General features: G+C 62.9%; 56 protein-coding genes (2 of these 56 cut by a window edge). 46 read left to right on the plus strand and 10 right to left on the minus strand.

The annotated features are described in order from the left end of the window. Positions 1-624: the final stretch of a lactate utilization protein B gene (locus M0D68_RS06440; RefSeq protein WP_266224023.1), read on the plus strand. It extends 792 nt beyond the left edge of the window; only the last 624 of its 1,416 coding nucleotides appear in the window; the start codon falls outside the window, past its left edge; the stop codon is at positions 622-624. Positions 625-706: 82 nt separating this feature from the next. Here M0D68_RS06440 and M0D68_RS06445 read toward each other — a convergent pair whose 3' ends face one another. Then, the gene (locus M0D68_RS06445) at positions 707-1,258 is read right to left on the minus strand and encodes a hypothetical protein (protein ID WP_093633559.1); all 552 of its coding nucleotides are present in this window, start codon (positions 1,256-1,258) and stop codon (positions 707-709) included. A gap of 274 nt (positions 1,259-1,532) precedes the next feature. Between M0D68_RS06445 and M0D68_RS06450 the strand changes: the two genes are divergently transcribed. The 10 genes from M0D68_RS06450 (at position 1,533) to iscX (ending at position 8,726) form a co-directional block, all read left to right on the plus strand. Continuing rightward, positions 1,533-1,772 carry a hypothetical protein gene (locus tag M0D68_RS06450; RefSeq protein ID WP_211706226.1) on the plus strand — a complete coding sequence of 80 codons (240 nt, stop codon included), beginning with the start codon at positions 1,533-1,535 and terminating at the stop codon, positions 1,770-1,772. Positions 1,773-1,891: 119 nt separating this feature from the next. Beyond that, a complete protein-coding gene (locus M0D68_RS06455; protein WP_211706227.1) occupies positions 1,892-2,389 on the plus strand; it encodes a low molecular weight protein-tyrosine-phosphatase in 498 nt (165 codons plus the stop codon). A 141-nt stretch (positions 2,390-2,530) separates the two neighbouring features. Continuing rightward, complete coding sequence (iscR, locus tag M0D68_RS06460) at positions 2,531-3,061, plus strand: Fe-S cluster assembly transcriptional regulator IscR (protein ID WP_028199491.1); 531 nt, start codon at positions 2,531-2,533, stop codon at positions 3,059-3,061. Between the two features lie 74 nt (positions 3,062-3,135). Then, positions 3,136-4,359 (plus strand): IscS subfamily cysteine desulfurase, encoded by a 1,224-nt coding sequence (locus M0D68_RS06465; RefSeq protein WP_093633556.1) that lies wholly within the window; start codon positions 3,136-3,138, stop codon positions 4,357-4,359. 72 nt (positions 4,360-4,431) lie between these two features. Further along, a complete protein-coding gene (gene iscU, locus M0D68_RS06470) occupies positions 4,432-4,845 on the plus strand; it encodes a Fe-S cluster assembly scaffold IscU (RefSeq protein WP_093633555.1) in 414 nt (137 codons plus the stop codon). 161 nt (positions 4,846-5,006) lie between these two features. Then, positions 5,007-5,330, plus strand: coding sequence for an iron-sulfur cluster assembly protein IscA (iscA, locus tag M0D68_RS06475; RefSeq protein WP_028199494.1), 324 nt, complete (start codon positions 5,007-5,009; stop codon positions 5,328-5,330). 188 nt (positions 5,331-5,518) lie between these two features. Next, positions 5,519-6,046 carry a Fe-S protein assembly co-chaperone HscB gene (hscB, locus tag M0D68_RS06480; RefSeq protein ID WP_256455264.1) on the plus strand — a complete coding sequence of 176 codons (528 nt, stop codon included), beginning with the start codon at positions 5,519-5,521 and terminating at the stop codon, positions 6,044-6,046. A gap of 113 nt (positions 6,047-6,159) precedes the next feature. Beyond that, entirely contained in the window at positions 6,160-8,031 is a 1,872-nt protein-coding gene (hscA, locus tag M0D68_RS06485) for a Fe-S protein assembly chaperone HscA (RefSeq protein ID WP_211701134.1), read from the plus strand. 140 nt (positions 8,032-8,171) lie between these two features. Further along, complete coding sequence (gene fdx, locus M0D68_RS06490) at positions 8,172-8,513, plus strand: ISC system 2Fe-2S type ferredoxin (protein ID WP_012433562.1); 342 nt, start codon at positions 8,172-8,174, stop codon at positions 8,511-8,513. Positions 8,514-8,528: 15 nt separating this feature from the next. Next, positions 8,529-8,726, plus strand: coding sequence for a Fe-S cluster assembly protein IscX (iscX, locus tag M0D68_RS06495; protein WP_007181290.1), 198 nt, complete (start codon positions 8,529-8,531; stop codon positions 8,724-8,726). A 123-nt stretch (positions 8,727-8,849) separates the two neighbouring features. On the opposite strand, the gene M0D68_RS06500 is transcribed toward iscX, so the two are convergent. The 5 genes from M0D68_RS06500 to M0D68_RS06520 all read right to left on the minus strand — a co-directional run bounded on the left by M0D68_RS06500 (position 8,850) and on the right by M0D68_RS06520 (position 15,683). Continuing rightward, the gene (locus M0D68_RS06500; protein ID WP_200573953.1) at positions 8,850-9,569 is read right to left on the minus strand and encodes a glycine zipper 2TM domain-containing protein; all 720 of its coding nucleotides are present in this window, start codon (positions 9,567-9,569) and stop codon (positions 8,850-8,852) included. 318 nt (positions 9,570-9,887) lie between these two features. Further along, on the minus strand, positions 9,888-11,414 hold the full coding sequence (gene lysS, locus M0D68_RS06505; protein ID WP_093633657.1) for a lysine--tRNA ligase: 1,527 nt from the start codon (positions 11,412-11,414) through the stop codon (positions 9,888-9,890). Positions 11,415-11,546: 132 nt separating this feature from the next. Continuing rightward, positions 11,547-12,651, minus strand: a protein-coding gene (gene prfB, locus M0D68_RS06510) for a peptide chain release factor 2 (RefSeq protein ID WP_143131658.1) whose coding sequence is annotated in 2 segments (ribosomal slippage) — positions 11,547-12,569 and positions 12,571-12,651 — 1,104 coding nt in all. Because the reading frame shifts where the segments join, the coding sequence is not laid out codon by codon here. Between the two features lie 151 nt (positions 12,652-12,802). Then, the gene (recJ, locus tag M0D68_RS06515; RefSeq protein ID WP_256455263.1) at positions 12,803-14,509 is read right to left on the minus strand and encodes a single-stranded-DNA-specific exonuclease RecJ; all 1,707 of its coding nucleotides are present in this window, start codon (positions 14,507-14,509) and stop codon (positions 12,803-12,805) included. 28 nt (positions 14,510-14,537) lie between these two features. Then, positions 14,538-15,683, minus strand: coding sequence for a regulator (locus tag M0D68_RS06520; protein WP_200650624.1), 1,146 nt, complete (start codon positions 15,681-15,683; stop codon positions 14,538-14,540). A gap of 119 nt (positions 15,684-15,802) precedes the next feature. On the opposite strand from M0D68_RS06520, the gene M0D68_RS06525 reads away from it, so the two are divergent. The 10 genes from M0D68_RS06525 (at position 15,803) to ftsB (ending at position 27,690) form a co-directional block, all read left to right on the plus strand. Continuing rightward, positions 15,803-16,048: a hypothetical protein gene (locus tag M0D68_RS06525; RefSeq protein WP_093633549.1), complete on the plus strand. Its 246-nt coding sequence runs from the start codon at positions 15,803-15,805 to the stop codon at positions 16,046-16,048. 371 nt (positions 16,049-16,419) lie between these two features. Further along, the gene (locus M0D68_RS06530) at positions 16,420-17,673 is read left to right on the plus strand and encodes a lipoprotein-releasing ABC transporter permease subunit (protein WP_093633548.1); all 1,254 of its coding nucleotides are present in this window, start codon (positions 16,420-16,422) and stop codon (positions 17,671-17,673) included. After that, positions 17,666-18,409 carry a lipoprotein-releasing ABC transporter ATP-binding protein LolD gene (gene lolD / locus M0D68_RS06535; protein WP_093633547.1) on the plus strand — a complete coding sequence of 248 codons (744 nt, stop codon included), beginning with the start codon at positions 17,666-17,668 and terminating at the stop codon, positions 18,407-18,409. The genes M0D68_RS06530 and lolD overlap by 8 nt, the downstream gene beginning before the upstream one ends. Before the next feature lie 56 nt (positions 18,410-18,465). Next, the gene (locus tag M0D68_RS06540; RefSeq protein WP_200617838.1) at positions 18,466-19,254 is read left to right on the plus strand and encodes a TatD family hydrolase; all 789 of its coding nucleotides are present in this window, start codon (positions 18,466-18,468) and stop codon (positions 19,252-19,254) included. A gap of 121 nt (positions 19,255-19,375) precedes the next feature. Continuing rightward, positions 19,376-22,108: a DNA internalization-related competence protein ComEC/Rec2 gene (locus M0D68_RS06545; RefSeq protein WP_266224024.1), complete on the plus strand. Its 2,733-nt coding sequence runs from the start codon at positions 19,376-19,378 to the stop codon at positions 22,106-22,108. Between the two features lie 107 nt (positions 22,109-22,215). Beyond that, complete coding sequence (locus tag M0D68_RS06550) at positions 22,216-23,019, plus strand: alpha/beta fold hydrolase (RefSeq protein ID WP_211701138.1); 804 nt, start codon at positions 22,216-22,218, stop codon at positions 23,017-23,019. Between the two features lie 152 nt (positions 23,020-23,171). Further along, entirely contained in the window at positions 23,172-24,845 is a 1,674-nt protein-coding gene (locus tag M0D68_RS06555; protein ID WP_093633543.1) for a CTP synthase, read from the plus strand. Next, positions 24,842-25,696, plus strand: a complete 855-nt coding sequence (gene kdsA, locus M0D68_RS06560; RefSeq protein ID WP_093633542.1) for a 3-deoxy-8-phosphooctulonate synthase — start codon at positions 24,842-24,844, stop codon at positions 25,694-25,696. The genes M0D68_RS06555 and kdsA overlap by 4 nt, the downstream gene beginning before the upstream one ends. A 170-nt stretch (positions 25,697-25,866) precedes the next feature. Further along, positions 25,867-27,150: a phosphopyruvate hydratase gene (gene eno, locus M0D68_RS06565; protein ID WP_054038196.1), complete on the plus strand. Its 1,284-nt coding sequence runs from the start codon at positions 25,867-25,869 to the stop codon at positions 27,148-27,150. Positions 27,151-27,258: 108 nt separating this feature from the next. After that, entirely contained in the window at positions 27,259-27,690 is a 432-nt protein-coding gene (ftsB, locus tag M0D68_RS06570; RefSeq protein WP_093633541.1) for a cell division protein FtsB, read from the plus strand. Between the two features lie 155 nt (positions 27,691-27,845). Here ftsB and M0D68_RS06575 read toward each other — a convergent pair whose 3' ends face one another. The 3 genes from M0D68_RS06575 to M0D68_RS06585 all read right to left on the minus strand — a co-directional run bounded on the left by M0D68_RS06575 (position 27,846) and on the right by M0D68_RS06585 (position 29,935). Continuing rightward, positions 27,846-28,226: a hypothetical protein gene (locus tag M0D68_RS06575; RefSeq protein ID WP_093633540.1), complete on the minus strand. Its 381-nt coding sequence runs from the start codon at positions 28,224-28,226 to the stop codon at positions 27,846-27,848. A gap of 170 nt (positions 28,227-28,396) precedes the next feature. Beyond that, a complete protein-coding gene (gene hslO, locus M0D68_RS06580) occupies positions 28,397-29,347 on the minus strand; it encodes an Hsp33 family molecular chaperone HslO (protein ID WP_093633539.1) in 951 nt (316 codons plus the stop codon). Positions 29,348-29,410: 63 nt separating this feature from the next. After that, positions 29,411-29,935: a gamma carbonic anhydrase family protein gene (locus M0D68_RS06585; RefSeq protein WP_266224025.1), complete on the minus strand. Its 525-nt coding sequence runs from the start codon at positions 29,933-29,935 to the stop codon at positions 29,411-29,413. A 360-nt stretch (positions 29,936-30,295) separates the two neighbouring features. Between M0D68_RS06585 and M0D68_RS06590 the strand changes: the two genes are divergently transcribed. The 10 genes from M0D68_RS06590 to M0D68_RS06635 all read left to right on the plus strand — a co-directional run bounded on the left by M0D68_RS06590 (position 30,296) and on the right by M0D68_RS06635 (position 39,420). Next, complete coding sequence (locus tag M0D68_RS06590) at positions 30,296-31,180, plus strand: ferritin-like domain-containing protein (RefSeq protein WP_266224026.1); 885 nt, start codon at positions 30,296-30,298, stop codon at positions 31,178-31,180. 85 nt (positions 31,181-31,265) lie between these two features. Further along, positions 31,266-32,150, plus strand: coding sequence for an alpha/beta fold hydrolase (locus M0D68_RS06595; RefSeq protein ID WP_211701142.1), 885 nt, complete (start codon positions 31,266-31,268; stop codon positions 32,148-32,150). A gap of 103 nt (positions 32,151-32,253) precedes the next feature. After that, positions 32,254-33,084: a 3',5'-nucleoside bisphosphate phosphatase gene (locus M0D68_RS06600; RefSeq protein WP_266224027.1), complete on the plus strand. Its 831-nt coding sequence runs from the start codon at positions 32,254-32,256 to the stop codon at positions 33,082-33,084. Between the two features lie 142 nt (positions 33,085-33,226). Continuing rightward, positions 33,227-33,862: an L-threonylcarbamoyladenylate synthase gene (locus M0D68_RS06605; protein WP_054038207.1), complete on the plus strand. Its 636-nt coding sequence runs from the start codon at positions 33,227-33,229 to the stop codon at positions 33,860-33,862. A gap of 47 nt (positions 33,863-33,909) precedes the next feature. Continuing rightward, the gene (locus M0D68_RS06610) at positions 33,910-34,572 is read left to right on the plus strand and encodes a site-2 protease family protein (protein ID WP_093633535.1); all 663 of its coding nucleotides are present in this window, start codon (positions 33,910-33,912) and stop codon (positions 34,570-34,572) included. A gap of 6 nt (positions 34,573-34,578) precedes the next feature. Next, complete coding sequence (locus tag M0D68_RS06615; protein WP_093633534.1) at positions 34,579-35,781, plus strand: tryptophan--tRNA ligase; 1,203 nt, start codon at positions 34,579-34,581, stop codon at positions 35,779-35,781. Between the two features lie 16 nt (positions 35,782-35,797). Then, positions 35,798-36,409, plus strand: coding sequence for a bifunctional 2-polyprenyl-6-hydroxyphenol methylase/3-demethylubiquinol 3-O-methyltransferase UbiG (locus M0D68_RS06620; RefSeq protein ID WP_200617849.1), 612 nt, complete (start codon positions 35,798-35,800; stop codon positions 36,407-36,409). 43 nt (positions 36,410-36,452) lie between these two features. After that, positions 36,453-37,367 carry a 4-hydroxy-tetrahydrodipicolinate synthase gene (gene dapA / locus M0D68_RS06625; protein WP_200650619.1) on the plus strand — a complete coding sequence of 305 codons (915 nt, stop codon included), beginning with the start codon at positions 36,453-36,455 and terminating at the stop codon, positions 37,365-37,367. A gap of 130 nt (positions 37,368-37,497) precedes the next feature. Further along, the gene (gene bamC / locus M0D68_RS06630) at positions 37,498-38,637 is read left to right on the plus strand and encodes an outer membrane protein assembly factor BamC (protein ID WP_200617853.1); all 1,140 of its coding nucleotides are present in this window, start codon (positions 37,498-37,500) and stop codon (positions 38,635-38,637) included. A 9-nt stretch (positions 38,638-38,646) separates the two neighbouring features. After that, entirely contained in the window at positions 38,647-39,420 is a 774-nt protein-coding gene (locus M0D68_RS06635; RefSeq protein ID WP_266224028.1) for an MBL fold metallo-hydrolase, read from the plus strand. 151 nt (positions 39,421-39,571) lie between these two features. Here M0D68_RS06635 and M0D68_RS06640 read toward each other — a convergent pair whose 3' ends face one another. Next, positions 39,572-40,270: a Bax inhibitor-1/YccA family protein gene (locus M0D68_RS06640; RefSeq protein WP_054038214.1), complete on the minus strand. Its 699-nt coding sequence runs from the start codon at positions 40,268-40,270 to the stop codon at positions 39,572-39,574. A gap of 311 nt (positions 40,271-40,581) precedes the next feature. Here M0D68_RS06640 and ndk point away from each other — a divergent pair, with 311 nt between their 5' ends. From ndk to M0D68_RS06715, 15 genes are all read left to right on the plus strand, one after another. Further along, positions 40,582-41,007, plus strand: coding sequence for a nucleoside-diphosphate kinase (gene ndk, locus M0D68_RS06645; RefSeq protein ID WP_012433533.1), 426 nt, complete (start codon positions 40,582-40,584; stop codon positions 41,005-41,007). Between the two features lie 214 nt (positions 41,008-41,221). Then, a complete protein-coding gene (gene rlmN, locus M0D68_RS06650) occupies positions 41,222-42,373 on the plus strand; it encodes a 23S rRNA (adenine(2503)-C(2))-methyltransferase RlmN (protein ID WP_028199529.1) in 1,152 nt (383 codons plus the stop codon). Positions 42,374-42,590: 217 nt separating this feature from the next. After that, positions 42,591-43,715, plus strand: coding sequence for a helix-turn-helix domain-containing protein (locus M0D68_RS06655; protein ID WP_266224029.1), 1,125 nt, complete (start codon positions 42,591-42,593; stop codon positions 43,713-43,715). Positions 43,716-43,801: 86 nt separating this feature from the next. After that, positions 43,802-45,118: a flavodoxin-dependent (E)-4-hydroxy-3-methylbut-2-enyl-diphosphate synthase gene (gene ispG, locus M0D68_RS06660; RefSeq protein WP_200650615.1), complete on the plus strand. Its 1,317-nt coding sequence runs from the start codon at positions 43,802-43,804 to the stop codon at positions 45,116-45,118. Between the two features lie 20 nt (positions 45,119-45,138). Continuing rightward, the gene (gene hisS, locus M0D68_RS06665) at positions 45,139-46,479 is read left to right on the plus strand and encodes a histidine--tRNA ligase (RefSeq protein ID WP_171925482.1); all 1,341 of its coding nucleotides are present in this window, start codon (positions 45,139-45,141) and stop codon (positions 46,477-46,479) included. Between the two features lie 66 nt (positions 46,480-46,545). Next, a complete protein-coding gene (locus M0D68_RS06670; RefSeq protein WP_054038226.1) occupies positions 46,546-47,175 on the plus strand; it encodes a tetratricopeptide repeat protein in 630 nt (209 codons plus the stop codon). Positions 47,176-47,250: 75 nt separating this feature from the next. After that, the gene (gene bamB / locus M0D68_RS06675; protein WP_093633526.1) at positions 47,251-48,396 is read left to right on the plus strand and encodes an outer membrane protein assembly factor BamB; all 1,146 of its coding nucleotides are present in this window, start codon (positions 47,251-47,253) and stop codon (positions 48,394-48,396) included. Between the two features lie 435 nt (positions 48,397-48,831). Further along, complete coding sequence (gene der / locus M0D68_RS06680; protein WP_093633525.1) at positions 48,832-50,169, plus strand: ribosome biogenesis GTPase Der; 1,338 nt, start codon at positions 48,832-48,834, stop codon at positions 50,167-50,169. A gap of 153 nt (positions 50,170-50,322) precedes the next feature. Continuing rightward, positions 50,323-50,559 carry an RNA chaperone Hfq gene (gene hfq / locus M0D68_RS06685; protein ID WP_006051315.1) on the plus strand — a complete coding sequence of 79 codons (237 nt, stop codon included), beginning with the start codon at positions 50,323-50,325 and terminating at the stop codon, positions 50,557-50,559. A 31-nt stretch (positions 50,560-50,590) separates the two neighbouring features. Then, the gene (hflX, locus tag M0D68_RS06690; protein WP_093633524.1) at positions 50,591-51,805 is read left to right on the plus strand and encodes a GTPase HflX; all 1,215 of its coding nucleotides are present in this window, start codon (positions 50,591-50,593) and stop codon (positions 51,803-51,805) included. 49 nt (positions 51,806-51,854) lie between these two features. After that, positions 51,855-53,234, plus strand: coding sequence for an FtsH protease activity modulator HflK (gene hflK / locus M0D68_RS06695; protein ID WP_266210910.1), 1,380 nt, complete (start codon positions 51,855-51,857; stop codon positions 53,232-53,234). Between the two features lie 12 nt (positions 53,235-53,246). After that, complete coding sequence (gene hflC / locus M0D68_RS06700) at positions 53,247-54,149, plus strand: protease modulator HflC (protein ID WP_266210911.1); 903 nt, start codon at positions 53,247-53,249, stop codon at positions 54,147-54,149. Positions 54,150-54,193: 44 nt separating this feature from the next. Next, entirely contained in the window at positions 54,194-54,385 is a 192-nt protein-coding gene (locus tag M0D68_RS06705; RefSeq protein WP_054041860.1) for a DUF2065 domain-containing protein, read from the plus strand. Between the two features lie 232 nt (positions 54,386-54,617). After that, on the plus strand, positions 54,618-55,769 hold the full coding sequence (locus M0D68_RS06710; protein WP_093633521.1) for an ATP phosphoribosyltransferase regulatory subunit: 1,152 nt from the start codon (positions 54,618-54,620) through the stop codon (positions 55,767-55,769). A 202-nt stretch (positions 55,770-55,971) separates the two neighbouring features. After that, a protein-coding gene (locus tag M0D68_RS06715; protein ID WP_093633520.1) for an adenylosuccinate synthase crosses the window boundary here: on the plus strand, positions 55,972-56,875 show its 5' portion. It continues 443 nt past the right edge of the window; the window shows 904 of its 1,347 coding nt (coding positions 1-904); its start codon is at positions 55,972-55,974; the stop codon falls past the right edge of the window.

The following is a 56,875-nucleotide window of genomic DNA, read 5'->3' on the forward strand; positions in this document are numbered from 1 at the left end:
ACGTCCAACTATTTCTCCGTGCTGACCGGGCCGCGCGGCGCCGGCGATCAGGACGGCCCCGAGCATATGTACGTGGTGCTGGTCGACGGCGGGCGCACGGGGCTGATCGGCGGCGACTTCCAGGACATGCTGCGCTGTATCCGTTGCGGCGCATGCATGAATCACTGCCCGGTGTATCAGAAGGTGGGCGGTCACGCCTACGGCTGGGTTTATCCGGGGCCGATGGGGTCAGTGCTGACGCCGAGCTACGTCGGGATCGACAAGGCACTGGATCTGCCTCAGGCGGCGACGTTGTGCGGCGAGTGCAACAGCGTGTGTCCGGTAGGCATTCCGTTGTCCGATCTGCTGCGCAAGCTGCGCGAGAAGCAGGTCGAGCGGCATCTGCGACCATGGCGCGAGCGGGCAGGGTTCGCAGTGTGGGGCTTCCTCGCATTGCACCCGGACGCTTATGCGCTCTTCACCAGGCTGGCGGTTCGCGTGCTGGAAAGAATGGGCGGGCGAAATCGTTCGATTGCCAGGTTGCCGCTGGGTGGAGCGGGCTGGACCAACACGCGGGATATGCCGGCGCCGGTCGGCCGGACGTTCAGAGAGTTGTACGCCGCGCAACGCAGCCATATTGGTTGAGCGAGCAGCGCAGCGTTGAGGTTTTGCGCGGCTCATACAGGAAGCGCGACGCGAGACTACGCCCGCGTCGCGCCCCGCCGGATCAATGGTCCGTCATCCCTGGCTGGCGACCGTTATTGCTTCTGGCCTGCGAATTCCCGCCATTGCCGCGACTACCGTTGTTGCCTGCCTGTTGTGGCGGAGGCGGCGGTGGGTTGCCTGCTCCCGGCCGCGGAGCATTCGATCCACTCGGTCCTCTCGGCCCGCCAACCGCACCTTGAGGGGGCGGCCCCCCATGCTGCCCGCCGCCGTTCGGCTGACCATGCCAGCCGTTATCTCCCCGGTTGTTGTTTCCATCGTTGCCGTTATTCGGCCGCCCGCGGTCCGGATAACCCGGGTAGCCCCGATAGCCGGGCCCGGGCCCGTAATAGCGGCCGGGCCCATCGTAGTAACCGGGGCCCCCATAATTGCTGTAGCCCATGTAGACGTTGGTCTGCGGCACAACCGGCACGCCGGTGGCATAGCCATCGTAACCGTCATAGCCGCTGTAACCGCCGCCGTAGCCGGCCATCGGCGAGCCGTCCGGATAGACCGCGCAGCCGGCTAGCAACGCAGCAGCGACCATCAAACCGGCGAGTGGAGCAATACGTTTCATTGGAACGACCAGTGCGAAGATTTCATATCTGTAAGACAGCTATTATCGCTAAGCGTCGCACCAGCTTTGTATTCGTTTGTAAGGATTTCTTTTTCATGCCATGACGCAGGTCAGCGTCGTAGCGGCAGAGACAGGCCAGTTAATGGACTGTTCCATCCAGCGCAACGCTGTATCTCGCGCCAGTAGGTTTTTCCCGATTGTAAATTCCTATAGCATTTCGACTGGGCATAGTGGGTCACGAACTCACGAGCCCCTAATCGGAAGAAACCACATCATGAAAAAGACAATATCGGTGTACTGGCCCCTCGCCATCGTTGTGCCGCTTGCTGCGGCAGCCTATCTGCACATTTCCGGCGACGCGGCTTCGCGCGCCTCGCAGGCTCCGCTCGCCGCTGACCAACTGACCGCGGAACTGGCGCGCGCCGTCTCGTACGGCATGGTCGACAACACGACGACGTTGCCGGCCAAACCCATGCACGCTGTCACGGCAATGCCGGCGGCTGAAGCGTCGTAAGCGTCTTAGCGGCGTCCTGAGCGCGCGTAGCCTCCGGCGCGATCTGGTCGACCTTTGTATAATCGCGCCACCGTTTCCTAACTGCCGATCCGCGGGCGTTGAGCGTCCGAAAGCCTCTGATGAAAACCGTGTCCGTCTGCTTTGTCTGCCTGGGGAACATCTGCCGTTCGCCGACCGCGGAAGGCGTGATGCGCCGTCTGGTCGACGAGGCGAAGTTGACGGAGCGCATTCTGATCGATTCCGCCGGCACGGGCGACTGGCACATCGGCCAACCGCCTGACGACCGCGCGCAGCATGCGGCCGAACAGCGGGGTTATGAGTTGGCCGCCTTGCGCGGCCGCCAGGTCGCGGCAGCCGACTTCGAGCGCTTCGATCTGCTGATCGCAATGGACGACAAAAACGTCGCCGCGCTGCGCCAGATCTGCCCGGCGGAGCAGCGCGACAAAATCCGTCTGTTGATGGAATTCGTGCCTGAGACGGACGGCCGTTGGGGCGGCGCCCGCGAAGTCGTCGACCCTTATTTCGGTGGCGCCGAAGGCTTCGAACAGGTACTGGATCAATGCGAAGCAGCCTGCCGTGGACTGATCGCAGCGTTGCGTCCCCAATTGATCACGTAAGACTGGCGGGTCATCGCCGAAGTCTGGACCGGCTTATCCAGCAATTAAGCAAATGACCCAAATCACGATAGGGATACTTGACTAATTCAGTCATGTATTTATACTTGACCAAACTTGTCGAGAATTGCGGTTCCCACACATATGAGACTCACCACGAAAGGCCGTTTCGCCGTCACGGCGATGATTGACCTGGCACTGCGCCAGGAGCAGGGCCCGGTGACGCTTGCGGGTATCAGCCAGCGCCAACATATCTCCCTGTCCTATCTCGAGCAGCTGTTTGGCAAGCTGCGTCGTCACGAAATCGTCGAGTCCGTGCGCGGACCGGGCGGCGGCTACAATCTGGCCCGCCGTGCTGAAGACGTGACCGTCGCCGACATCATCATCGCGGTCGACGAGCCGCTCGATGCCACCCAATGCGGCGGCAAGGGCTCGTGCGAGGGCACCAAACAGCACGATGGCCACTGCATGACGCATGAATTGTGGTCCACGCTGAACCAGAAAATGGTCGAGTACCTCGATTCGGTGTCCCTGAAAGATCTGGTCGATCAGCAGCGTTCGCGCGAAGGTGCGCCGGCGGTGTTGCGCGACCGGCGCAACGAGGCGCCGGCGGTCGAACCCGCACGCGTCGTGCCGAAAGGGCCTAATTCAGTTTTCAACATGGCCGGTTCCTAGGCGCGGCAATCTGAACGCACCGCAGCCTGATCAGGAAACCAGAAGCCAGAGCAATGACGTCCCCGGAGCAATTGATGAACAACGACACTCTCCACCTGCCCATTTACATGGACTACAGCGCGACGACGCCGATCGATCCGCGCGTGGTGGACAAGATGATTCCGTACCTGCGCGAGCAGTTCGGCAACCCCGCGTCGCGTAGCCACTCGTATGGCTGGGCCGCGGAGCGCGCGGTCGAAGAAGCGCGCGAGAACGTCGCCGCACTGGTGAATGCCGATCCGCGCGAGATCATCTGGACCTCGGGCGCAACGGAATCGGACAACCTCGCGATCAAGGGTGCGGCGCACTTCTACAAGAGCAAGGGCAAGCACATCATCACGGTGAAGACCGAGCACAAGGCTGTGCTCGACACCTGCCGCGAACTCGAGCGCGAAGGCTTCGAAGTCACGTATCTGGACGTGAAGGACGACGGCCTGATCGACCTCGAAAAGTTTAAAGCCGCGCTGCGCCCGGACACGATTCTGGTGTCTGTCATGTCGGTGAACAACGAGATCGGCGTGGTCCAGGACATCGAGGCGATCGGCGAGATCACCCGTGAAAAGGGCATCATTTTCCACGTCGACGCGGCGCAAGCCACCGGCAAGATCGCGATCGATCTGCAAAAGCTGAAGGTCGACCTGATGTCGTTCTCGGCGCACAAGACGTATGGTCCGAAGGGTATTGGCGCGCTGTACGTGCGTCGCAAGCCGCGTATCCGTATCGAAGCGCAGATGCACGGTGGCGGTCACGAGCGCGGCATGCGTTCGGGCACGCTGGCTACGCACCAGATCGTCGGTATGGGCGAAGCGTTCCGTATCGCGCGTGAAGAAATGGCAACGGAAAACGAGCGCATCCGCATGCTGCGCGACCGTCTGCTGGCCGGCCTGTCGGAGATGGAAGAAACGTATGTGAACGGCGACATGGAAAAGCGTGTGCCGCACAACCTGAACATCAGCTTCAATTTCGTCGAAGGCGAATCGCTGATCATGGCGGTGAAGGACGTGGCGGTGTCGTCGGGTTCGGCGTGTACGTCGGCTTCGCTGGAACCGTCGTATGTGCTGCGCGCACTGGGCCGTAACGACGAACTGGCGCACAGCTCGATCCGCTTCACGGTGGGCCGCTTCACGACTGAGCAGGATGTGGATTACGTGATCAACCTGCTGAAGACCAAGATTTCGAAGCTGCGCGACTTGTCGCCGCTATGGGAAATGCACAAGGACGGGATCGATATTTCGACCATCCAGTGGGCAGCGCACTGACGCGCCAGTTTGGACGACGTCGAATTTATCGAATTGCAAATTGCAGGTTGAAACGGATCAAGGAGTGTCATCATGGCTTATAGCGACAAGGTTCTGGACCACTACGAAAACCCGCGCAACGTTGGTTCCTTCGCGAAGGACGACGATGCAGTCGGCACCGGCATGGTTGGCGCGCCGGCATGCGGCGACGTGATGAAGTTGCAGATCCGCGTGGGCGCGGACGGCATCATTGAAGACGCGAAGTTCAAGACGTACGGCTGCGGTTCGGCGATTGCGTCGAGCTCGCTCGTCACCGAATGGGTGAAGGGCAAGACGCTTGATCAGGCAATGTCGATCAAGAACACGCAGATCGCCGAAGAACTGGCGCTGCCGCCGGTGAAGATCCACTGCTCGATCCTCGCGGAAGACGCGATCAAGGCAGCGGTCGCCGACTACAAGCAACGTCACGGTGAAGCAGTCGTCGAAAGCGACAAGCAACACGCGTAAGCGGCGAGTGGGTGCTCGTTAGAGTGCGCATTTGGGTAAGTCGAAGCGGACGGTGCGAGCAAAAAACACCGTCCGGCATGAGCGATATTTGAAGCAGGCAGGGTAGCAGCGCGTCAGTAGGCACAGGAGTGACGAACACGCGCGGCGCAATGAGAAACGCTATGGCAATTACGTTGACCGAAAAGGCAGCACAGCACGTCCAGAAGTATCTGACTCGCCGCGGCAAGGGTGTCGGGCTGCGCGTAGGCGTGCGCACCACGGGATGCTCGGGTTTGGCCTACAAGCTCGAGTACGTGGATGAACTCGCGCCCGAAGACGAAGTGTTCGACTGCAACGGCGTGAAGATCATTGTTGACCCGAAGAGCCTCGCTTATATCGACGGTACCGAACTCGACTTCGCACGCGAAGGGTTGAACGAAGGCTTCAAGTTCAACAACCCGAACGTGAAGGACGAGTGCGGTTGCGGCGAATCGTTCCGCGTGTAAATCGGCTCACTCCGCGTGCAGCGGATCAAAGGCGGCGCGTGCCGCCTTTTTAGTTTCATCCGCGCATCCGGGTTGGTTTTTTCGGCTGACTTGGTCGCTGAATCCGCCGGCGAGTCTCCACAGCGCTTTCGATCCGCGTTTTTAGCCTGCACTCCGGTGCGCTTTCCTGAACGGACTCCTTTTATCCGATGGCCTCGCTGAACGACAGCCACTTCGACCTGTTCGATCTGCCGGCGCAATTCGCGCTCGACGCGGCGGCACTCGATCACGCCTACCGCACGGTGCAGGCGCAAGTGCATCCGGACCGCTTCGCGGCGGCCGGCGACGCGCAAAAGCGCATCGCGATGCAATGGGCGACGCGCACCAACGAGGCATATCAGACGCTGCGCGATCCGTTGAAGCGCGCGACCTATCTGTTGCACCTGCGCGGCATCGACGTCGGCGCGCATGACAACACGGCGATGGAGCCGGCGTTCCTGATGCAGCAGATGGAGTGGCGCGAAGGCATTGAAGACGCGGCCGCGGCGAAGAACGTCGACGCGCTCGACGCCTTGCTGACCGAACTGCGCGACGAAGAGCGCATGCGTTTCGACAAGCTCGGCACGCTGCTCGACAGCGGCGCGAATCAGGCGGCGGGCGAGGCAGTGCGGCAGTTGATGTTCATCGAGCGGGTGGCGTCGGAAATCGGCACGCAGATCGAGCGGCTCGAGAACTAGCGGTTAGGCGGCCCGGTGCCGCCGCGCATGAATACGCAGCGATAACAGCCGTAGCAATACATCCAGCAACGCAAAAATTCAGGACGGGGCCAAGCGGCTCCGAGAAGATCCAGATGGCCCTACTGCAAATCTCTGAACCCGGCATGGCGCCGGCGCCCCATCAGCGGCGTCTGGCGGTCGGTATCGATCTCGGCACCACCAATTCCCTCGTTGCCGCCGTGCGCAGCGGCGTGCCGGACGTGCTGCCCGACGAAGACGGCTATGCGCTGCTGCCGTCGGTGGTGCGTTACCTGGAAAAGGGCGGCCGCCGCATCGGCCGCACGGCCAAGGCCGAGGCCGCGACCGATCCGCGCAACACGATCGTGTCCGTCAAGCGCTTCATGGGCCGCGGCAAGGCGGAAGTAGAAGGCGCCGAGAACGCGCCGTACGATTTCATCGATGCACCCGGCATGGTGCAGATCCGTACCGTCGACGGCGTGAAGAGCCCGGTCGAAGTCTCGGCGGAAATTCTTGCGACGCTGCGTCAGCGTGCCGAAGATACGCTGGGCGACGAACTGGTCGGCGCAGTGATTACTGTGCCTGCGTATTTCGACGAAGCGCAGCGCCAGGCGACCAAAGACGCCGCGCGTCTCGCTGGCCTGAACGTACTGCGTCTGCTGAACGAGCCGACTGCGGCCGCGATCGCCTACGGCCTCGATAACGGTTCCGAAGGTCTCTACGCGGTCTACGACCTCGGCGGCGGCACCTTCGATCTGTCGATTCTGAAGCTCACCAAAGGTGTGTTCGAAGTGCTCGCGGCGGGCGGCGACTCCGCGCTCGGCGGCGACGATTTCGACCATGCCCTGTATCGCCACGTGCTGGAGCAGGCGGGCATCGCGCCGCAAACGCTCGCACCGGAAGACGTCCGCCTGCTGCTCGACAGCGTACGCGTGACCAAGGAGGCGTTGTCCGACGCGCCGAATGCGAAGGTACAGGCAACGCTGTCGAACGGCACCCAGATCGATCTGACGGTCGACGAGGCCACTTTCGAGGCCATCACTCAGGCGCTGGTTCAACGCACGCTTGGGCCGACGAAGAAAGCACTGCGCGACGCCAAAGTGGCGACCAAGGACATCAAAGGCGTGGTGCTGGTCGGCGGCGCGACGCGCATGCCGGTGATTCGCCGCGCGGTCGAGTCGTTCTTCGGCCAGCCGCCATTGATCAACCTGGACCCGGATCAGGTCGTCGCGCTCGGCGCGGCGATCCAGGCCGATCTGCTCGCGGGCAACCGTGGCGCCGACGGCGACGATTGGCTGCTGCTCGACGTGATTCCGCTGTCGCTGGGCGTCGAAACGATGGGCGGTTTGACCGAGAAGATCATCCCGCGCAATTCGACGATTCCGGTCGCTCGCGCGCAGGATTTCACGACCTTCAAGGACGGCCAGACGGCCATGGCGATCCACGTCGTGCAAGGCGAGCGCGAGCTCGTCAGCGATTGCCGTTCGCTCGCGCGTTTCGAACTGCGCGGCATTCCGCCGATGGCCGCCGGTGCGGCGCGGATTCGCGTCACATATCAGGTCGACGCGGACGGCCTGCTGTCCGTGTTCGCACGTGAGCAGGGCTCGGGCGTGGAAGCGTCGGTGGTGGTCAAGCCGTCCTACGGCCTCGCCGACGACGACATCGCCCGCATGCTCGAAGAAAGCTTCTCGACCGCCGAAGTCGACATGCGTGCTCGCGCGCTGCGCGAAGCGCAAGTCGAAGCACGCCGGCTCGTCGAAGCCACCGACGCGGCCCTGGCTGCCGACGCCGAATTGCTCGACGACAGCGAACGTGCCGAACTCGACACGCTGCTCACCGCATTACGCAACATCGCCGGAAGCGACGACGCCGACGCAATCGAAGCCGCGACCAAAACGCTCGCCGAAGGCACCGACGAATTCGCCGCCCGCCGCATGAACAAGGGCATTCGCCGCGCGCTGGCCGGCCGCAAGCTCGACGAGATCTGAGCGTCTTGTGGCGTGGCCGCGCGATGCGCGCCAGCCGGCAATGAACCGCGCCGCACGGACTTAAAAAGTCCGCGTGGCGCCAGTAAAATGGTACGGAGCCTGTTTGCGGCCGCCGTGCCGCAGACCCAAACGGAAAATGTATGCCTCAAATCGTTGTGCTGCCCCACGTCGAACTGTGCCCGGAAGGCGCGGTGATCGATGCCGTGCCCGGCAAGAGCATCTGCGACAATCTGCTCGAGCACGGCATCGAAATCGAGCACGCGTGCGAGAAGTCCTGCGCGTGTACGACTTGTCACGTGATCGTGCGTGAGGGTTTCGCCGCCTTGACGCCGTCCGAGGAAGACGAGGACGATCTGCTGGACAAGGCGTGGGGGCTCGAACCGGCCTCGCGTCTGTCGTGCCAGGCGATGGTGCCGGCCGAGCAGGATCTGGTTGTCGAGATCCCGCGCTACTCGATCAATCACGCGAAGGAAAATCACTAACTGGAGGATGCAGCCATGAAGTGGACCGATACGCAAGACATCGCGATGGCCCTGACTGACAAGCACCAGGACATCGATCCGCAGCAGGTGCGCTTCACTGATTTGCACCGTTGGGTCACCGAGCTGGAAGGTTTCGACGACGATCCTAACCGGTCGAACGAAAAGATCCTCGAAGCGATTCAGGCTGCATGGATCGAAGACGCGGATTACTGAGCGGGCAGTATGCTCGGTGGTTCCGTGGCGGCGGGGCGCGATTGATTCCGCTCCGGCTGCGGCAAAGAAAAAGGCGATTCCATTGGAATCGCCTTTTTTAACGCCTGGAGAATCTTCAGGTGGTCAGCTTGCCACGAGCGTGCCGTTTTCGACTCGCACGCGCTGGCCTTGCTGGAACGGCGGCGCTTCGTGATACGTGAAGTAGCGCGTCTTGCCGCTTTCCATCCGCACCCGCACCGAATAGGACGTCGTGCTGCGGATGTGCTTTTCGACCGAGTTACCGGCCAGGCCGCCACCGAGTGCGCCCAGCACCGTCATCGCGGTACGGCCGTTGCCGCTGCCGAACTGGTTGCCGACTACGCCGCCGGCCACGGCGCCGCCGACCGCACCGATACCCGTGCCATGGCCTTCCTGACGGACCGCCGAGATGCCTTCGACCGTGCCGCAGGTCGAGCAGTAGGCCGGTTGCGACGGCTGTTGCTGGGCGTACTGCGGTGCCGGCTGTGCCTGTTGCTGTTGAGCGTACTGTTGTTGCTGCTGTGTCGGCGCCGGAGCGCGTTGAGGCGCCTGTTGCTGCGCTGCCTGCTGTTGCGCTTCGGCCTGCGCGGCTGCCTGTTGAGCGGCCGGATTTGCCGGCGCCGCCGAATCGACCACGCCCGGTTGGGTGCTCACTTGCGCCGCCTGGGTCTGATCGGTTTGCGAGCCGCTGCTTGACGCCTTCGGGAACAGGCCCGTGACGGCCGCTGTCGCGGCAAGACTTGCGATGATCACTGCGCCCGCAGCAGTAGCGACGAGCGGGTGAAGACGACGTTGTTGCGTGGGCTTGGTATCTGGATTATCCATATTGGCCTCCGTCTGGAGCAGAGTCGACTGTTATTGAGACTGAGTGTCGGGCAAATCGATCCCGCAAGGGTTTCAATTTGTAACCATTTCCGGGCAATCATCGCAGCGCTTTCGCGTCAAAGCGCGCGCAGCGCAGCGGGGCGCCTGATTCCTTGCGGGTCCGCAGCAACTTAAGAAAACCCCGGCCCAGCGGGGAATATGCGCTTTTTACCGATGGTTACAAACTGTCAGCTTTCGGCTGCCAGTGTTTTTCACGCACCGCAAGAAAAAACGCCCGACATCAAGCCGGGCGTTTTTCTTTTACGAACCACGCAACGATCAGTCTTCGCGGCGCAGATGCGGGAACAGAATCACGTCGCGAATGCTCGGGCTGTCGGTCAGCATCATGACCAGACGGTCGATGCCGATGCCGCAACCGCCAGCCGGCGGCATGCCGTACTCCAGCGCGCGGATGTAGTCGGCGTCGTAGAACATCGCTTCTTCGTCGCCGGCGTCTTTCTGGTCGACCTGCTTCTTGAAGCGGGCGGCCTGGTCTTCCGGATCGTTCAGCTCCGAGAAACCGTTGGCGATTTCACGGCCCGTGATGAACAGCTCGAAACGCTCGGTGATGCCATCGAACTTGTCCGACGCGCGTGCCAGCGGCGACACTTCGATCGGATAGTCGATGATGAAAGTCGGCTCCCACAATTGCGACTCGGCGGTCTCTTCGAACAGCGCCAGTTGCAACGCGCCCACGCCTGCGTTCAGGAACTGCGGCTGCGAAGCATCGACGCCGAACTTCTTCAGTTCCGTGCGCAGGAATGCGTCGTCGCCGAGTTGCGCGTCCGTGTACTGCGGCGCGTACTTCTGGATCGCCTGGCTGATCGTCAAGCGATGGAAGGGCTTGGCCAGATCGAGCTCACGACCCTGGTAGCTGATCGTCGCGCTGCCGAGTGCATCGACCGCCGCCTGACGGATCAGCTGCTCGGTGAAGTCCATGATCCACTTGTAATCGGTGTACGCCGCGTAGAACTCGATCATCGTGAATTCCGGATTGTGGCGGACCGACACGCCCTCATTGCGGAAGTTACGGTTGATCTCGAACACGCGCTCGAAGCCGCCGACCACGAGGCGCTTCAGATACAGTTCCGGCGCGATGCGCAGGAACATCTGCATGTCGAGCGCGTTGTGGTGCGTGGTGAACGGCTTGGCCGCGGCGCCGCCCGGAATCGGGTGCAGCATCGGCGTTTCGACTTCCATGAAGTCGGCGTCCGCCATGAACTTGCGGATCGACGACATCGCCTTGGTGCGTGCGACGAAGGTCTTGCGCGTTTCCGGCGTGACGATCAGGTCGACGTAGCGCTGGCGGTACTTCATTTCCTGGTCGGCGAGGCCATGGAACTTGTCCGGCAGCGGACGCAGCGACTTCGACAGCAAACGCAGTTCGGTGCAACGCACCGAGAGTTCGCCCTTGTTGGTGCGGAACAGCACGCCGCGCGCCGCGACGATGTCGCCCATGTCCCACTTCTTGAAGGCGTCGTACGTTTCCTGACCGACGTCGGCGGGCGTGATGAAGAACTGGATCTGACCCGAACCGTCACGCACGGTTGCGAAGCTCGCCTTGCCCATCACGCGCTTGAGCATCATGCGGCCGGCGATCGCGACTTCGAGGGGATTCGCTTCGAGCGCTTCCTTGTCGATCTCGGCGTATTTCGCTTGCAGATCTTCGGCGTGATGCGTGGGGCGGAAATCGTTCGGATAGGCGACGCCTTGCTCACGCAGTTCGCGCAGCTTTTCGCGGCGCTCGGCCATGATCTTGTTGTCGTCGCCCTCGGGCGCGGCATTAGGCTGGGTCGGTTCGGTCATGATGGTTTGGTATTCGGTGGCCCGCACCAGGATGGTCCGCATGCGGGTGGCCAGTCAGTAAAAACCTCAGGCGCTATAACAAAGATGCAAGGATACGGCGCGGCGATGTCAGGCATGCCGCGCCGGTTGCGCTTAGACGCCCTGTTTCAGGCTGGCGCTGATGAACGGATCGAGGTCGCCGTCGAGCACGCTCTTGGTATTGCTGATTTCGACGTTTGTGCGCAGATCCTTGATACGGCTGTTGTCCAGCACGTACGAGCGGATCTGGTGACCCCAGCCCACATCGGTCTTGCCGGCTTCGAGCTTGTCCTGCTCGGCCTGACGTTTGCGGATTTCCGCTTCGTACAGGCGCGATTTCAGCATGGCCATGGCTTCGGCGCGGTTACGGTGCTGTGAACGGTCGTTCTGGCACTGCACGACGATGCCCGACGGCATGTGCGTAATCCGCACGGCCGAATCGGTCTTGTTGATGTGCTGACCGCCCGCGCCGGACGCGCGGTACGTGTCGATGCGCAGATCGGCCGGGTTGATGTCGACTTCGATCGAATCGTCGATTTCCGGATACACGAACACCGACGAGAACGACGTGTGGCGGCCGCCCGACGAATCGAACGGCGACTTGCGCACGAGGCGGTGCACGCCGGTTTCGGTGCGCAGAAAGCCGTACGCGTATTCGCCTTCGATCTTGATCGTGGCGTTCTTGATGCCCGCGACGTCGCCTTCGGTCTGTTCCAGCACTTCGGTCTTGAAGCCCTTGCGCTCGCAGTAGCGCAGGTACTGGCGCAGCAGCATGGACGCCCAGTCGCACGCTTCGGTGCCGCCGGCGCCGGCTTGAATGTCGAGGAAGGCGTTGTTCGGGTCGGCCGGATTCGCGAACATCCGGCGGAATTCCATGTCGGCGACACGTTGTTCAATGCCTTGCGCGTCTGATTCGCAGGCGAGGAGGGTTTCCTCGTCGCCTTCTTCGCGGGCCATATCGAACAGGTCCTGCGCGTCGCGCAAGTCGTTATCGAGTGACGTGAGTTTGCCGACGGTGTCGTCGAGCAGCTTTTTTTCCCGGCCGAGGGCCTGGGCGTGCTTCGAGTCGTTCCAGACGTCCGGGTCTTCGAGTTCCCGGTTGACTTCGATCAGACGTAATGCCTTGTCGTCGTAGTCAAAGATACCCCCGTAGCGAGTCTGCGCGCGTGCGCAGGTCCGCCAGTGAGGCTTCGATCGCGTTGAGACGTTCCGCTTCCATGTCGATCTTTTATAGCTTCGTAAAAAGGGGAAATTATAGCCGATCGGCGCCCCGCGCCGGAGGCTCTTGAGCGATCCGGCGCGGGTTTGGGGTTGATTTTGCGGTGATTTTCGACGCTGCTGCGCATCCTGCGGGCATCTCGAGCAACGTGCTAACTCGCCGCGTGCTCGACGATCAATTGCACTCGCGACACGCCATTCCACGTGTCGCTGGCGAGCCTGTAGGCGACGATGGTGCGTGCCGGCAGCGTATCGGTGTGATTGAACCAGATCGCGTTGAAGCGCTGGCGACCGCGCACCAGTTGCAGCTTCAGATGCTTGTCTTTCACCAGCGCCTGCGACGCAATGTCGAATTCGCCGGAAAACACCGGCGCCGGGAAGCCCTGGCCCCATACGGCGGCGTCGAGCATTTCGACGAATTGCGGCGTGAAGTAGGCGTCTTCGAGTTCGCCATCGGTTTCGACCGTGCGCGAGAGCGCCTCTTCAGAGAGCCATTCGCGGCCCACGGCCTCGAACGCGGCGGTGAAGCGCGGCACGTCGGCGGCGGCCATCGTCAGACCCGCGGCCATTGCGTGGCCGCCGAATTTGACGATCAGGCCCGGCTCGCGCTTCGAGACCAGATCGAGCGCGTCACGTAGATGGAAGCCCGAGATCGAACGGCCCGAGCCTTTGACGAGCAGGCCGCTATCGTCGGCGAGCGCGAATGTGAACGACGGCCGGTGGAATTTCTCCTTCAACCGTCCGGCGACGATGCCGATCACGCCCTGGTGCCAACTCGGATTGAACAGCGTGATGGTGGTCGCGCCCTCAGGATCGATCGCCGAGAGGTCTTCGAGCGCCTGTTGCTGCATACCGGCTTCGATTTCGCGGCGCTCGCGGTTCATGGTGTCGAGCTGCTGTGCGAGATCCCATGCGCGGCCGATGTCGTCGGTGGTCAGGCACTCGATGCCGAGCGACATGTCCGACAGGCGGCCGGCCGCATTCAGACGTGGCCCGAGCGCGAAACCGAGGTCGAAGCCCGACGCGCTGCGGGCGTCGCGCGCGGCGGCGCGAAAGAGGGCGGCGATGCCCGGCTGCATCTTGCCTTTGCGAATCCGCTGCAGTCCTTGCGCGACCAGCACGCGGTTATTGCCGTCGAGCTTGACCACGTCGGCCACCGTGCCGAGCGCGACCAGATCGAGCAGGCCGTCCAGACGGGGCTCGGGGAAGTCGTCGTTGAAGGCGCCGCGGCGGCGCAATTCCGCGCGCAATGCCAGCAGCACATAAAACATCACGCCGACGCCGGCGATGCATTTGCTCGGGAACGTGCAGCCCGGCTGGTTCGGATTGACGATGGCGCGGGCTGCCGGCAGTTCGTCGCCGGGGAGGTGATGGTCGGTGACGAGCACGTCGATGCCGAGCGCGTTCGCCGCTTCCACACCGTCGACGCTGGCGATGCCGTTATCGACCGTAATCAGCAGTTCCGGCTTGCCCGATGCACTGCGAGCGGCCAGCGCGACGATCTCAGGCGTGAGGCCATAGCCGTATTCGAAGCGGTTCGGCACCAGATATTCGATCTGGCCGCCGAACATGCGCAAGCCGCGCACCGCGACCGCGCAGGCGGTGGCGCCGTCGCAGTCGTAGTCGGCGACCACCAGCATGCGGCGCTTGTTCTGAATGGCATCGGCGAGTAGCACGGCGGCGTCTTCGCAGCCTTTGAGCCCGGCGGGCGGCACGAGCCGCGCGAGACCGGTTTCGATTTCATCGGGCATGCACACGCCGCGCGCGGCGTACAGGCGCGCCAGCACCGGATGCAGGCCGTGGCGGGTGAGGACTTCGGCGTCGACGGGTGACGAGGCGCGCGTAACGATTCGAGTCATTCGGAGAGGCCGTGGATCATTCGATAGGTCATTCGATAAACAGCGAGGCGAACACGCGCCGTCGCCAGAATTTGCGCAGGTCGCCGCGCGTGATCGCGAGCGTCACCGAGCCGGTGTCGCCGCACAGCGTCAGGGCGAGTTCGTTTAACTGGCCGGATTGCAGTGCCTGGAGCGCGGGCTCGAACCAGTCGGTTTGCAATGCGGCGAAGGCGTCGTTCCAGCGCGCCCAGTCCTGCTCGATGTAGGGCGTGGAGAAAGGATCGAGTTCTACCAGCGTGGCGCCGTTGGCATGTGTGTCGGCGGACGTGCCAACCGACGCGTTGCCTGAGGCGCCGTTTGCCGCACTAGCGGCCTGGAACGCCGCAAACGACGCCGGCGGCGCCGCGGTCTGGACGCCCGACGTCATGGCGAGGCCACGCGTGGCCGCCGCGTCGGAAAACACCCGCGCGAACGGGCTCGTCACCGGCTGCGCCGCGCCTTGAGCGTGAAACCAGATCGAGTTGACAGCCGGCAGGCCACGCGCTTCGCGCGCTTCATTGACGGGATGCTCGAACCATGCCATCTGGACTTCGTTCTGCAGCTTCATCCAGGCGCGTGAACGGTCGCCGGAATGGGCCTCGTGCGGCAGCCAGATTTCGATGTTGCGGCCGCTCGCGCGCAACGGTGACGCTCCTGCCAGCGTGCCGAAGCCGTCGCCCGACAGGTACCAGCGCGCGGGCTTCGGCGCTTCGATGCGCACGCCGAGTTCCTCGATCAACGGCCGGGCGATCGCCAGCAGCACGCTGGCTTCGTCGTCGGACAGTTCGAGCGAGGCCGGATCGATCAGCACCAGATGGTCGTGAGCGATACGCACGTGCACCGGTTGCACGCAGGCCCACGTGGCGTTGCCGGGTTCGCCGCCGTCTGCGCGCAGCATGTACGGGGCAAGCGGCGCTTCGTCGGCGGCAGCTGCGCCGCTCGGCAGCGCGCCGAACTGGCGCGCCACCCAGCGCTCGTGCGGCAGCGTGCGCTGAAAATCTTCACCGACCACCCGTTCGACCAGCGTCGCACGGGCGATCAGCCGGTCGAGGGCTGGACTCTGAATATCGTGCAGGGCGGTGGAGGCGTCCGCTGCGGCGGGCAGCGCGAAGGGCAGGAGAAGATGAAGACGGTTGGCGTGCATGATGCTGCGCATTGTAGGGCAAAGAGTGCGAGTATTCAGACCATATCGGCGGATTCGGGCACCCCATCCGGGCCTCGCCGATGGCAGCAGCCGCGCGCGGCGGCACCGCGCCCATGACGAGGGAGACCGACATGTCGCGTGAACTGAAAACCGAGCAGGAACTGCTTGGATTGGTCGTGCAGGCGCTCGACGCCAATCCGGCCACGGCCGGCTGGATCCCGACCGGATTCCACGAGACCGTCGAGGATGAGGACGGCTGCAACTGGGATATCACCCATCTGCATCGCGACCGTAAGGATGCGGAAGTGCGCGACGTGGCGGCCAGCGAGGCGGCCGGGATCATCAATGGTCTGAGGAGTCGCTACAACCTGCGCTAGGGTGTGGGCGGCTCGAGGCGGCGGGCGGGCCCGCTGTCGCCGCGAGCGTTGTGCTCGATGCCGCCGGCAGGCCTGTGCGTTCGCCGTGAACCCCGCGTGCAAGGCCTTTGCGTGTGTTCGCGGCATTGTATGGCAAACTTCGCGCTTGATTGACGGCAGTGGCGGCAGGGACGGGGCGATGGCTCCGGTGGCGCGGGGGTTGCTTGGGGCACTGGAGCGCACCGGAACGTCATACCGGAACCATCCGGGTTGCCGCGACACCAATGATCACGACGCTCGGGGCCGCATGACAGGCGTGACAGCCGCAAGCTGCCGCCGCCATGCGCGGCAAAAGGCCCGCGAGCAGACGAAGAACGCAGAAAAGGATTCGCTTGAAATTTCCCTACGAATGGCAGATTGGCTGGCGCTACACCCGCGCCGGCAAACGCACGACCGGTAACGGCTTCATTTCCTTCATCGCGCTCGTGTCGATGTCGGGCATTGCGCTCGGCGTCGCGGCGCTGATCGTCGTGTTGTCCGTGATGAACGGCTTCCAGAAAGAGGTGCGCGACCGGATGCTGTCGGTGCTGGCGCACGTCGAAATCTTTTCGCCGACCGGTTCGATGCCCAACTGGCAATTGACCGCCCAGGAAGCGCGCCAGAACAAGGAAGTGATCGGCGCGGCGCCGTACGTCGAAGCGCAAGCGCTGCTCACGCGCCAGGACGCCGTGAGCGGCGTGGCGCTGCGCGGCGTCGAGCCGACGCTCGAACCCGAAGTGTCCGACATCGGCAAGGAAATGAAGGGCGGCAAGCTGACCGACCTCGTGCCGGGCGACTTCGGCATCGTGCTGGGCGCGGACCTCGCCACCAATCTCGGTGTGGCGGTCAACGACAAGATCACGCTGGTCGCGCCCGAAGGCACTATCACGCCCGCCGGCATGCTGCCTCGGCTGAAACAGTTCACCGTGGTGGGCATCTTCGAGTCGGGGCATTACGAATATGACAGCACGCTCGCGCTGATCAATATCAAGGACGCGCAGGCGCTGTTCCGGCTATCCGCGCCAACCGGCGTGCGGCTGCGCCTGACCGATATGCAGCGGGCGCCGGAGGTCGCGCATCAACTGGCGCGCAGCCTGTCCGGCGATTTGTATATTCGCGACTGGACCCAGCAGAACAAGACCTGGTTCTCGGCGGTGCAGATCGAAAAACGCATGATGTTCATCATTCTCACGCTGATCATCGCGGTCGCGGCGTTCAATCTGGTGTCGTCGCTGGTGATGACGGTGACCAACAAGCAGGCTGACATCGCGATTCTGCGCACGCTCGGGGCGCAGCCCGGCTCGATCATGAAGATATTCGTGGTGCAGGGCGTGACGATCGGCTTTATCGGCACGGCGACCGGCGTCGCGCTCGGCTGCCTGATTGCTTGGAGCATTCCGTGGCTCGTGCCGATGATCGAGCATCTGCTCGGCGTGCAGTTCCTGCCGCCGTCTGTGTATTTCATCAGCGAACTGCCGTCTGAACTGATTCCCGCCGACGTGGCGCGGATCGGCATCATCGCGTTCGTGATGTCGGCGCTGGCGACGCTTTATCCGAGCTGGCGTGGTGCGAAAGTCCGTCCTGCGGAGGCACTGCGCTATGAATGACCGTTCCACTAGCCTGGCCATGGCCGATCAAAATAACGCGCTGCATCCCTATGTGCTGGAAGCGACCGGCATTTCGAAGTCGTTCGTGCAGGGCGGCCTTAATGTGCAGGTCCTCAACAACGCGCAACTGAACGTGCGGCGCGGCGAAAAGCTGGCGATCGTCGGCGCGTCGGGGTCCGGCAAGAGCACGCTGCTGCATGTGCTCGGCGGCCTCGACGATCCAAGTGCCGGTCATGTTTCTGTAATGGGCAAGCCCTTTACGAAGCTCTCCGAGCGCGAACGCAACGATCTGCGTAATCGCGCGCTCGGGTTCGTGTATCAGTTCCACCATCTGCTGCCCGAATTCACCGCGCTCGACAACGTCGCCATGCCGCTGCGGATCCGCCGGATGACGACCGAAGCCGCGCGGCGCGAAGCGCTCGCGGTGCTGGAGCGCGTCGGCATGGGACATCGGGCGAAGCATCGTCCAGGTGAGCTGTCGGGCGGCGAGCGTCAACGTGTCGCGATCGCGCGGGCGCTGGTGACAAAACCCGCTTGCGTACTCGCCGACGAACCCACCGGCAATCTGGACGGCGGCACCGCCGACACCGTGTTCAACCTGATGCTCGAACTGTCGCAAACGCTCGACACCAGCTTCGTGATCGTCACGCACGATCCGGAACTGGCCGGACGTTGCGACCGGATCATGCGCTTGCGCGACGGCGTGTTGTACGAAGAGCCGCCGGTGCCGGTTTAAGCACCGCGCGGAACGTAAGCGTTGCTCCGCCACCTCTGTCACTAACGAGGCGCGCCATGTGGATCGATACGCACTGCCATCTCGACGCTTCGGAATTCAACGCCGATCGCGACGAAGTCGCCGATGCGGCGCGTCGAGTGGGCGTGGGGCGTATCGTGATTCCCGCGATCGGTCGCGAGAACTTCACGACGGTGCGTGAACTCGCGCACCGTGTCGATGGCGGCGCGTATGCGCTGGGCATTCATCCACTTTTTACGCCGGGCGCGCAGGACAGCGATCTCGACCTGCTGCGCATGGAAATCGAGGCGAGTCTCGACGATCCGCTGTTCGTCGGCATCGGCGAGATCGGCCTCGATTATTTCGTCGAAGGTCTCGACGATGCGCGCCAGCAGTTCTTCTACAACGGTCAACTTCAACTGGCGCGCGAATTCGATCTGCCGGTGATTTGCCACGTGCGCAAATCGCAGGATCAGGTGATCAAAGGGCTGCGGCGGCATCAGATTCATCGCGGCATCGCACACGCTTTCAACGGTAGTTTCCAGCAGGCTCAGGCGTATATCGACCAGGGCATGCATCTCGGTTTCGGTGGCAATCTGACCTTCGAACGAGCGCGGCAAATCCGCCGTCTTGCCGAGCAATTGCCATTCGATGCGCTGGTCGTCGAGACCGACGCGCCGGACATCGCGCCTTCCTGGATGTACAAACAGCGCAACTCGCCGGATCAGATTCCGGCCATCGGCGCGGGCCTCGCGCAACTGCGCGGCATGAGCGCCGACGAAACCGCCCTAGGCACAACGGCTAACGCGCTCGCCGCGCTGCCGCGGCTCGCACTTTCCTCTGCATAATTGAACGCGATGGTTTGAGTGATTCGCGCCGGGCGGAACACATGCCTGGCGGGATTGCTGACGCCTGCTCGCTGTGCGTTGCGCCGTCCGGCGATGGCTGGGTGGAAGGGGCGGAGGGCGGATGCGGGCATGGTGGTGCGGGTTTGCGTTGGGCGTGTTCTGGCTGCAGCGGCAGGCGGCGTTGCCGGATGGGGGTGGATGGTGCGTGCTGGTGCTGCTTGGGTGCGTTGCGATAGTTATAGCGGTATGGGGATTGCGTCGCGGCTCTTCTGGCGATGGGCGCAGCGGTCCTTCTGGTGGATTGCGCTGGGGTGCTTCTGTGATAGCGGGCCCGCGCGCGGCAGTTGCGAATTCGCGTGTGAGACGCGTCTTGTTCAGCGCGCGCTTGCGTTCGGGCGTCGGCTGGGGCGCGGTGTGGATTGCGGCCTTATGTGTGGGCTTTGGCTATGCCGCCTGGCGCGCAGAAACTAGGCTCGCGGTGAGCTTGCCGAGCGCTTGGGAGGGGCGCGATATCGACGTCGTCGGCAGTATCAAGGGGCTGCCGTCACGCAATGAAAAGGGCGCGCGTTTCCTCTTCGAGGTCGAGTCGGCAGATGCGCCGATCGCCGCGTTTCCACGCGTGATCCAACTGTCGTGGATTGCGGAAGATGCGCCTGCGCCGTTGCTCGAACCGGGCGAGCGCTGGCAGCTGACCGTACGGCTCAAACGCCCGCACGGCAATGCGAACTTCGGCGTGCGTGATGCCGAAGCCAGTTTGCTGGCGCGCAATGTACGCGCCACCGGCTATGTGAGCGCACCGGGTCACGCCGTGCGTTTGCCGGGCAACGCGCGCGGCGTAGGCGTGACGGTCGATCGCTGGCGCGCCGCGCTGCGTGCGCGCATCGGCACGGTGCTCGCCGATGCGCCACATCGTGGGATCGTTGTTGCGCTCGCCATCGGCGCGCAGGACGAAGTTAGCGCGGCCGACTGGCTGTTAATGCGTGGCACCGGCACCAGTCATCTGGTGGCGATTTCTGGTTTGCATATCGGCTTTGTTGCGGGACTGGCGGCGTGGCTCGCCGGTGCGGTGTGGCGGCGTTCGGGGTTCATCGGCCGCAACTGGCCATTGCTGCTGCCCGCGCAGATCGTCGCGGTGGCGGGCGGCGCGTTGTTCGCCGGGCTGCATGCGGCGTTGGCCGGTTTCAACGTGCCGGCTCAGCGTGCATTGTGGATGGCGGGTGTGGTGGCGCTCGCGTTTATCAGCGGGCGCAACGTTGCTCGATCGGTGGTGCTGGCGTGGGCGCTAGGGTTGGTGCTGCTGATCGATCCTTGGGCGGTCGTATCGGCGGGATTCTGGCTGTCGTTCTGCGCGGTGGCGGCGATTCTGTTCGCGATGTCGGGACGGCCTCGTGTGCAGGATCATGAGCAGCGCCGTGACGAAGAGGGGGAAGGCGCCGTGACGCCGACAAGGCTCTCGCGCCTGTGGTCCGGCCTGTGCCGTCGCGTTCGCGCTTTCGGTGAGCGCCTGCGCAGCGCCGCGCATGTGCAGTTCGCGGTAACGGTCGCGCTTGCGCCGCTCACCGTTTACTGGTTCGCGCAGATCCCACTAATCGGCCCGCTTGCGAATGCTTTCGCGATTCCATGGGTGAGCCTGCTGGTGGCGCCGGCGGTTTTGGCGGGCGTCGCGTTGCCCGCGCCATTCGATGCCTACGCCTTTCGCGCCGCGCACACCTTGCTCGACCTGCTCGCCGCAGGCTTGCAGATGCTGTCCGGCCCGGCATGGACGCTCTGGCGATTGCCGCAGCCGGAGGCGTGGACCCTTGCCGCGGCGGCGGTCGGCGTTCTCTGGTGTCTGGCGCCGCGCGGCTGGCCCCTGCGCTGGGCCGCACCGCTTACTTGGCTACCGTTGCTGATGCCTGCGCCGCCGGGTCCGCCGCATGGCAGCTTCCGTGTGACGGCGCTCGACGTCGGTCAAGGCACCTCGGTGCTGGTCGAAACGGCGCACCATGTGCTGCTGTTCGACGCCGGGCCGGGGCCGGAATCGACGCATGCGGGAGAACGGGTTGTCGTGCCGTTTTTGCAGGCACATGGCGTCACGACGCTCGATGCGCTGCTCATCAGCCACGCCGACTCCGACCACTCGGGCGGCGCGCCGGCTGTGCTGGACGCGATCGAGGTGCGTCAAATGGTGGCGGCATTGGCGCCGACGAATCCGTTGTGGTCGAACGCAAAGCAGCGCGGCGCGGATACGTTGCCCTGCGCGGCGGGGCAGCGCTGGCAGTGGGATGGCGTCGAGTTCGCAATACTCTGGCCCGATGCCGGGCCGCTGCAAGGCAAGCCGAACGCGCATTGCTGCGTGTTGCGGGTGAGTACGGTGTCTGCTGAGGCGAGGGCGTCAGCCGGAAATGTTAAACCGACGCCATTACGCATAACCGCCTTGCTGACGGCCGACATCGAAGCGCCGGTCGAACGCATCCTGCTCGCGCGCGATCGCGACGCGTTGCGCGCCCAGGTGCTGGTCGTTCCGCATCACGGGAGCAAGACCTCGTCGACCGAGCCGTTCCTCGACTCTATCGACCCGCTCGTCGCGCTATTTCAGGTAGGCTATCGCAACCGATTTCATCATCCGAATACGGGTGTGTTCGAGCGTTACAAGGCACGGCACATCGAGCTTGCGCGCAGCGATGCGGACGGCGCGGTGCGGGTCGATGTGAGCCCGGATTCCAAAATGGATTTCGGCCCAGGTCTCAACCTGAGCGTCGCGCCCGAGGGAAGCCCGGGAGTCAGCACGGGAACCGCCCCAGACCTGAACAGCGCCGCACTGACGCTCGAACGCTATCGCGACACGCAACGCCGCTACTGGATGGATCGCTGATGGATCACTGACCGTACAGATAGAACAAACGCGCCGCTGGACTTGGAACCAGGATGAAAAGCCAGGCGCCATTCCGGCGTGCCAAAACAGAACGGAGATAGTCGCAGTTGAAAAACATCATCCACTTCTCGCACGCGAACGGTTTTCCGGCGTCGACCTACCGGACGATCTTCGCCGAACTCGCCGACGACTATGACCTGCGCTCGATCGAGCGCATCGGCCACGACGCGCGTTATCCCGTCACGCAAGACTGGCCGCATCTGGTCGAGCAATTGCTCGACGACATCGGCCGCTCGTACGAGCAGCCGGTGTGGCTGGTTGGTCATTCGCTGGGCGGCTATCTGTCGCTAATGGCCGCACTGAAAAAACCGCAGTGGGTGAGGGGCGTGGTGATGCTCGACTCGCCGGTGATCGCGGGCTGGCGCAGCAGCATGCTGCGCGTATCGCAATGGACCGGACTCGACGAGCGCCTGTCGCCCGCGGCCGCGACCCGCACACGCCGCACGCAGTGGGCGAGCCGCGACGAAGCATGGCGGCATTTCCACTCGAAGCCGGCGTTCGCGCGCTGGGACGAGCGCATGCTGTCCGACTACATCGACTTCGGCATCCCGCAGAGCTCGCGCGACGGCGGCCGTTCGCTCGCTTTCGACCGGCGCACTGAGTATCAGATCTACAAGACCTTGCCGCATACGCTCGGCCCCCGGCTTGCGCGCGGCGCCCCGGTGCCGGTGGGCTTCATCGCCGGCACGCGTTCGAAGGAGGTGCGCCAGGCGGGTCTGGACGCCACGCGCCGCGCGACTGGCGGTCATGTGGAATGGATCGAAGGCAGCCATCTGTATCCGATGGAAAAACCGCTCGAAACCGCGCGCGCGGTGCAGCGGATGCTGCGCGAACTGGAGCGGGGCGCCTGACCGCACGCCTCGCCGGGGCAAAAAAACGGTGCATGATCGGCGCACGGCAATTGCTGCCGCCGTAGCATCGGTACGTGCAGATGTCGCTCGGATTTTGCTGGGTTGAGACCCTGCTTTACGGTATAATCCGTTTTTCCCGCGAGCATCCAGCGATGACCAAATATGTTTTCGTCACCGGCGGCGTAGTATCTTCCCTCGGCAAGGGTATTGCCGCCGCTTCCCTCGCCGCGATCCTCGAATCGCGCGGTCTTAAAGTCACCCTCCTCAAGCTCGATCCCTACATCAACGTCGACCCCGGCACGATGAGTCCGTTTCAACACGGCGAAGTGTTCGTGACGGAAGATGGAGCGGAGACTGACCTCGACCTTGGCCACTATGAGCGCTTCATCAGCACGAAGATGCGCAAGGCCAACAACTTCACCACAGGCCAGATTTACGAATCGGTGATCCGCAAGGAACGCCGCGGCGACTATCTTGGCAAGACGGTGCAGGTCATTCCGCATATCACGAACGAAATCCAGGCGTTCATCGAACGCGGCGCGGCTTCCGCGACGTGCGGTGAACCGGACGTCGCTATCGTCGAAGTGGGCGGCACCGTGGGCGACATCGAATCGCTGCCGTTCCTCGAGGCCGCGCGTCAGATGAGTCTGCGTATGGGCCGCAACAGCGCGTGCTTCGTGCACCTCACGCTGGTACCCTGGGTCGCGACCGCAGGCGAACTGAAAACCAAGCCTACCCAACACAGCGTGCAGAAGCTGCGCGAAATCGGTATTTCGCCGCACGTGCTGCTGTGCCGCGCCGACCGTCGCATTCCGGACGACGAGCGCGCGAAGATCTCGATGTTCTCGAACGTGCCGGAAGACGCGGTGATTTCCGTGTGGGACGCCGACAGCATCTACAAGATTCCGCAAATGCTGCACGACCAGGGTCTGGACGCGATCATCTGCGAAGAGCTCAAGCTCACGCCGAAGCCGGCCGACCTGGCAATGTGGTCCGATCTCGTCGAAAAGCTCGAGAACCCGAAGCACGAAGTCACGATCGGCATGGTCGGCAAGTATGTCGATCTGACCGAGTCGTACAAGTCGCTGATCGAAGCGCTGCGCCATGCGTCGATGCATACGTCGACCAAGGTCAACATCGAGTACATCGATTCGGAAGAGATCGAGACGCAAGGCGTCGAGAGCCTCAAGCATCTGGATGCGGTGCTCGTGCCGGGTGGCTTCGGTCGTCGCGGCACCGAAGGCAAGATCGCTGCGATCCGCTACGCACGCGAAGCGAAGGTGCCGTATCTCGGCATCTGCCTCGGCATGCAACTGGCCGTGATCGAATTCGCCCGCGACGTGGTCGGCCTGAAAGATGCGAACAGCACTGAGTTCGATCAGGAAACCGAAAACCGCGTGGTCGCATTGATCACCGAGTGGTACGACCGCGAAGGCAAGGTCGAGAAGCGCACCGAAGAATCAGATCTGGGCGGCACGATGCGCCTCGGTTCGCAGCGTTGCCCGATCAAACCCGGCACGATGGCCGAAGAGATCTATGGCAAGGATGTGAACGAACGCCATCGTCACCGTTATGAAGTCAATAACCGCTTCGTGCCCCAGCTCGAAGCCGGTGGCCTTATCATCAGCGCCCGTACCCCGAGTGAAGATCTGCCGGAAATGATGGAATTGCCGCGCAGCATGCACCCGTGGTTCGTCGGCGTGCAGTTCCACCCGGAATTCACGTCCACGCCGCGTGACGGCCATCCGCTGTTCAAGTCGTTTGTCGAAGCGGCGCTCGCGCATCAGCAGCCGCGCGTGGCGACGGAAGTTGGGGAGAAAGCATGAAACTGGGCGATTTCGAAATCGGGCTCGACAAGCCGTTTTTCCTGATCGCGGGCACCTGTGTCGTCGAATCCGAACAGATGACGATCGACACGGCGGGCCGGCTGAAGGAAATCTGCGCGAAGCTGAACATTCCGTTCATCTACAAATCGTCGTACGACAAGGCCAACCGCAGCAGCGGCAAGTCGTTCCGCGGTCTGGGCATGGACGAAGGTTTGCGCATTCTGTCGGAAGTGAAGCGTCAGCTCGGTTTGCCGGTGCTGACCGACGTGCACGCCGAGCACGAGATCGAGCAGGTTGCGTCGGTGGTCGACGTCCTGCAAACGCCTGCTTTCCTGTGCCGTCAAACGGACTTCATCCACGCTTGCGCGCGTTCGGGCAAACCGGTCAACATCAAGAAAGGCCAGTTTCTCGCACCGCACGACATGAAGAACGTGATCGACAAGGCGCGTGATGCGGCGCGTGAAGCCGGTCTCTCGGAAGACCGCTTCATGGCGTGCGAACGCGGCGTGTCGTTCGGCTATAACAACCTCGTGTCGGACATGCGATCGCTTGCGATCATGCGCGAAACCAACGCGCCAATCGTGTTCGACGCCACCCACTCGGTGCAGTTGCCGGGCGGGCAGGGCACGAGCTCGGGCGGTCAGCGCGAATTCGTGCCGGTGCTGGCGCGCGCCGCGGTTGCCGTCGGCGTCTCGGGTCTCTTCATGGAAACCCATCCGAAGCCTTCGGAAGCCAAGTCGGACGGCCCGAACGCGGTGCCGTTGCATCGCATGGCCGATCTGCTCGAAACGCTGGTGACGCTCGATCAGGCCGTCAAGCGCGCGCCGTTCCTCGAAAGCGATTTCAACTGATTCAGGCGTTCGCGGGGTGTCACGATCGGCGCGCATAATTGGCCCGATCGGCTCAGTTGGCACGCGGCGAATGCACGCAATGGTCGTCGAAAGCATCGGGGCGCGTAGTGTGCTGGGGAGACCGGTGCAGTTTCACAGTAAAGAATTCAACGTCATTTCTTGAGGAAACCATGAGTGCTATCGTAGATATCATCGGTCGAGAGATTCTCGATTCGCGAGGCAACCCCACCGTCGAATGCGACGTGCTGCTCGAGTCGGGCACGATGGGCCGCGCTGCGGTGCCGTCGGGTGCATCGACGGGCTCGCGCGAAGCGATCGAACTGCGCGACGGCGAAGCCGGCCGTTACGGCGGCAAGGGCGTGCTGAAGGCTGTCGAGCACATCAACACCGAAATCTCCGAAGCGATCATGGGCCTCGACGCTTCCGAGCAGGCCTTCCTCGACAAGACCCTGCTGGAACTCGACGGTACAGACAACAAGTCGCGCCTCGGCGCGAACGCGATGCTGGCTGTGTCGATGGCCGTCGCGAAGGCTGCTGCTGAAGAAGCCGGCCTGCCGCTGTACCGCTACTTCGGCGGCTCGGGCGCGATGCAATTGCCGGTGCCGATGATGAACATCGTCAACGGCGGCGCGCACGCGAACAACAGCCTGGACATCCAGGAATTCATGATTGTGCCGGTCAGCCAGCCGACCTTCCGCGAAGCACTGCGCTGCGGCGCTGAAGTGTTCCACGCGCTGAAGAAGATCCTGAGCGACCGCGGCATGAGCACGGCCGTGGGCGACGAAGGCGGTTTCGCACCGAACTTCGGCAGCAACGACGAATGCCTGTCGACCATCCTGCAAGCTATCGAAAAGGCGGGCTACCGCGCCGGTGAAGACGTGCTGCTCGCGCTCGACTGCGCAGCGAGCGAGTTCTACCACGACGGCAAGTACCAGCTGGCGGGCGAAGGCCTGCAACTGTCGTCGACGGAATTCGCTGACTATCTCGCGAACCTCGCCGACAAGTTCCCGATCGTTTCGATCGAAGACGGCATGCACGAAAGCGACTGGGCCGGCTGGAAGATCCTGACCGACAAGCTCGGCAAGAAGGTGCAACTGGTGGGCGACGACCTGTTTGTCACCAACACGCGCATCCTGAAGGAAGGCATCGAGAAGGGCATCGCCAACTCGATCCTGATCAAGATCAACCAGATCGGTACGCTGACGGAAACCTTCGCGGCGATCGAAATGGCGAAGCGCGCCGGCTACACGGCCGTGATCTCGCACCGCTCGGGTGAGACCGAAGATTCGACGATCGCGGATATCGCGGTCGGCCTGAATGCCGGTCAGATCAAGACGGGTTCGCTGTCGCGTTCGGACCGGATCTCGAAGTACAACCAGTTGCTGCGCATCGAAGAAGACCTCGGTGATATCGCCAGCTATCCGGGCAAGTCGGCGTTCTACAATCTGCGCTAAATGGATTGTTCGCTAGCGCTGACCGATGAACCGGTTATCTTTCGTTTCTGATTGACCCCGCCGCCCTGCGTATAGCGCAGGGCGGCGTGTATTTATTGTGCTTACTTCATGCGGCTTGTCACTGCTGTCCTGATCGTTCTGCTGGCGCTCATCCAGTATCCGCTCTGGTGGGGGCATGGCGGCTGGTTGCGCGTGCACGAGTTGCAGCAGCAACTGGCGCAGCAACTGCAGAAGAATGCCGACTCGAAGCTGCGCAATGAGCGTATCGAAGGCGAAGTCCAGGATTTGCAGAACGGCACCGCGGCGGTGGAAGAGCGGGCGCGTTACGAAATGGGCATGGTGAAGGACAGCGAAGTGTTCGTGCAGTTCGTTGCGCCGAACGCGCCGTTGCCGGCTGCGAACACGCCTTCGGTTACCACGTCTACGCGTGGCGTGGTGTCGGCGGCGCCGCTGCATATGGTGCCGAACCCGGAGTCGCGCGCGAAGCCGGATCGCAAGCATGGCGGCAAAGCGTCGGCAGAGAAGAAGCCCGCGCACTGAGCGCAGAAACGAACGAAAACGCGAGCGTAAAAGCGCGTAGAAAGAAAAAAAGCCGCCCGTGGGGCGGCTTTTTTATCGGCATTGGAATAAGAAGAACGGCATACCTCTCAATCGCCGCATCGTTAATGCCTCACTTTAGGCGTGCCAGTTTCGGCTTACCAGCCCCAATACGGCGAGTAGCCTACGCCGACACCCGTACCCCAGCCGTGCCCCCAGCCCCCGCCGTAATAGCTGCCGTACACGCTGACAGGCGGCGAGTAATAACGCGAGTACGCTTGAGCCGCGTTCTCGGCGGCAATGGCCTGATTCTGATCGGAGAGCACCTGACGGTCGATCGCATCATAGCGCTGGCGTTCTTCCGGCGTGAGCGGGCGGGCGGTGCTGGCCATACCCGACTGGTCGGCCGGCAGGCGGCTATAAATCGGCGATGGCCCCGGTGGGTCCATCACGCAACCCGTAAGCGCGGCGCTGCCGGCGATGACTGCCAGCACGGTCAACGAGCGTATGCAATGCTTGAGCGAAGTAGGAATGTTCATTTTTGATCTCCATCGGTCGGATGCCTAAGCAAAACTTGCGCAACGCGCACCGCCCGGGATCCAACTCAACGATCGACGATAACGCGCCGCCCAAGCCCCAAAAAAAGCAGCAGGCGACGCGTCATTTTACTGCCTGTAAAGCACGTTTAACGCGCAGCCGCCTGGCCGCTTCAGTGCCGCTGGTCGGCCGCCGGTGTCACGCCTTGTGAGAGCGCATTCGCGACGAAAAGTTGCGCCACATCGACCGGATCGAATTCGTACCGTTGATTACAGAATTCGCAATGAATCTCGACGTGACCACGCTCTTCGATCACTCCGTCCACTTCTTCGCGGCCGAGCATCTTCAGCATCGCGCCGACTTTTTCGCGCGAACAGCTGCATTCGAAGCGCGTTGTAGCCGGTTCGAAATGCTGCACGTTCTCCTGCCAGAACAGACGGCGGAAAATCGTTGCCGGTTCTTCTTTCAGCAGTTCGTCTTGCGACATCGTGCCGCCCAGCGTACAGACGCGCTCCCACGTGTCCGCATCCAGATCGCCCGGGTGCGGGACGATGCCGCCGTCGCCAGGTAGCTTTTGCAGCAGCATGCCGACTGCGCGTTCGGTGTTCGCTGCGAGCCACAGGCGCGTGTCGAGCTGCTCCGAGTGATGCATGTAGTGCTCGAGCACTTCGGACATCGACTTGAGCGGGCCGTCCACACCCGAGAGCGGCACGATACTTTGATACGGCTGCTGGCCGGGCTGCTTGTCGCGCGGGTCGAGCGTGATCACGCAACGGCCATGGCCGCTCGCGTTGACCAGGTCGATCATCGAGGTGGTGTCGTCGATCGTATTGCCTGCTTCGCCGGAGAGCTTGGCGGTGGCGCGCATCGACAGGTCGGAGCTGCATTGCACCACCAGCATCTTGGCCGGGCCGTCGCCGAAAATCTGCATGACAAGCGTGCCGTCGAACTTGAGGTTCGCCGAAAGCAGCGCGCACGCGGCCATCATTTCGCCCAGAATCGTCCGGACGGGCGCAGGATAATCCCGGCGCGTCAGCACTTCCTGCCACGTATTGCGCAGCGAAACGATCTCGCCGCGTACCGGCGCCGCGCTGAACATGAATTTTTGCAACTGGTCGCTCACAACTTTTCCTCGGTCGAATGACGCAGCCTGATGCTGCGCCGTGCGCGCCGCGCGCCCGGCTGACTAGCCGATGCGCACGAGCTGCGCCTTGAAATATTCGCGGCGCTCGGCATAGCTTGCCGTGCCGCGCTGCATATTGGCGATATCCGTCTCGGTCAGTTCGCGCACCACTTTGGCGGGCGCGCCGAGAATCAGCGAATTGTTGGGAAACACTTTGCCTTCAGTGACGATGGCGCCCGCTCCGACCAGACAGTTGCGGCCGATTACCGCTCCATTCAAGACCACGGCCTGAATTCCGATCAACGAGCCCTCCTTGATCGTGCAGCCGTGCAGCATGACCTGGTGGCCGATCGTCACATTCGGCTCGATCGTCAGCGGGAAGCCCGGGTCGGTGTGCAGCACCGCGTTTTCCTGGACGTTGCTGCCGGCGCCGAGGGTGATCGGCTCGTTGTCGCCGCGAAGCGTCGCGCCGAACCAGACGCTCGAATTTTCCTCGAGCGTCACATTGCCGATAATGTTCGCCGAATCCGCGACGAACACGCTTTCATGGATGGTCGGGGCTGCTTCGCCAAGCTTGTAAATTGTCACGCTGTCTCCTCTTGATCGGTCGCTACACGCTGTGCGGGCGGGCCGGGGCTGCGAAACCGGTTACGAAGTGGGGCCGTTAAATGAGGCAGCTAAATAGGGCAACTAAAGCTAAACGCCCAAAAAGCGGTCAAAAGGCCCCCGATGAACCGGGCTGTCCTGCCGGCCCCGCGCCATAGGCACGCGAGATGGTCGAATCGAGTATTGTAAACGGTTGTGTGCTTAGGCCGCTCGGAGGTGCTGCGAGCCGTCAGGCGCCGAGCTTCGGCAACCGTCGCGCCTTTCGTCCTGCCTGTTGCCATTCCCTTTGCCAACCTGGTTGCCATGATTTCCGCTGCTTCGTCTGTTCCGCCCGCTCTGCCGATGTCGACGAATCCTGAGCATTGCCCAAATCGCGCGAACTGCGCGCGCAGCGCGGCGCTGGCCGCATTGCGCGAAATCGATCCGGCAAGCAAGGCAGCCGCAGCACGCGCCTTATATGCAGCGGTGCTCGAAGGCAGCCTCGCATGCTCCGCGGACCTCGAACTCGCGGAGCCGACCGACCTGCCGGGCCGTCCTTCACGTCCGGAACTGGTCGATCCGCGCAAACTGAAGCGCCGCAGCATGCAATCGCCCGAAGGGCGAGCCGTCTTGCTGCACGCGCTGGCGCACATCGAATTCAACGCCATCAACCTCGCGCTCGACGCCGTCTGGCGCTTTGCCGGCATGCCCGCTGCGTTCTACACCGACTGGCTCAAAGTCGCCGCCGAAGAGGCCCATCACTTCTCGCTGCTGGTCGCGCGGCTTGCGGAATTCGGCCATGCCTACGGCGATTTTCCCGCACACGACGGCCTCTGGGACATGTGCGAGCGCACCCGTGCCGACGTGCTGGCGCGCATGGCGCTGGTGCCGCGCACCCTCGAAGCACGCGGTCTCGACGCCTCGCCGCCGATTCGCGCCCGCCTGCAGCAAGCGGGCGACCAGGCGTCCGCAGCGATTCTCGACGTGATCCTGCGCGACGAAATCGGTCATGTGCTGATCGGCAATCGCTGGTTCCGCCATCTGTGCGACGCGGGCGGCCTCGATCCGCACGCCACCTACGCGCGTCTCGCCGATCAGTATCACGCACCGAAATTACGCGGTCCGTTCAATTTCGAGGCGCGTCGCGACGCCGGTTTTGACGAAGCCGAACTGGCCGCGCTGGTCGCCTTGGCCGGCCTCGAGGCTGAGCAGTCGGCCCCGCCGGCCACTCAAGCCTCGGGTAACTGAAGCCTTTTTCCATAGCAGGACGCCACGCATCGTCTGGCTATCTCGTTATAATCGAACGACCATTCTTTTTTCGGGCGCGCCGTTCATGAATACATCCAGGTCTGAATTCGTCGCCGTGCGCGGCATCCGTCTGCACGTGCGGCGCTGGGGCAATCCGGACGCGCCGATGCTGTTCATGCTGCACGGCTGGATGGACGTGGCGGCGTCGTTCCAGTTCGTCGTCGACGCGTTGGGCGGCGACTGGCAGGTGATTGCGCCCGATATGCGTGGCTTCGGCCTGTCGGACTGGCCGGTCGCGGAACGCGGCGGCGGCAACTACTGGATCCAGGATTACCTCGGCGACCTGGACGCGTTGCTCGACCACTATGCGCCGACCGGCGAAGTCAATCTGGTCGGCCACAGCATGGGCGCGAATATCGTCTGCCTGTATGCGGGCGTGCGGCCGGAACGGGTTCGGCGCGTGGTCGATCTGGAAGGCTTCGGTCTCGCGCCGTCGCACTCGGCGCAAGCGCCCAAGCGTCTGCGCAACTGGCTCGATGAGTTGCGCGATCCGCCCCAGTTGAAGCGCTATGCGTCGCTGGACGACGTCGCCGGCCGTCTGATCAAGACCAACCCACGCCTCGCTCCGCAGCGTGCGGAGTTCCTCGCGCAGCATTGGTCCAAGCCGGACGGAGAAGGGCGCTTCATGCTGCTCGCCGATCCTGCGCACAAACTGCGCGGGCCGACGCTGTACCGCCTCGACGAAGTGATGGCCGTCTGGCGCAAGGTCATGGCGAAAGTGCTGCACGTCGAGGCCGCCAACTCGCCCACGCTCGCCCAGATTGCCGGCGAGATTCCGCTCGACGAATTCAAGGCGCGCTTCCAGGCTTTTCCGAACTGGCGCGAAAAGATCATCGACGAAGCGGGGCACATGGTGCATCACGACCAGCCCGAGCAGGTAGCCGCGCTGATCGAGGGCTTCTGCGCCTGAACCTTGCAAAAGGGTTTCGGCGCGCGGACCATTATCGCGAGATAGCGCTGCGGCCATTTACTGCGTTGCAGTAAAATGAGTGCAGAACCTTCTCAAGACAAAGATGAACGCCGACCTCCATTGCCACTCCACCGTTTCCGACGGCCAGTTCGCGCCGGCCGATGTTGCGCGCCGCGCGCACGCGGGCGGCGTGACGCTGTGGGCGCTGACCGACCACGACGAACTGGGTGGCCAGCACGAAGCGCGCAGCGCCGCTGAGGCGCTCGGCATGGACTACCTGAGCGGCGTGGAGATTTCGGTCACGTGGGCGTCGCGCACCGTGCACATCGTCGGGCTCGGTGTTGACCCGACCAGCTCGATCCTGATCGACGGCCTCGCACGAACCCGCAACGGCCGCGCCGCGCGCGCCGAAGCGATTGGCGAGCAGTTGGCCACGCTCGGCATCCCCGGCGCCTATCAAGGCGCGCTCAAATACGTCTCGAACCCGGACATGATTTCGCGCACGCACTTCGCGCGCTTCATGGTCGAAAACGGCTACGCCAGTTCGACGCAGGACGTGTTCACCCGCTATCTCGGCGACGGCAAGCCCGGCTACGTGTCGCATCGCTGGGCGAAACTGGCGGATGCGGTCGGCTGGATTCAGGCGGCTGGCGGCGAGGCGATCATCGCGCACCCGGGGCGCTATGCGTACTCGCCGGTGGAATTCGACGCGTTCTTTGCCGAATTTATCGACCTCGGCGGTAAAGCGATCGAAGTGGTGACGGGCAGCCACACGCCGGATCAGTACCGCGAATACGCGGACGTCGCGCGCCGCTTCGGCTTTGAAGCCTCGCGCGGTTCCGACTTCCATGCACCCGGCGAAGGCCGTGTCGATCTCGGCACGCTGCCGCCGCTGCCTTCCGATCTCAAGCCCGTCTGGGAACGCTGGCTGTGATCGCGCGCCGTGCCGCGGCGGCACGATATGCGCGACTGTCCCCGTCCGAGGGGCGTGCTTTCGCCCAATCTTCCGCCCGGCTTTCCGTCCGAACTTCGTCTGCTTATTCGTCCGCCGTTACCCGTAGCCATCGTTAGTCAAAATGTCCCAATACTTTCGGCTTCATCCGGATAACCCGCAGCCGCGCCTCGTCAAACAGGCCGTGCAGATCATCAACGACGGCGGCGTCGTCGCTTTGCCGACGGATTCGAGCTACGCGCTCGCCTGCCACCTCGACGACAAGGACGCGGTCGAGCGCCTGCGGCGCATTCGCGGACTCGACGAGAAGGCCTTGCTGTCGCTGCTGGTGCGCGATCTCTCAGAGTTGTCGAACTTCGCGATGGTCGACAACCGGCAGTACCGCCTGATCAAGTCGGTCACGCCGGGCCCCTACGTCTTTGTGTTGCAGGCCACCAAAGAGGTGCCGCGCCGCCTGTCGCACCCGTCGCGCAAGACCATCGGCCTGCGGGTGCCGGAGCACGCGATCACGCTGGCCATCCTCGAAGAACTCGGCCAGCCGCTGCTCGGCTCCACACTGATCATGCCGGGCGAAACCCAGCCGCTGAACGACCCGGAAGAAATCCGCGAACGGCTCGAGAAACAGTTGGACCTGGTGATCGACGGCGGCCCGTGTGTGTGCGAACCATCCACCGTGATCGATCTGACCGGCGCCGAACCGGTGCTGGTGCGGGCAGGGCGCGGTTCTCTCGCGCCCTTCGGTCTCGAAGAGACGGCATGAGTGAAAGCGGACAGACGCACGCAATCGCGTTGTTACAATAGCGAGTTATGGATTCTTCCCTGATACAGACCATTGCGGTTTACGCGTTGCCGGTGATTTTCGCGATCACGCTGCATGAAGCCGCGCATGGCTACGTCGCGCGCTGGCTCGGCGACAACACCGCGTACGTGCTCGGCCGCGTCTCCGTCAATCCGATGCGGCACATCGATCCGCTCGGCACGATCGCGATTCCCTTGCTGTTGTACTTCGCGACCAGCGGCGCGTTCATGTTCGGTTATGCGAAGCCCGTGCCGGTCGCTTTCGGCAATCTGCGCAATCCGCGCTGGGGCAGCCTGTGGGTCGCGGCCGCCGGACCGGGCTGCAATTTCGTGCAGGCGCTGGTGTGGGGCCTGATCGGCGTTGCACTTGCCGTGGGTGGGGTTGATGAGCCTTTCTTCACGCGCATGGCGGCAGCCGGCGTCGGCGTGAACCTCGTGCTCGGCGTGCTCAACCTGTTTCCGCTGCCCCCGCTCGACGGCGGCCGCGTGCTGATGGCGCTGTTGCCGCCGCGGCAATCGATCGCGTTGTCGCGCCTCGAACCGTACGGCTTTTTCATCGTGATGGCGCTCGTCATGACGGGCACGCTCACGCGCTATTGGCTGAGCCCGCTCGTCACGCTCGGCTACGGTGCGATTACCGCAATTCTGACTCCACTTGTTTCGCTTTTCTAAATAACCATGTTCCCAGACCGTATCTTCTCCGGCATGCGGCCCACCGGGTCGCTGCACCTCGGCCACTATCACGGCGTGCTGAAAAACTGGGTGCGGCTGCAGTCCGAGTACCCGTGTTTCTTCTGTGTGGTCGATTGGCACGCTCTGACGACGCACTACGAAACGCCCGAAGTGATCGAAAAGAACGTGTGGGACGTGCTGATCGACTGGCTCGCGTCGGGTATCGATCCGGCGCAGGCTACGCTGTTCATCCAGAGCAAGGTGCCCGAACATGCGGAACTGGCGCTGCTGCTTGGCATGAGCACACCGCTCGGCTGGCTCGAACGCGTGCCGACCTACAAGGAGCAGCAGGAAAAGCTGAAGGACAAGGACCTGTCCACCTACGGCTTCCTCGGTTATCCGGTGCTGATGGCGGCAGACATTCTGCTGTACCGCGGCTCGCTCGTGCCGGTTGGCGAAGACCAGGTGCCGCACGTTGAAATGACGCGTGAAATCGCGCGCCGCTTTAACTATCTGTACGGCCGCGAACCGGGCTTCGAAGAGAAGGCGAATGAAGCCGCGAAGAAGCTGGGCGGCAAGCGCGCCAAGCTTTATCACGAGTTGCGCAACGCCTATCAGCAGGAAGGCGACGACGAAGCGCTCGAGCAGGCGCGGGCGATGCTGCAGGAATCGCAGAGCCTGTCGATGAGCGACCGCGAGCGTCTGTTCGGCTATCTAGAAGGCTCGCGCAAGATCATTCTGGTCGAACCGCAGGCCATGCTGACCGAAGCGTCGCGCATGCCGGGTCTGGACGGCCAGAAGATGTCGAAGTCGTACGGCAACACGATCGGCCTGCGCGAAGACGCGGAAACGATCACGAAGAAGGTCCGCACCATGCCGACCGATCCGGCACGCGTACGCCGCACCGATCCGGGCGATCCGGACAAGTGCCCGGTGTGGCAGCTGCATCAGGTGTATACGGACGAAGCCACCCACGAGTGGGTGCAGAAGGGTTGCCGAAGCGCGGGTATCGGTTGCCTCGAGTGCAAGCAGCCGGTGATCGAAGGCATTCTGCGCGAGCAGCAGCCGATGCTCGAGCGCGCGCAGAAGTACATGGACGATCCGTCGTTGTTGCGCGCAATCGTCGCCGACGGCTGTGACAAGGCCCGCAAGTTCGCCACGGAAACGATGCGCGACGTGCGTGAGGCAATGGGCCTGTCGTACAACTGAGCGCGGCGCTGAAGCGATGAGCACTTCAGTTGCCACGTCGGACGGTTCCTCGCACGGAAACGGCGAACCGTCGCGCTGGGTGCGCCACTGGGCGCATCTGGTCGCGCCGGGCGGCGCGGTGCTCGACGTGGCGTCGGGGGCCGGGCGGCATGCGCGCTTCTTTGCATCGCTGGGCCATCCGGTGACCGCGCTCGACCGCGATGCGGCCGCGCTGGACCTGATGCGCGACGATCCGCGCATTACCACGCTCGCGGCCGACATCGAAGGCGCCGCATGGCCCTTGCCTGCCGACGCGAAATTCGCCGCGATCGTGGTCACGAACTACTTGCACCGGCCGCTGTTTCCTCAGCTGTTGAGTTCGCTCGCGCCCGGCGGCGTACTGGTTTACGAGACCTTCGCGCAAGGCAACGAAAGGGTCGGCAAACCGTCTAATCCGGCGTTTTTACTTGCGCCGGGCGAGCTGCTCGAGGTGGTGCGCGGCCACCTTCGCGTGGTCGCATTTCAAGACGGATTTCTCGCGCAGCCGCGCCCGGCCTACGTCCAGCGGATATGCGCAATTATGGAGGCGGATCGCTCAGCCGAGCGTGCAGATGCGGCACCCCCGCGTTGTTACGAGCTGGCTGGCTAATCCGCTACAATCGCGGTTTACCTGATCAAATTCATGGCGTTTCATGACTAACGGCAATCAAAGCAGCACTGGCGGCGTTCAGATTCGCGGCAGCATCCCTGCCATCATTACTCCGATGCTCGAAGACGGCGGCCTCGATCTGCCGGCGTTTCGCAAACTGATCGACTGGCATATCGCAGAGGGTACGAACGCCCTGGTCGTGGTCGGCACGAGCGGCGAGTCGGCCACGCTGTCGGTCGAAGAACACGTGCTGATGGTCAAAACCGCAGTCGAGCACACAGCGGGCCGGATTCCGGTGATCGCGGGCTCGGGCGGCAATTCCACCACTGAAGCCATCGAGCTCACGCAGCAGGCGAAAGACGTCGGCGCGGACGCTACGCTGCAGGTCGTGCCGTACTACAACAAGCCGACCCAGGAAGGCATCTATCGCCACTTCGCGAAGATCGCCGAAACCGTCGATCTGCCGGTGATCCTGTACAACGTGCCGGGCCGCACGGTCGCGGACATGAGCAACGAAACGATCCTGCGTTGCGCGCAGGTGCCGGGCATCATCGGTGTGAAGGAAGCGACCGGCAATATCGATCGCGCCGCGCACCTGATCAAGTCGGCGCCGGCCCATTTCGGCATCTACAGCGGTGACGATCCCACGGCGATCGCGCTGATGCTGCTTGGCGGCCACGGCAATATTTCGGTCACCGCGAACGTCGCGCCGCGCGCGATGAGCGAACTGTGCAAAGCTGCGCTTGCCGCGGACGCGAAGACCGCCCGCGAGATTCATCTGAAACTCCTGTCGCTGCATAAGAACCTGTTCATCGAGTCGAATCCGATTCCGGCGAAATGGGCGTTGCAGCAACTGGGTCGTGTGCAGGGCGGAATTCGCCTGCCGCTCACGCCGCTCGACGCGCAATACCACGAAGTGGTGCGCGGCGCGCTGCGCGAAGCGGGTCTGCTGGGTTAAGCGGGCTCAAACCCGCGCCCCCAGCGCTCAAGAAAGCCTGCCACCGGCATTCCCTTAAACCGACGTCGATCCAGCCCACGTTCCCGGCACACAGAACCAGGCACCGCGTTCCAGCATCACGAAGGACCTCATGAAACGTTCCGCACTTTCCCTCCACGCAACCCGCATGGCGGCGCTGGCGCTTGCCCTGGTAACGCTCGCCGGCTGTGACACGCTGAACGACTGGTTCGCCTCCGACCGCGTCAACTACAAGGGCGCGGGCAGCGCACCGCCGCTCGCCGTTCCGGGTGACCTGAGCACCGCCCCGACCGACGGGCGCTATGTTGCGCCGCCGGCCAATCTGGCGCTGGGCGGCGCGCAGCAACGCGCAGTCACGGCAGCGGGTAATTCCACCGAAGGCCAGCCGAATGCGCAAGACCCGCTGGGCATGCACATCGAGCGTGACGGCGATCGTCGCTGGCTGGTCGTCGACGGCCGCACGCCTGAACAACTGTGGCCGCAGCTGCAGGAGTTCTGGCAGGAAAACGGCTTCGCGCTGAAAACCGATGCGCCGGCCACGGGCATCATGACCACCGACTGGGCTGAAAACCGCGCCAATATTCCGGACGACTGGTTCCGTCGCACGGTCGGCAAGGTGATCGACTTCGCTTACTCGTCGGGCACCCGTGACAGCTTCCGCACGCTAGTGTCGCGCGGACCGGCTGACACGACGGACATCTCGATCACGCATAGCGCGATGGAAGAAATGCTGACGGGCCAGGACAAGACGTCGTCGCGCTGGGAAGAGCGTCCGCGCGATCCGGCGCTGGAAGCGCTGTTCCTGACCAAGCTGATGCAGAAGTTCGGCCTGACCGAAGCGCAGTCGAAGCAACTCCTGACCGATGCCCGCTCGGCCACCGCGCCGGCCACGATTGACCAGAGCGCGGGCGCATCGACGCTCGACTTGCAGGAATCGTTCGACCGCGCATGGCTGCGCGTGGGTCTCGCGCTTGACCGCACCAACTTCACGGTCGACAACCGCGACCGCGCGAAAGGCATCTACTACGTGCGTTACGCGGATTCGATGCAGGAACTGAAGAAGGAAGGGCTCTTCGGCAAGCTGTTCTACAGCGGCAATTCGGCGAAGAAGCCGGGTCAGGAATTCCTCGTCAATGTGCGCTCGAAGGGCGACACCGTGACGCAGGTGGCGGTGCTGGACGCGAACGGGCAGGTGGACAATTCGTCTGACGCGCAGCGCATCGTGACGTTGCTGCACGCGCAACTGAACTAAGCGCGGGCTGTGCGCTTCGCCAGTCTCGGCAGCGGCAGTGAAGGCAATGCCTTGCTGGTGGAAGCGCAATGCGGCGCGACCACCACGCGCGTTCTGCTCGATTGCGGCTTTTCGGCCAAGGAAGTCGAGCGGCGTCTAACGCGGCTCGGCGCGGGCGTCGAAGGTCTCGACGCCATTCTGATTACACATGAACACAGCGACCACATTGGCAGCGCGCTGACGCTGGCGCGCAAGTGGTCGATTCCGTTGTACATGAGCTGGGGCACCGCCCGCGCGGTGGGCGCCGACGAAGCCGACGTCGACCTGCAGGTGCTGTGGGGCGACGAAGCGGTGGCGATCGGCGACCTCAGCGTCCTCCCTTACACCGTTCCTCACGACGCCCGCGAGCCGCTGCAGTACGTGCTCTCCAACGGCGCGAGCCGGCTTGGCGTGCTGACCGACGTCGGCACTTCCACGCCGCATATCAGCGCGGTGCTGAGCGGCTGCGACGCGCTGGTGCTCGAATGCAATCACGATGTGCGAATGCTGGCGGGTAGCCGGTATCCTCAATCGCTGAAGGCGCGTATCGGCGGCAATCACGGGCATTTGAACAACGAAGCCGCGGCTGAAATCCTGGCCTCGCTCGACCGTTCGCGCTTGCGCCATCTGGTGGCTGCGCATCTGAGTCAGCAGAACAACACGCCGGAATTGGCGCAGGCCGCCATGGCGGGTGTGTTGGGCGCCGCGCCAACCGAAGTGGTGGTCGCCTCTCAGGATGAGGGCTTCGCCTGGCTGAGCTTGTGATTCGTCTCTGATTGACTGGCATTTGACATTGCCAGGCTCGGTGATTCACCGCTGACTTGCCGGCAGTGCAAAGAAAAAAGCCCATGACGATTGCTCGTCATGGGCTTTTTCTTCAAGGCCGAAGTTTCGCGCGCCGCGCCTTGCGTCAGACTTAGTTGCGGTTGCCGCCGAAGATGCCGAGCAACGCGAGCAGGTTGACGAACACGTTGTACAGATCCAGGTAGATCGCGAGGGTAGCGGTGATGTAGTTCGTTTCACCGCCGTTCACGACACGCTGGACGTCGAACAGCATGTAGGCCGAGAAGATCACGATGGCCAGCACCGACACCGTCAGCATCAACGCCGGCAGGTGCAGGAACACGTTAGCGACCGAAGCCAGCAGCAGCACGATGACGCCCATGAACAGCCACTTGCCGAGGCCCGAGAAGTCACGCTTGCTGACCGTGGCGATCGTTGCCATGGAGGCGAAGATCACACCAGTGCCACCAAAGGCCAGCATGATGAGCGACGGGCCGTTCGAAAAACCGAGCACGAAGCTCAGGATGCGCGACAGCATCAGGCCCATGAAGAACGTGAAGCCGAGCAGCACAAACACGCCAATGGCGCTGTCTTTGGTTTTCTGGATGGCGAACATGAAACCGAAGGCGATCGCGAAGAACGCCAGCATGCTCATGCCGGGGCTGGTGGCGGCGAACAGCGAGAAACCGGTTGCCACGCCCACCCATGCGCCGAGCACGGTCGGAATCATGGACAGCGCTAGCAGCCAGTAGGTGTTCCGTAGTACGCGGTTGCGTGTTTCGACCGTGCTGACTGCGCCATTGCGGCCAAAGCTATACGGATGATCGTTCATGGTCTCTCCTTACCTCAGAAGCATGTTGCGTAATGGTTGTGCCGCGGGTTGCGCAGCAAATGGTGCGTCAGGTAGTGCAGCGCCGGCCGGAATTCTTGCAGCCAGTCGCAGGATGTTCATCCCTAAGATTGGCGCGGTGGCAGGGAGTTTCAATACCCAGAAAATGTCCACACGACCTACGCTACCAGTATTCAGAAACTCCTGCTTGGAGTCTTTCAATGTTGTAAGGGTTCAATCGCAATCATACACGGGAACATGCTACAATAGCGGATTCATTTGAATCTGTAACCTCTTAATTTTTTGGAGTTTTTATGGCGATCGAACGCACCCTGTCGATTATCAAGCCGGACGCAGTGGCCAAGAACGTGATCGGTCAGATCTACAGCCGTTTCGAAAACGCTGGCCTGAAGATCGTGGCTTCGCGCATGGTCCACCTGTCGCGCGCTGACGCAGAGAAGTTCTACGCTGTGCACGCTGCACGCCCGTTCTTCAAGGACCTGGTCGATTTCATGATCTCGGGCCCGGTGGTCGTGCAAGCGCTGGAAGGCGAAAACGCGATCCTGAAGCACCGCGACCTGATGGGCGCAACGGATCCGAAGAAGGCAGAAAAGGGCACGATCCGCGCTGACTTCGCTGACAGCATCGACGCTAACGCGGTGCATGGTTCGGACGCCGCTGAAACAGCTGCAGTTGAAATCGCGTTCTTCTTCCCGCAAGTGAACGTCTACTCGCGTTAAGCGGGTTTAGGCAGGTTTGAGCGCGTCTGAACGCGCTTGCCCTGCAAGGCGCTATCCGCGCGATTCGTGCGCTGCCGTTGGATTTGTCGCACGAATCCGCACGAACAGCCCGGCAAAGTAGTAAGGTAAAGCAGCAGGAATGGGCGCGAACGGCATTGCGTTCATGCAGCTTGTTGCATGAACGTAGTCTCGCACTGAAATGGCAGGATTCGATATGACGAGCAGTCCCACCGTCAACCTTCTCGACCTCGACGCCCAAGGGCTTGTCGCTTACTGCGACAGCCTGGGCGAGAAGCCGTTTCGCGCCAAGCAATTGCAGCGCTGGATCCACCAGTACAACGCTGCTGACTTCGACGGCATGACCGATCTGGCGAAGTCCTTGCGCGAAAAGCTCAAAGGGCGCGCAACGATCACGATGCCCGGCATCGTCAGCGACAATATTTCGACTGACGGCACACGCAAGTGGCTGATCGACGTCGGCAACAGCAACGCGGTTGAAACCGTCTATATCCCCGAAGAAACGCGTGGCACGCTGTGCGTGTCGTCGCAGGCGGGGTGCGCGGTCAACTGCCGTTTCTGTTCGACCGGCAAACAGGGTTTCTCCCGCAATCTCACCACCGGCGAAATCATCGGCCAGCTGCGTATGGCCGAGTTCGCGTTGCGCGCGACGCGCGGCACGGATGGCGGCCGCGCCACGGGCGGTGACGGCAAAGGCGAGCGTGTCGTCACGAACGTGGTGATGATGGGTATGGGCGAGCCGCTGCTCAATTACGACGCGGTGGTGCCCGCCATGCGCCTGATGCTGGACGATAACGCGTACGGCCTGTCGCGCCGCCGCGTCACACTATCCACCTCGGGCGTCGTGCCGATGATGGACCGGCTTGGCGCCGATCTGCCGGTGGCGCTCGCGGTCTCGCTGCATGCCCCGAGCGACCCGCTGCGCGACATGCTGGTGCCGCTGAACAAGAAGTATCCGTTGCGCGAATTGATGGCCGCTTGCCAGCGCTATCTTAAAGTCGCGCCGCGCGATTTCATTACGTTCGAATATTGCATGCTCGACGGCGTGAACGACAGCGAAGCGCAAGCGCGCGAATTGCTGGCGGTTACGCGCGACGTACCGTGCAAGTTCAACCTGATTCCGTTCAATCCGTTCCCTGAATCGGGCCTCATCCGCTCGAAGCCGGAACAGATCAAGCGGTTTGCACAAGTGTTGATGGACGCGGGCGTCGTCACCACAGTGCGTAAGACACGCGGCGATGATATCGACGCTGCCTGCGGTCAGTTGGCCGGTGCGGTGAAAGACCGCACGCGCCTCGCTGAGCGCACCGGGAAGGCGGCGAAGATTATCGAGGTGCGCGCCGTGTAATCGCGCGAGATAGTGGGGCGCGACCGTTCGGAGGAAAGCGATCCGGACGCGCGAAAACCCTCCACGCCATCCGCGATTGAAAAGAAAGTTTGCAGAAGCGATCGGAAGCGGCACACAAGGCCGCGCATTTTGTTATAAACGGTCTGCGATTCGGGCGTGAGGCTTTGGCCCGTCCGGGTTGCACAAGTGAAAAAGAATCGACGCGAAAGGATTTGGGATGAGTGAGCCGCAGCACCCGCAGCCGCAGGACACAGACACAAACGAAGGCCATCCGGCGCCAGTCGCCCGGGCGGTAGTGCAGCCTGTTGAGCAGCCGGGCCCGGCGAGTTTTGATTCCCTGGCGGCAGTTGGCGCGCGCTTGACCCAATTGCGTGAATTGAAGGGCTGGACGATCGAAGACGTGTCGGCGCGCCTGAAGGTCTCCGTCACCAAGCTGCGTGCGCTCGAATCGGGCGACATCAGCCATCTGCCGGACACGACCTTCGCGCTCGGCGTGGTGCGCAGCTACGCGAAGATGCTTGGCGCTGATCCCACGCCGTTCACGCAGGCCTTGCGCCGCGAGAAGGGGGTGCCCGCGCCGGATCTGTCGATGCCGGCGTCGTCGGGCAAGGATTTGCCGCGCGGCCGCGTATCGCTGTCGCTCGGCGGCAGTGGACAAAAGAGCCGCTCATGGCTGTGGGGCATTGCAGCGATCATCGTCGCGGTGATCGCGCTCGGCATGTGGCATACCAATGGCGGTGATTCGTCGGCGTGGCTCGCACGATTGAAGGCGAGCGCCAATGGCGCGGCGGGTGGCGCGACCGGTGCATCGGGCGCGGTGGCGCAGGGTCAGCCGGCAGGCTCCGAGGCAACCGCGGAAGACGCGGCTTCGGCCCCGGAAGCGCAGGCCGCAACGGATAACGCAGCGTCGGGTACGCCGATGCCCGCCCCGCTGGCAACCGGTGAAGCGCCGTCTCCCGCTCCGGCGGTCACGGCAGCAGCAGTCGCCCCGAAGGCCGGTTCGCAGGTTCAGGCGGCGGCGCAAGGCGCGAGCGCGCCGGTGGTCGCCGCGATAGGCGCATCGGCGGCAGCGGATACGGCGGCGCCGGCCGCGGGTGAGGCGATCATCGCGTTGCGCGTGACGCAGGACAGCTGGTTCAGCGTGCGTGGCAAGGACGGCAAGGAAGTGTTCTCCGGCCTCGTGCACGCAGGCGATACGAAGGAAGTGACGGGCGCGGCCCCTTTCAAGGTCACGGTCGGCAACAAGGCGGGTCTCGAGTCGCTTACGCTCGATGGTCAGCCAGTCGATCCGTCGAAATATTCGGCAGCCAAGGGTAACGTGGCGCGCTTCGCGTTGCCTTGATAGATACGGTATGCGTCGCGGCCAACCGGTTCGCGGCGCTTTTTCAATTCAGGCGCTACGTCTTTTGTGTGGCGCATGCGGCGTAAATGGGTTTTTCGATGCAATCCGAAGCTCAATCCCAATCCAGTAGCAAGATCGTTTCAAACGAACCGGTGTTCGGCGGCCACGCTGTACGGCGCAAGTCGCACGCGGTCGATGTCCGTTGGGGCGGCCAGCTCGTTACCATCGGTGGCGATGCGCCTGTGCGCGTCCAGTCGATGACCAACACCGACACCGCGGACGCGATCGGCACGGCGATCCAGATCAAGGAACTGGCGCAAGCCGGTTCGGAACTGGTGCGTATCACGGTCAATACGCCGGAAGCGGCGGCGGCCGTGCCGGCGGTTCGCGAGCAGCTCGACCGCATGGGCGTGTCGGTGCCGCTGGTCGGCGATTTTCATTACAACGGCCATTTGCTGCTGCGCGATTACCCCGCGTGCGCGGAGTCGTTGTCGAAGTACCGGATCAATCCGGGCAATGTCGGCCACGGCGCGAAGCGCGACACGCAGTTCGCGCAAATGATCGAAGCGGCGGTGAAGTACGACAAGCCGGTGCGGATCGGCGTCAACTGGGGCAGCCTCGACCAGGACCTGCTCGCGAAGATGATGGACGAAAACGCCGCGCGTTCCACGCCGTGGGAAGCGCAGAGCGTGATGTACGAAGCGTTGATCCAGTCGGCGATCGGCTCGGCGGAGCGCGCGGTCGAAATCGGCCTGCCGCGCAACAAGATCATTCTGTCGTGCAAGGTCAGCGGCGTGCAGGATCTGATCGCGGTGTATCGTGAACTCGCACGCCGTTGCGACTTCGCGCTGCATCTGGGTCTGACCGAAGCGGGCATGGGGTCGAAAGGCATTGTGGCGTCGACCGCTGCGTTGTCGGTGTTGCTGCAGCAAGGCATCGGCGACACGATCCGTATCTCGCTGACGCCGGAACCGGGTGGCCCGCGCACGGGTGAAGTGATCGTCGGCCAGGAAATTCTGCAGACCATGGGCCTGCGTTCATTCACGCCAATGGTGATCGCGTGCCCGGGTTGTGGCCGCACCACCAGCACGCTGTTCCAGGAGCTGGCGTCGCAAATCCAGACCTATCTGCGCACACAGATGCCGGTGTGGCGCGATCAATATCCTGGCGTCGAAAAGATGCACGTCGCGGTGATGGGCTGCATCGTCAACGGTCCGGGCGAATCGAAACAGGCGAATATCGGCATCAGCTTGCCGGGTTCGGGCGAAAATCCGGCCGCGCCGGTGTTCATCGACGGCGAGAAGGTCAAGACGCTGCGCGGCGAGAACATCGCGCAAGAATTCCAGCAAATCGTGAGTGACTACGTCGAGCGCCGCTATGGCCGCGCCGAAGCGCTCAACTAAAAACCGCCAATCGAAGACAGATGACTGAACAGAAGAAAAAGCTCGAAAAGTTGTCCGGTGTGAAGGGCATGAATGACATCCTTCCGCAGGACGCCGGGCTGTGGGAATTTTTTGAAGCGACCGTCAAGTCGATGCTGCGCTCGTACGGATACCAGAATATTCGTACGCCGATCATCGAGCATACGCAGTTGTTCAAGCGCGGTATCGGTGAGGTGACCGACATCGTCGAGAAAGAGATGTACAGCTTTACCGACGCATTGAACGGCGAAAATCTGACGATGCGCCCGGAAAATACGGCGGCTGTGGTGCGTGCGACGATCGAGCACAACATGCTGTACGACGGGCCGAAGCGCCTGTGGTACATCGGCCCGATGTTCCGTCACGAGCGTCCGCAGCGCGGCCGTTATCGCCAGTTCCATCAGGTCGGCGTGGAAGCGCTGGGCTTTGCCGGTCCGGACGCCGACGCTGAAATCATCATGATGTGCCAGCGTCTGTGGGACGACCTCGGCTTGATGGGCATCAAGCTCGAACTCAATTCGCTGGGTCTCGTGGAAGAGCGCGCGGCGCATCGCGTCGAGTTGATCGCGTACCTCGAAAAGCACATGGACGTGCTCGACGAAGAAGCGAAGCGTCGCCTGTACACGAACCCGCTGCGCGTGCTCGACACGAAAAATCCGGCTATGCAGGAAGTCGCGCAGAACGCGCCCAAGCTGATCGATTTTCTCGGCGAAGAATCGCGCGCGCACTTCGAAGGCCTGCAGCGGATTCTGAAGGCGAACAACATTCCGTTCACGATCAATCCGCGTCTCGTGCGCGGTCTCGATTATTACAATCTGACCGTGTTCGAATGGGTGACCGACAAGCTCGGCGCGCAAGGCACGGTCGCGGCCGGCGGCCGTTACGATCCGCTGATCGAACAGCTTGGTGGTAAGCCGACGGGCGCATGCGGCTGGGCCATGGGCGTCGAGCGTATCCTCGAGTTGCTGAAAGAAGAGCAGCTCGTGCCGGAAGACGAGGGGTGCGACGTATACGTGGTCCATCAGGGCGACGCGGCGCGCGAACAGGCCTTTATCATCGCCGAGCGTTTGCGCGACACGGGTCTCGACGTGATCCTGCATTGCAGCGCGGACGGTCAGACGGCGAGCTTCAAGTCGCAAATGAAGCGTGCTGACGCGAGCGGCGCGGCATTCGCGGTGGTCCTCGGCGAAGACGAGATTGCGAACGGCACGGTCGGCGTCAAACCGCTCCGTGATACAAGTTCTAACGGCGGTAAAAACGAGCAACATAACGTGCCCGCCGAAGACTTGACCGAATTTCTAATCAATGCGATGGTTGCAACCGCCGAAGACGGCGACGACTGATCGCGATGTCGTCGGGCCCCTTGGCTCGACACGCACACGTATCAAGAAAGAGGAAATCGCCGGGCGATGAGTTACCACGACGAACAAGAATCGATTGAAAGTCTGAAAGCATGGTGGACGCAGTGGGGCAATGCAACCACGTGGATCGTGCTGGTGGCCCTGGTTGCCGCCGCCGGCTGGAACGGCTGGAATTTCTGGCAACGGCGCCAGGCCGCGGAAGCCGCGGTGCTGTATGACCAGGTGCAACAAGCCGTTGCATCGGGTGACAAGGCGAAGATCACGCGCGTTGCCACCGATATGGAAGACAAGTTCAGCCGCACCGCGTATGCGCAGATGACCGCGCTGGGCGCCGCCAAGGCGCTGTACGCCGCGGGTGACGAAGCCGCCGCGAAGGCCCAGTTGCAATGGACCATCGATCACGCAAAAGACGACGAGTTCAAGCAGATCGCCAAGCTCCGTCTGGCTTCGCTGCTGCTCGACGACAAGGCTTACGACCAGGGGCTCGCACTGCTCGCCGAACCGCAGTCCGATGCGTTCAAGGGCATTGTGGCGGACGGCCGCGGTGATCTGCTCGCCGCCCAAGGCAAGCGTGACGATGCGCGCGCTGCCTACAAGCTTGCCCTCGACTCGCTGTCGAAAAACGATAGCTCGGCTCGCCAGTTGATTCAGTTCAAGCTGGATGCGCTGGGCGGCTAATCGCCGCATGCAGCGCGCCGCATGACACGACCAACCGGTCTCCTTTAACTCATTTCCTGAATGCTTCGTCCACCGATGAATCTGCTGAAACGTTACGCTGTGCCCGTTGCCTGTGCGATGACCGTGCTCACCATGGCGGCTTGCTCATCCACGAAAGACGAGCGCCGCGAGCCCACGCCGCTCACCGAGTTCAAACCCGTGCTCGACGTGCAGCAGGCGTGGAAGACGAGCGTCGGCAAGGCGGGTCGTTACCTGTTCTCGCCGGTCGCGGTCGGCAACGCGGTGTACGCGGCGGGCGCGAACGGCTCGGTTGCGAAGATCGACGCGCAAACCGGCAAGGACATCTGGCGCGTCAAGTTGCGTGACGATCTGTCGGCCGGTGTCGGCAGCGACGGCACGCTCACGGCGGTCGGCGGCCTGAAGGGCGATGTCTACGTGCTCGGCGCGGACGGCAAACAATTGTGGACCGCCAAGGCGCCTGGCGAAATCATCTCGCCGCCGCTGGTCGGCAACGGCCTCGTGGTGGTGCGCACGGTCGACGGTCAGATCGTCGCGTTCAATGCGCAAACTGGCGAGCAGAAGTGGAATTATCGGAACCGCGCGGTGCCGCTCAACCTGCGCGTTTCCTCGGGCATGACGTTCGCGGGTGACGCGGCGGTGCTGGCCGGTTTCCCGGGCGGCGCGTTCGCCGCGATCAACCTGCAGACCGGTGACAACTACTGGCAGACTCCGGTGTCGTATCCGAAGGGGGTGACGGAAGTGGAGCGTATCAATGACGTGACAGGCCCGCCCACGCTGCTTGGTTCGGAAACCTGTGCGGTGACGTTCCAGGGTCAGATTGGCTGCTTCGACGCGAACTCGGGCCGCGCGGTGTGGGAAAAGGCGTTTTCGAGCACGAGCGGTCTCGCGCAGGATGACCGCGCTGTGGTGGCGGCCGACGACTGGTCGGTGGTGTCGGCGTTCGACGTCAGCAACGGCGCGACACTCTGGAAGAACGACAAGCTGAAGAATCGCGAACTCAGCGTCCCGTTCATTCTGGGTCATGCCGCTGTGCTGGGCGACTATCAGGGCTACGTGCACTTCCTGTCGCGCGACGACGGTACACTCGTGGCCCGTGTGAAGACCGACGGCACCCCGATTACCGCGGCGCCGGTGCTGGCCGGCGAAACGCTGGTCGTGCTGACGCACGACGGCGATCTGTACGGCTACCGTCCGCGCTGATCGCGCAGACTATTGGCAGTCAAGCGTCGTCAAACGTGCAGGCCGGCTTCGCCGGCCGCACGCGTTTTTGTTGTATAGCTGGGCAACTAGAAATATTCCGCCGGACTGGCTGGTCCGGCAAGTCGGATCAGAAACGGCCCATGTGGCCATCGGTGGCTGCTTGCGGCGCCACCTTCGACGGCATCCTGGTCGATACGCAGAGAATCGTATCGAACCGGCGTGTGAGCCGTTGAGCAAGAAAGACTGAAGCTGGCGGCCCATTGGCGCTGCCCCATACAGCCAAACCCCCGTCCGCCCGGGTGCGCATATTGACAGCACATCCGGGGCTGGCCGAATTCGTGATAATTTTCGTCAAAGGCTGCCGTGTAGCGGCCGCATGGCGTCGCTACGCGGGCCGTCGATTTCGATCCCGCGTTTCACCGTGAACAACATCTGATGAAACCCGTTATTGCCCTGGTTGGGCGCCCCAATGTGGGGAAATCCACGCTATTCAACCGTCTCACGCGCACGCGTGATGCGCTGGTTGCCGACCTGCCCGGTCTCACCCGCGATCGCCATTACGGCGAGGGGCGCGCCGGCGACCGGCCGTATCTGGTCGTCGATACCGGCGGCTTCGAACCGGTCGCGAAAGACGGCATCCTGCACGAGATGGCGCGTCAAACCCGCCAGGCGGTCGAAGAATCGGACGTCGTCGTGTTCATCGTCGACGGCCGCAACGGTCTCGCGCCGCAGGACAAAACGATTGCCGACTACCTGCGCAAGACCGGCCGGCCGATCTTCCTCGTCGTCAACAAGGCGGAGGGGATGAAGTACAGCACAGTGGCCGCCGACTTCTACGAACTCGGTCTCGGCGACCCGCGCGCGATTTCGTCGGCACACGGCGACGGCGTCACCGAAATGATCAATGACGCGCTGGGTGTCGCGTATGCCGGACAGCCGGAAGAGAGCGACGAGGAAAAACAGGCGCACGGCGTGAAGATCGCGATCGTCGGCCGGCCGAACGTCGGCAAGTCGACCTTGATCAATGCGCTGGTGGGCGAAGAGCGCGTGATCGCGTTCGACATGCCGGGCACCACGCGCGATTCGATCTACGTCGACTTCGAGCGTCAAGGCAAACCCTACACGCTGATCGACACGGCCGGTTTGCGCCGTCGCGGCAAGGTGTTCGAAGCGATCGAGAAGTTCTCGGTGGTGAAAACGCTGCAGTCGATTTCGGACGCGAACGTCGTGATCCTGCTGCTTGACGCGCAACAGGATATTTCCGAACAGGACGCGCACATTGCCGGTTTCGTGGTGGAGCAGGGCCGCGCGCTGGTGGTGGGCGTGAACAAATGGGACGGGCTCGATTCGCATGTGCGCGAGCGCACTAAGGCGGACATCGAGCGCAAACTAAAATTTCTCGACTTCGCCAAATTCCACTTCATTTCCGCCGCGGAAAAAACCGGAATTGGCCCGCTGATGCGCTCGGTCGACGACGCCTACGCCGCCGCCATGGCCAAGCTGCCGACGCCGAAGTTGACGCGTGCGCTGATCGAGGCAGTGGAATTCCAGCAGCCGCGCCGACGCGGTCCGGTGCGCCCGAAACTGCGTTACGCGCACCAGGGCGGACAGAATCCGCCGATCATCGTGATTCACGGCAATGCGCTCGATGCGATCACCGAAACGTACAAACGCTACCTCGAAAACCGCTTCCGGGAAACTTTCAAGCTGACTGGGACTCCATTGCGCATAGAGTTCAGATCGTCGACGAACCCTTACGCGGATAAAGGCTAAATCCAGGCTGAAACCCGCGTGTGTGTTGGGTTTGGCCGCAAGGCCGGCCCGCTCGCGCAAAAATGAAAATCGGCTATAGTGTAGCGGTTGACGGCGGATCTCTTTTTCTTCGTCGTCAATTCAGTCAACCTGCAAAAAAATACGGAGTTTGCTATGAGCAACAAAGGGCAATTGTTACAAGACCCGTTTTTGAACGCACTGCGTAAAGAGCATGTGCCGGTGTCGATCTACTTGGTCAACGGCATCAAGCTTCAAGGGAACATCGAATCGTTCGACCAGTACGTCGTGTTGCTCCGGAATACGGTCACCCAGATGGTTTACAAGCACGCAATTTCTACGGTCGTGCCTGCCCGTCCGGTGAATTTCCACCCGGATTCCGAACAGTCCTAACCCCCGTCCGCGGCCGGCGTAGCGTCGCCCGTTGGCGATTACTCCCGGCCGCCTTATTTTGATACCCTCCAATTTGATCAATGCAGCGCTTGTCGGCATCGACTTCGGTAAGATCGATTTCGAAGCCAGTCTGGAAGAACTCAGCCTGCTCGCGCAAAGCGCGGGCGCCAATCCCTTAGTCACCCTCACGGGGCGCCGGTCCAGTCCCGATGCCAAGATGTTTGTAGGCAGCGGCAAGGCCGAAGAATTGCGTCTGGCCTGTGAGGCGAACGACATCGAACTCGTCATTTTCAATCACGCTCTGGCGCCTGCACAGCAGCGCAATCTGGAGCAGGCACTTAACCGCCGCGTGATCGATCGCACCAGTCTCATCCTCGATATTTTTGCGCAACGCGCCCGCAGCCATGAAGGCAAGCTGCAGGTGGAGCTCGCGCAGTTGCAGTATCTATCGACGCGGCTAATCCGCGCATGGACCCACCTTGAACGCCAGAAGGGCGGTATTGGTTTGCGCGGTCCTGGCGAAACGCAGCTCGAAACCGACCGCCGTTTGATCGGCGAGCGTATCAAGGCGCTCAAAACCCGCCTCGAAAAACTGCGCCGTCAGCACGGCACGCAGCGCCGCGCGCGCAGCCGCAATCAAACGATGTCCGTGTCGCTCGTCGGCTACACGAACGCGGGCAAATCCACGCTCTTCAATGCGCTGACGAAGGCTCAGGCGTACGCCGCCGACCAGCTGTTCGCCACGCTGGACACCACGTCCCGCCGTGTCTATCTGGGCGACGAAGCCGGTCAGGTGGTGGTATCCGACACGGTCGGTTTCATCCGCGAATTGCCTCACCAGCTGGTGGCGGCTTTCCGCGCCACGCTCGAGGAAACCATTCACGCTGACCTGCTGCTGCATGTGGTCGACGCGTCGAGCGCCGTGCGTCTCGATCAGATCGATCAGGTGAACGAGGTGTTGCACGCAATTGGTGCGGATACGATCCGTCAGGTGCTGGTGTTCAATAAGATCGACGCCGTGCCGGAGTTGGCGGCCCGTGGCGACGCGGTCGAGCGGGATGAGTATGGTAATATTTCGCGCGTCTTTTTGAGCGCGCGCACGGGGCAAGGGCTGGATACATTGCGCGCTGCCATCGCTGAAATCGCTACTGCCGAACCTCTCTCCGATCCGCTGGTCGATCTATCGGAAGAAGACCGGTCGGCAGCACCACGCGAGGACCGTAAGGTCTCAGAACTCGGGCACTGACCCGCTCCAATTGCACTGACCCGCTGTCTACTCTGGTGAACGAACACAGGTGAACGATTACAACGAGCGGAGTATCTGGCTGCGCATGCGCGCCATGCTTTCACTGAACGATCCGCGCTGGGGCCGGGGCGACGGCAATGGCGAACGCCAACGACCTAACGAACCCAAGCGGCCGCCGGCCAAGGACGGTGAAGGCCCGCCCGATCTCGACGAGATGTGGCGCGATTTCAACCGCCGTTTGAGCCGCGTGTTCGGCCGCAAGGGCGGCGGTGCGGGTGGTGGCCGTCCGGACAACGGCCGCGGCGCGCGCATTGGCGTGGGCATCGTGATCGGCGTGTTGATCGCGATCTATCTCGGCAGCGGTGTGTTCGTCGTGCAGGATGGCCAGGCCGGCGTCGTGATGCAGTTCGGCAAGTATCGCTACACCGCAGGGCAGGGTGTGCATTGGCGCCTGCCGTATCCGTTCGAAGCGCACGAGCTCGTCAACATCGGCCAGATTCGCCAGGTGGAGATCGGCCGTAACAACGTGGTGCGTCTCGCCAACGTGAAAGACGCGTCGATGCTCACGCACGACGCCGATATCGTCGACGTGCGCTTTGCCGTGCAGTACCAGGTGAGCAAGCCGACCGACTATCTCTTCCGCAGCGTCGATCCCGATCAGAGCGTGATGCAGGCCGCGCAGGCGGCGGTGCGTAGCATCGTCGGTGCGCGCAGCACCAGTGACATCCTCTATCAGGATCGCGAAACAATTCGCCAGCAACTGATGGCGTCGATTCAGCAATCTTTGGATGAATACCAGTCCGGCCTCGCCGTGACCGGTGTGACGATCCAGGGTGTGCAGGTGCCCGACCAGGTGCAGGCCGCTTTCGACGATGCCGCCAAAGTGCGCCAGGACAACGAACGCGCCAAACGCGACGCGCAGGCCTATGCCGCCGAGCTGCTGCCGCGCGCGCAAGCGGATGTGGCGCATCAGGTCGACGAAGCGAAAACGTATAGCGACAAGACGGTGGCCCAGGCGCAAGGCGATGCCGAACGCTTCAAGCAGGTCTACGCGCAGTACTCGAAAGCGCCCGCTGTGATTCGCGAGCGCATGTACCTGGAAACCATGCAGCAGATCTATTCGAATACGACCAAGGTGTTTGTGGACAGCAAGAGCGGCAACAACGTGTTGTATCTGCCGCTCGACAAGCTGGTCGAGCAGACTCGCCAGCGCGTAGCCGACGCTGCTGCAGCCGCTTCCGGTGCTGCCGTTACGTCGGGCGCCGCCGCGCCGCAAGCCGCGAGCAGCGCTGCCGCACCGGCTGCTGCTGCCGCTGCTTCCGCGCCCGCCGCGGTTGCGACGCCTGCCAGTCAGGCCGCCGCCAGCAGCGACGCACTGCGTTCACGCGACTCCTTCCGCAGCCGTATGCGCGAAGACGACGTTCAATAAGGAGCGCACATCATGAACAAGATCATTGCGCTCGTCGTAGCCGTCGTCATCGTGCTGTTTGTCGCATCGTCGATGGTATTCGTGGTCGACCAGCGGCATATGGCTGTGTTGTCCTCGCATGGCGACACCGCGCCCGAATTGCTTGGCCCGGGCTTGCATGTGAAGCTGCCGCCGCCGTTGCAGACGGTCACGCTGGTCGATAACCGCATCCAGTCGCTCGACGCGCCGGATGAAGACCGTTATGTCACGTCGGACAAAACCGACCTGCTGGCCAACCCGGTCATCAAATACCGCGTAACCGATCCGCTGAAGCTGCTCGCCGAAACCCGCGGCGACGTGCAAAGTCTGGCGGACCGCCTCGCGCTGCTGTCACGCAGCGCGCTCGGCGACGCGTTCGCCAAGGTCACGCTGACCGATGCGCTCGCAAAGCAACAAGCCGTCGCGGACGAAGCACGTGGCACGATGAGCAAAGCCGCGGCATCGCTGGGCGTTTCGGTGCTCGACGTGCAACTGACGCGCGTCGATTTCCCGGCAGCGATGGCCGACTCGGTCTACAAGCGGATGATCGCCGCGCGCGAGCAGGCCGCGGCCGACGAACGTGCGAAGGGCACGGCCGAGGCCGACCAGATCAAGGCGGATGCCGTCAGCCAGCAACAGGCGATTCTCGCGGACGGCTATAAGCAGGCGCAGACCATCAAGGGCGAGGGCGATGCCAAGGCCGCGGAAATCGCGGCGGAAGCATATGGCAGCGACCCGCAGTTCTACCAGTTTTATCAAAGCATGCAGGCGTACAAGAACACCTTCAAGCCGGGCGACGTGATCGTGGTCGACCCAAGCAGCGAGTTCTTCCGCTTCATGCGTAGCCCGACCGGTGGCGCCGCCCCGGACGCTCCCGCGGTACCGCGCAAACACTGATAACCGGAAGGCCGCGGCATCCGCATCGCGGCCCCTTCATTCGCATGGACATAGCCGGCTCGTTACTGCTCGCGATCGCATTGATGCTGATTATCGAAGGGATGTTTCCCTTCGTTTTTCCGAGCGCCTGGCGCGACACGTTCCGTAAAATAGCGGAACGGCCCCCGCATCAGATTCGCGTCGGCGGGCTGGTCGTGATGGTGCTCGGGTTGATCCTGCTGTTTATCGTGACCTGAGGGCGTCGCATAGCGCCGCCGCTGCGCGCCGTTGCGTTGGCGCTCCATTTGCGCGGCATCAGCGGCTTGGCAACAGCGAGCGTTCAGCGGCGCGGGCCAGGAAGGGTTATGAAGGGCCGTAAAGGCCCGCCGCGATACCCGCGACAGCCGCCAGAATAAAGCCGTCGCCCGCCATTCACACACATTTACCGGCGCACCCAGCCGCCGTGTTCAACGTCGTAGGACTGTATCGATGTCGACCTGGTTACTTCCCGAGAATATCGCCGACGTGCTGCCGTCGGAAGCCCGCAAGATCGAAGAGTTGCGGCGCCATTTGCTGGACCGTTTCCGCTCCTACGGCTACGAAATGGTGATGCCGCCGCTGCTCGAGTACATCGAGTCGCTGCTTACCGGCGGCGGGCAAGATCTGAATCTGCGCACGTTCAAGCTCGTTGATCAGATGTCCGGGCGCACGCTCGGTCTGCGCGCCGACATTACGCCGCAGGTCGCGCGTATCGACGCACACCTGCTGAATCGTCAGGGCGTGACGCGTCTTTGCTATGCCGGCAATGTGGCGCATACGCGTCCGCGCGGCCTGCACGCCACGCGTGAACAGATCCAGATCGGGGCGGAAATCTATGGTCACGCCGGTCTCGAAGCGGATCTGGAAATCCAGCAGTTGATGCTCGACGCGCTGCGTCTGGCCGGCCTCGCGAAAGTGCGGCTCGATCTATGCCATGCCGGCGTGCTCGCCGCGCTGATCGAAGCGGAACCTGCTGCTGCGGAGTTGGGCCAATCGCTGTACGACGCGTTAGCCGGCAAGGATGTGCCGCGCCTCGTCGAGCTGACCGCCAATCTCACGCCGGTTACGCGCGACGCATTGCGCTCGCTCCCCACACTTTACGGCGACGCGTCGGTACTCGACGAAGCCCGGGCACGCTTGCCGAACGCACCAGCTATCGCCCGCGCGCTCGACGACCTCGCATTCCTCGCGAGCCAGGTGGACGGCGCCGAAGTGATGATCGATCTGGCTGATTTGCGCGGCTACGCGTACCACAGCGGCGTGATGTTCTCGGCGTATGTGGACGGCGTGCCGAACGCGGTTGCGCGCGGCGGCCGTTACGACCACGTCGGCCAGGCCTATGGCCGGGCACGTGCCGCAACCGGCTTCTCGCTCGATCTGCGTGAAGTTGCTCGAATTTCGCCAGTAGAGGCGCGCAGCAGCGCGATTCTCGCCCCGTGGCAGCATGACGACGCGCTGCGCGTGAGCGTCGCCGCACTGCGCGATGCCGGTGAAGTCGTGATCCAGGCGCTGCCTGGCCACGAGCACGATCTGGACGAGTTCGCCTGCGACCGCGTGTTGGTCGAGCGCAACGGCGCGTGGGTCGTCGAACCCCGTTCCTGAGCGTGAATCGATAGACCGCCCGAGGGTCATCCCAAGGGCATTTCAGAAGGCGTCCAAAGCGTCGCCGAACCCGGCGCGGCCACTCGCCGCGCTATTTTCGATATACCCACCATAACGTGCATACCGTTGAGCGGAAACGGAAAAATTCGGAAGGTTCCGCGAACATAGGTAGAATACGTTTTTAACCAGCTTACGAAACAACATGTCTGCCAGCGCAGTGAATGTGAACCCCGGGCGCAACGTCGTCGTCGTGGGGACCCAGTGGGGTGATGAAGGCAAGGGCAAGATCGTCGACTGGCTGACGGACCACGCTCAAGGCGTCGTTCGCTTCCAGGGCGGTCACAATGCCGGTCACACGCTTATCATCGGCGGCAAGAAAACCATCTTGCGTCTGATTCCGTCGGGCATCATGCATCCCGGCGTCGCGTGCTACATCGGCAATGGCGTCGTGTTGTCGCCGGAAGCGCTGTTCAAGGAAATTGGCGAGCTCGAAGCCGCCGGGGTCGATGTTCAGAATCGCCTCTTCATTTCCGAAGCCACCACCCTGATCCTGCCGTATCACATTGCCATCGACCAGGGCCGCGAAGCGCGCCGTGGCGCGAGCAAGATCGGCACCACCGGCCGCGGCATCGGCCCGGCCTACGAAGACAAGGTAGCGCGCCGCGGTTTGCGCGTGCAGGACCTGTTCGAGCCGGAAAGCTTCGCCGAACGTCTGCGTGAAAATCTCGATTATCACAACTTCGTGTTGACGCAATACCTGGGCGTCGCCGCAGTCGACTTCCAGCAAACGCTCGACACGATGCTGAGCTATGCCGACCGTCTGAAGCCGATGGTGACCGACGTGTCGCGCCGTCTGTACGATGAAAACGCCGCCGGCAACAATCTGCTGTTCGAAGGCGCACAAGGCACGCTGCTCGACATCGACCACGGCACCTATCCGTACGTCACGTCGAGCAACTGCGTGGCCGGTGCGGCTACCGCGGGCGCAGGTGTGGGTCCGCAAAAGCTGAACTACATTCTTGGCATCACCAAGGCGTATTGCACGCGTGTCGGTTCGGGCCCGTTCCCGAGCGAACTGTACGACGCGGATAACGCCGCGCGTCAGG

Source organism: Paraburkholderia sp. SEWSISQ10-3 4, from assembly GCF_030464785.1.
In the GTDB taxonomy this organism is placed as follows: domain Bacteria; phylum Pseudomonadota; class Gammaproteobacteria; order Burkholderiales; family Burkholderiaceae; genus Paraburkholderia; species Paraburkholderia aspalathi.

Excerpts from the sequence above, each read along its gene's own strand:
- M0D68_RS06445 (WP_093633559.1), bottom strand. The coding sequence starts at position 1,258 with ATGAAACGTATTGCTCCACTCGCCGGTTTGATGGTCGCTGCTGCGTTG.
- M0D68_RS06450 (WP_211706226.1), top strand. The coding sequence starts at position 1,533 with ATGAAAAAGACAATATCGGTGTACTGGCCCCTCGCCATCGTTGTGCCG.
- M0D68_RS06455 (WP_211706227.1), top strand. The coding sequence starts at position 1,892 with ATGAAAACCGTGTCCGTCTGCTTTGTCTGCCTGGGGAACATCTGCCGT.
- iscR (WP_028199491.1), top strand. The coding sequence starts at position 2,531 with ATGAGACTCACCACGAAAGGCCGTTTCGCCGTCACGGCGATGATTGAC.
- M0D68_RS06465 (WP_093633556.1), top strand. The coding sequence starts at position 3,136 with ATGAACAACGACACTCTCCACCTGCCCATTTACATGGACTACAGCGCG.
- iscU (WP_093633555.1), top strand. The coding sequence starts at position 4,432 with ATGGCTTATAGCGACAAGGTTCTGGACCACTACGAAAACCCGCGCAAC.
- iscA (WP_028199494.1), top strand. The coding sequence starts at position 5,007 with ATGGCAATTACGTTGACCGAAAAGGCAGCACAGCACGTCCAGAAGTAT.
- hscB (WP_256455264.1), top strand. The coding sequence starts at position 5,519 with ATGGCCTCGCTGAACGACAGCCACTTCGACCTGTTCGATCTGCCGGCG.
- hscA (WP_211701134.1), top strand. The coding sequence starts at position 6,160 with ATGGCCCTACTGCAAATCTCTGAACCCGGCATGGCGCCGGCGCCCCAT.
- fdx (WP_012433562.1), top strand. The coding sequence starts at position 8,172 with ATGCCTCAAATCGTTGTGCTGCCCCACGTCGAACTGTGCCCGGAAGGC.
- iscX (WP_007181290.1), top strand. The coding sequence starts at position 8,529 with ATGAAGTGGACCGATACGCAAGACATCGCGATGGCCCTGACTGACAAG.
- M0D68_RS06500 (WP_200573953.1), bottom strand. The coding sequence starts at position 9,569 with ATGGATAATCCAGATACCAAGCCCACGCAACAACGTCGTCTTCACCCG.
- lysS (WP_093633657.1), bottom strand. The coding sequence starts at position 11,414 with ATGACCGAACCGACCCAGCCTAATGCCGCGCCCGAGGGCGACGACAAC.
- recJ (WP_256455263.1), bottom strand. The coding sequence starts at position 14,509 with ATGACTCGAATCGTTACGCGCGCCTCGTCACCCGTCGACGCCGAAGTC.
- M0D68_RS06520 (WP_200650624.1), bottom strand. The coding sequence starts at position 15,683 with ATGCGCAGCATCATGCACGCCAACCGTCTTCATCTTCTCCTGCCCTTC.
- M0D68_RS06525 (WP_093633549.1), top strand. The coding sequence starts at position 15,803 with ATGTCGCGTGAACTGAAAACCGAGCAGGAACTGCTTGGATTGGTCGTG.
- lolD (WP_093633547.1), top strand. The coding sequence starts at position 17,666 with ATGAATGACCGTTCCACTAGCCTGGCCATGGCCGATCAAAATAACGCG.
- M0D68_RS06540 (WP_200617838.1), top strand. The coding sequence starts at position 18,466 with ATGTGGATCGATACGCACTGCCATCTCGACGCTTCGGAATTCAACGCC.
- M0D68_RS06545 (WP_266224024.1), top strand. The coding sequence starts at position 19,376 with ATGCGGGCATGGTGGTGCGGGTTTGCGTTGGGCGTGTTCTGGCTGCAG.
- M0D68_RS06555 (WP_093633543.1), top strand. The coding sequence starts at position 23,172 with ATGACCAAATATGTTTTCGTCACCGGCGGCGTAGTATCTTCCCTCGGC.
- kdsA (WP_093633542.1), top strand. The coding sequence starts at position 24,842 with ATGAAACTGGGCGATTTCGAAATCGGGCTCGACAAGCCGTTTTTCCTG.
- eno (WP_054038196.1), top strand. The coding sequence starts at position 25,867 with ATGAGTGCTATCGTAGATATCATCGGTCGAGAGATTCTCGATTCGCGA.
- ftsB (WP_093633541.1), top strand. The coding sequence starts at position 27,259 with ATGCGGCTTGTCACTGCTGTCCTGATCGTTCTGCTGGCGCTCATCCAG.
- M0D68_RS06575 (WP_093633540.1), bottom strand. The coding sequence starts at position 28,226 with ATGAACATTCCTACTTCGCTCAAGCATTGCATACGCTCGTTGACCGTG.
- M0D68_RS06590 (WP_266224026.1), top strand. The coding sequence starts at position 30,296 with ATGTCGACGAATCCTGAGCATTGCCCAAATCGCGCGAACTGCGCGCGC.
- M0D68_RS06595 (WP_211701142.1), top strand. The coding sequence starts at position 31,266 with ATGAATACATCCAGGTCTGAATTCGTCGCCGTGCGCGGCATCCGTCTG.
- M0D68_RS06600 (WP_266224027.1), top strand. The coding sequence starts at position 32,254 with ATGAACGCCGACCTCCATTGCCACTCCACCGTTTCCGACGGCCAGTTC.
- M0D68_RS06605 (WP_054038207.1), top strand. The coding sequence starts at position 33,227 with ATGTCCCAATACTTTCGGCTTCATCCGGATAACCCGCAGCCGCGCCTC.
- M0D68_RS06610 (WP_093633535.1), top strand. The coding sequence starts at position 33,910 with ATGGATTCTTCCCTGATACAGACCATTGCGGTTTACGCGTTGCCGGTG.
- M0D68_RS06615 (WP_093633534.1), top strand. The coding sequence starts at position 34,579 with ATGTTCCCAGACCGTATCTTCTCCGGCATGCGGCCCACCGGGTCGCTG.
- M0D68_RS06620 (WP_200617849.1), top strand. The coding sequence starts at position 35,798 with ATGAGCACTTCAGTTGCCACGTCGGACGGTTCCTCGCACGGAAACGGC.
- dapA (WP_200650619.1), top strand. The coding sequence starts at position 36,453 with ATGACTAACGGCAATCAAAGCAGCACTGGCGGCGTTCAGATTCGCGGC.
- bamC (WP_200617853.1), top strand. The coding sequence starts at position 37,498 with ATGAAACGTTCCGCACTTTCCCTCCACGCAACCCGCATGGCGGCGCTG.
- M0D68_RS06640 (WP_054038214.1), bottom strand. The coding sequence starts at position 40,270 with ATGAACGATCATCCGTATAGCTTTGGCCGCAATGGCGCAGTCAGCACG.
- ndk (WP_012433533.1), top strand. The coding sequence starts at position 40,582 with ATGGCGATCGAACGCACCCTGTCGATTATCAAGCCGGACGCAGTGGCC.
- rlmN (WP_028199529.1), top strand. The coding sequence starts at position 41,222 with ATGACGAGCAGTCCCACCGTCAACCTTCTCGACCTCGACGCCCAAGGG.
- M0D68_RS06655 (WP_266224029.1), top strand. The coding sequence starts at position 42,591 with ATGAGTGAGCCGCAGCACCCGCAGCCGCAGGACACAGACACAAACGAA.
- ispG (WP_200650615.1), top strand. The coding sequence starts at position 43,802 with ATGGGTTTTTCGATGCAATCCGAAGCTCAATCCCAATCCAGTAGCAAG.
- hisS (WP_171925482.1), top strand. The coding sequence starts at position 45,139 with ATGACTGAACAGAAGAAAAAGCTCGAAAAGTTGTCCGGTGTGAAGGGC.
- M0D68_RS06670 (WP_054038226.1), top strand. The coding sequence starts at position 46,546 with ATGAGTTACCACGACGAACAAGAATCGATTGAAAGTCTGAAAGCATGG.
- bamB (WP_093633526.1), top strand. The coding sequence starts at position 47,251 with ATGAATCTGCTGAAACGTTACGCTGTGCCCGTTGCCTGTGCGATGACC.
- der (WP_093633525.1), top strand. The coding sequence starts at position 48,832 with ATGAAACCCGTTATTGCCCTGGTTGGGCGCCCCAATGTGGGGAAATCC.
- hfq (WP_006051315.1), top strand. The coding sequence starts at position 50,323 with ATGAGCAACAAAGGGCAATTGTTACAAGACCCGTTTTTGAACGCACTG.
- hflC (WP_266210911.1), top strand. The coding sequence starts at position 53,247 with ATGAACAAGATCATTGCGCTCGTCGTAGCCGTCGTCATCGTGCTGTTT.
- M0D68_RS06705 (WP_054041860.1), top strand. The coding sequence starts at position 54,194 with ATGGACATAGCCGGCTCGTTACTGCTCGCGATCGCATTGATGCTGATT.
- M0D68_RS06710 (WP_093633521.1), top strand. The coding sequence starts at position 54,618 with ATGTCGACCTGGTTACTTCCCGAGAATATCGCCGACGTGCTGCCGTCG.